Source organism: Pseudomonas aphyarum (genome assembly GCF_028657055.1).
In the GTDB taxonomy this organism is placed as follows: Bacteria; Pseudomonadota; Gammaproteobacteria; order Pseudomonadales; family Pseudomonadaceae; genus Aquipseudomonas; species Aquipseudomonas aphyarum.
Window position 1 is genome coordinate 1 of sequence record NZ_JAMDGS010000008.1, and the last position, 54,688, is coordinate 54,688.

Sequence of the window (54,688 nt, forward strand, 5' to 3'; positions counted from 1 at the left end):
GCAGAGGCAAAGGCAGAGGCGGGTGCGGGATGTGTGCTTTTTAAAAACCGAGTTCACCACGGTATGTCACGTCGGCGTAGCCCTCCCAAACAACACGGTCAGTCCCCTCTCCCTCCGGGAGAGGGCTAGGGTGAGGGGGCTTTTGAGGTTGTTTAAATCTCAACAATCACACCGGATCCTTCCCACAAGGTTTTCAGGTTGTCCGTCGGAAGTGCGCTCTCTAGTCTTTGGCTGTCGCTGCCAATTCAGCGAACAGGTGTGGAAACCTGATTTCAAGTAGTTGCAAAGCATCTCCCCGTAATCGTTGCCGATGTCTTCTTTCGTCTGCAAACTGCGTCGCGGCGGCTGTGCGCAGGCAGACTTCGGTCTGGCCGGTTGCCTACTTATCGGTTTTCCACCCTGCGTACAGCTGCCACCTTTTGTCGTGTGGAAACGACAAGGGATGGCTCCATAGCCAAGTAGGAGCTTTTCATGGACAAACTGATACCCGACCCACCCCTCGAATCACCCACCCCACTCGAAGAGGCCATGCGCGCCGAAGACCTCGCCCGTAACCGCGAAGCCATCAAACGCGCCCTCGATTATTACCTCTGCCCCAACCCTGCCAAACCTCGCCCGAGCACGATGTACATGGTCACTCCCAACGTCGACACCGAAAGCCTGTTGGCCAATGCCTGCGAATCCCTGGCTTCGGCCAGTACCATTGCCAGCAATTTTGCCAATGAGCTTTCGGGCCCGCAGCGCAGTACGGCGTTGGGAATCCAGCAGATCATCATGCTGGCGGAGCTTGCGGTGAATCGGGCGCTGGATCGGGTTGATCCGCAAACGTGATCCGCTAGTCGAAGAGTCCCAAAAAGGGACCAGTCGTACCCTTTTGGGGACTCTTTAAAGTCCGCACACGCAGGTATACTGCGCGCTTTCGCGGCTCGTCCACCGGGCCGGACTTTTTGCTTCGCGGAGCTTTCATGACTTCCCCAATCGACAACGCTGTGAGCGATGTCCCGGCAGAGCTGGCCGAGGCCGGTGAATCCAAGCCGACCATTCCTGCGTTCAAGTTTCCGTTCAAGCCAGGTGAGCTGGCGGCGGCCAAAGCGGCCAAGCAGCCGCAGTTCAAGGGCAAGGACGGTGACCGTCACGCCAAGATTCCGGGTGTGGCGCCGTCGGGCACTCGCCGTTCGATGGGCAAGCGCTGATTCATTCCCGCTTCGGCCGTCGCTGTGATTTTCGGTCACAGTGATGGCTAATTGCTCAGTTCCTGAGCCAGATCAACGTTTAACCAGTTAGTGCGCTTAGAGTCAGCAGCCCTGCCGACTCTTTCCAATAAAACGAGCGCGCTTTCCATGAAGATCAATCTCCCGGTGACCGGGCGCAATGTCGATGTTGCGCCGGATGCGAACATTCTCTCGACCACCGATCTGACCAGCGCGATCACCTACGCCAACGACGACTTCATCAAGATCAGCGGATACAGCCGCGACGAGCTGCTGGGCACGCCACACAACTTGCTGCGTCATCCGGACATGCCGGCGCAGGCGTTTGCTCATATGTGGCAGACGCTCAAGGGCGGGCGGTCGTGGATGGGGCTGGTGAAGAATCGTTGCAAGAACGGTGATCATTACTGGGTCAGTGCCTATGTCACGCCGGTCACGCAGAACGGTGCTGCGGTGGAGTATCAGTCGGTGCGTACGCGGCCGGATGCGCGGCAGATTGCTGCGGCGGAGCGGGCATATGCGCAGTTACGTGAGGGGCGCGTGGCGCGGTGGCAGCGGCTGCCGAGCCTGAGTTTGCGGGCGAAGATCGTGGTGTTGACCAGTTCGGTGCTGGCGGTGGTGCTGGGGATTGAAGCCTGGCTGCGGCCCGAGTCCATGGGTATCGAAGCCGCTGCGCTGGTGGCTGGCAGTGGCGCCTGTGCGCTGGGTGTGGGTTGGTTATTGCGGCCGCTGGAGCGTCTGACCGAGCGTGCGCGGTTGATTGCCGACAACCCGTTGAGTCAGGGCATTTATACCGGGCGGCGGGATCAGTTCGGGCAGATCGAGTTCGCCTTGCAGATGCTGGAAGCGCAGGTCGGCGCGGTGGTCGGGCGGATCGGTGATGCGTCGCAACGGCTGGCCGGGCATGCCGCGCAATTGGTGGATCATCTGCACAGCAGTCACACCAGTACGTTGGCGCAGCAGGCTGAAACCGATCAGGTGGCGGCGGCGATTCATCAGATGGCGGCCAGTGTGGCCGAGGTCGCCAGCCATGCGCAGCAGGCGTCGGTGGCGGCGGATATGGCGGGGACGGAAACCCGTGAAGGTCATCTGCTGGTCGGCGAGAGTCGCAGTGCGGTGTTGCGGCTGGCCGAGGAATTGGGGCGGGCGACCGAGGTAATTCATCAGCTCCAAGGCCACAGCAGCGAGATTTCCGGGGTGCTGGAGGTGATTCGCAGCATCGCCGAACAGACCAATCTGCTGGCGCTCAACGCGGCGATCGAAGCGGCGCGGGCCGGGGATGCGGGGCGCGGGTTTGCGGTGGTGGCGGATGAGGTGCGGGGGCTGGCTCAGCGCACTCAGCAGTCGACCAACGAGATTCAACGGATGATCAGCACCCTGCAAAACGGCGCGCGGGATGCGGTGCTGGTGATGCAGCAGAGCAGCGAGCATGTGGATAACAGTGTTGAACAGGCCCAGCGTGCGGCCCGGGCCTTGGACGGGATCAGCGGGCGGGTCGAGCAGATTACCGAGATGAGTCTGCAGATTGCTGCAGCGGTCGAGGAGCAGAGCGCAGTGAGCGAGGACATCAACCGCAACATCGTCAGCATTCGCACAGCGTGTGAATTGACGGTGGATGAAGGGCGCCAGAGCCAGCTCAACTCACAGGATGTGGCGGGGCTGGCGGGGGATTTGCGCTCGCTGGCGCGGGAGTTCTGGGGGCGGCGGCAGGGCGCTTAGGCTGCTCGCAACGAAATGAACGCGTAGGTCTGCGGCGGTTCGGACACTACTTGTGCCCCGGCCGCCCGCACTTGCCCGGCAATGTCGTCGCCGGAGACATGAAACAGCCATTCGCTGGAAACTTCGCTCAATGGCTGCGCCGTGACCTGATCGATCACCGAGGCAAACGCGCCCATATCCGGCAGGTACGCGGTAAACCCGTCGCCCTTGAGCGCGGTGGTGCGAATGCCGAGCAAGCCGCAAATCGCATCCTTGATCCGGATGTCGTCGCGATCCGCCTGACGGGAGCGCTGGATCAGCTTCACCAGTTCCTGATCCACCAGTTCGCCACCGACGATCAGGTCTGGCCCTTGCTCCCACGACTCCGGCGGGCAGTCCTTGGCCGCAGGGTTCAGCGGGATGTGCGGATTGATTTCAGCGGGATAGATGCGGCACACCAGCGGCCGGCGCTCGTAGATGCGGCACAGCTTGTCTTCGTCAAGATTCCGGCAGGGGCCGACGTTGTAGGCGGCGAAAGTGATTGCCACATGGGCGTCGGACATTCCGCTGCGCACCACCGCCGAACGCCGTTGCGCATGTTCGCGCTGCTGTTCCGGCAGGCCCAGGCCGTTGGCAAGAAACGCCTCCACCAGCACGATCACCTGACCGCCGTCGGCCGCCCACATGCGGGCTTCGGTCAGGGTCAGGGGCACATGGTGATCGGTGCAGCATTTGCCGCAGCCTACGCAGGAAAAGGTCGTATTCATTGAGCGGGCAATCTTCAATCAGGGTGTGAATCGGCGACATAAAGCCGCCGTACAGGCCCGGAGTGAAGCAAGTTGTGCGCCATTCGCTCAGGGTTTGGCGGTCGGGCGGATCGAGTCCCATTCGGTGACGAACGCGGTTTTCGACTTCTTGTTGTACAGGCACAGCTCGGTGCCTTGCTGGCCCTTCATGTGTTTTTGCGGGTACTGGCCTTGCAGCAACAGCGCGGTGTAGCCGACGCGGTCATCGAATTGCGCGGCGTTGCCGACCGGCTTGGCGTTTTTCAGGCCGCTGGCCTTGGTGCAACTGGCGAGCACGGCTTTGTCGTAGGCTGCCCAGGCGTCGGGGCTGGAGGCGTGGGCCAACGGGGCGAGGAGGCAAAGCAGGCAGAGGGCGAGGCGTTTCATGGTTCGGGCATCCTTGGAAGTTGATCGCCAAGGTTGGAGTATGCCGCAGGATTTTAGTTTGTCAGTCCGGCACCAATTCCCGGCGAACCACATACATTCCAGACATTTCGTACAAGCGCTGCGCTCGCCGGTTGTCTTCCAGCACCTTCAGGTCGACAAAACCTTCGCGTCGATCCTGAAACGCCTTGAATGCATGAAGCAGTAACGCCCGACCCAATCCACGGCCCTGGGCGCGAGGATGCACCACCAGATTCTTGATATAGGAACTGGTCCAGCATTGCGCCACGCCGATGACGCCGTCGGCATCGCTGGCGATGAAACACAGTGCCGGATCGTATTCCGGATCGTTTTCGCACTGCTGTTGCCAGACGTCCAGCGCCGGCACCCGACCACCGCCTTCGCGGTAGCCGATCTGCATCAGTTTATGCACGGCGGATGCGCGTTCGGCGCTGTAGGTCGTGAGTTCGATGCCGTTCGGCCATTCGATGGCCGGCACGCCCTGGGTCAGGTTGCGCCGCATCAGGAAGCAGAACGTCTCGCTCAAGACTCAGTAACCCTGGGAGGCGACGTGTTTGGCCGCTTCGATCAGGCAGTGGGTCAGCTCGGGCGAGGAGAACTTGGTCAGCACACCGTTGGCGCCGGCGAGGCGGGCCTTTTCGCTGTTCATCGCGCTGTCCAGCGAGGTGTGCAGCAGCACATAGAGGTGGGCGAAGTCCGGGGTCTCGCGCAGGGTGCGGGTGAAGGCGTAACCGTCCATCTCGGACATTTCGATGTCGGAGACGATCAGGTTGATCTGCTGGGCTGTGCCTTGCAGGTCCAGCAGGCAGTCGATGGCTTCCTTGGCGCTGCGGGCAGTGTGGCATTGCAGGCCGAGGTTGCGCAGGGTGTGCACCGATTGCTGCAGCGCCACCTGGCTGTCGTCGACCACCAGAATCCGCGCGTTGCCCAGCACTTCGGCGTCTTCCATGCTCAGCTCGGTCGGGGCCATTTCGATCTGCGCCGGGGCGATGCCGTGGATGACTTTTTCGATGTCCAGCACCTGCACCAGCGTGCCGTCGACCGAGGTCACGCCGGTGATGTAGGCGCGCGAACCGCCGGAACCGAACGGCGGCGGTTTGATGTCGGTGGTCAGGCAATGCACGATCTTGCTCACCGCCTGCACGTGCAGGCCCTGTTTCGAACGGCTGACGTCGGTGACGATCAGGCAGCCGCCGTTCGGATCTTCCAGCGGCCGCTCGCCGATGGCGCGGCTCAGGTCGATCACCGACAGCGAAGCACCGCGCAAAGTGGCGATGCCTTTGACGTGCGGGTGCGACTCCGGCAGCTTGGTCAGCGGCGGGCAGGGGATGATTTCACTGACCTTCAGCAGGTTGATCGCCATCAGCTTGCCGCTGCGCAAGGTAAACAGCAGAAGCGAAAGTGAATCTGCGCGGGCTTTGTTGGAAGACATAAAAACCTTCTGTGGAAAAAGGTGGTGGGCGAGGGTGGAAATTCGCCAGAAACTATTGATGCCGGGTTATCGGCGTCAAAAGGTTGGGCTTTAGGTTAGTTGTCGGGTGGTGGTGTGTCAGTTGGATCGATTGCCCTCACCCCAGCCCTCTCCCGGAGGGAGAGGGAGCCGAATGGGGGATGCTTCAAAGCTATACCGACCTGAAAGTGCATTGTTGAATCCATAATCGACTCGGTGGTTCAGGTCGATGTAGGGCGCAAGACACCTCGGTCGGCTCCCTCTCCCTCCGGGAGAGGGCTGGGGTGAGGGTGCTTCTAGCTTTTCATCCCCAACCGCTTCGCCATCCGCCCCAGATTCGCCCGGTCCAGCCCCAGTTCCCGGGCGGCACTGGCCCAGTTGTCCTGATTGCGCTCAAGCGCTGCACTGATCAACTGCCGCTGATACTGCTCGGTGGCTGCGCGCAGATCTCCGCTGATCAAGGGCAGGGCGGTAGTCGCTTCGGACGGCGCCGGCGAGTTATCCACAACCTCGCGCGGCAGGTCGAGATCCATCGCGCTCAGGCTGAGAATCTTCGGCCGCACCTTGCAGTTGCCCAGCGCCTTGAGCGCACTGCGTCCGATCAAGTGTTCCAGTTCTCGCACGTTGCCCGGCCAGGTGTAGGCCAGCAGCGCCTCCTGGGCGTCGCTGTTCAGGCGCAGGCTGTTGAGGCCCATGCGTGAGCGGTTCTGTTCCAGGAAATAACCGCTGAGCAGCAACACATCGCGCCCCCGGTCACGCAGCGCCGGCACCCGCAACGGGTAGACGCTGAGGCGATGGTAAAAGTCGGCGCGGTAGCGGCCGCTGCGCACTTCTTCGGCCAGGTCGCGGTTGGTCGCGGCGATCAGGCGCACGTCGACCTGATGTTCCTTGTCCGAACCCAGACGCTGCAACTGGCCGCTCTGTAACACCCGCAACAGCTTGGCCTGGACGGTCAGCGACAACTCGCCGACTTCATCGAGAAACAGCGTGCCGCCGTTGGCCAGTTCGAACTTGCCGCGCCGGTCGCTGGTGGCGCCGGTGAAGGCGCCGCGCACGTGGCCAAACAGCTCGCTTTCCACCAGGGTGTCCGGCAGGGCCGCGCAGTTGAGGCTGATGATCGGTTTGTCGGCGCGCTTGGAAGCGGCGTGAATGGCCTGGGCCACCAGCTCTTTGCCGACCCCGGTTTCCCCGGTGATCAGCACGGTCAGGTCGCTGCCGCCGACCAGATTGATCTCTTCCACCAACCGTTTATGCGCCTTGCTCTGGCCGATCATTTCGCGATTCTGCTGACCGCTGGCCTGACGATAGACCTCGGCGCGCTGGTGTTCGTCTTCGGCGCGGATGGCCAGACGCTCGATGCGTTCGGCGGCGTTGACCGTGGCCGAGGCGAGGCTGGCGAAGGCTTGCAGGGCGTCGAGTTCAATCGGTTCGAAGCGCTCCGGATCGAGGGCGTCGAGGGTGATCAGGCCCCAGAGTTTTTCATCGACGAACAACGGGCAACCGAGGCAATCGTGAACTTCGAGGTGATCGTCGAGGCCGTCGACCAATCCGTCATACGGATCGGGCAAGTCGCTGTCGGCGGCGAAACGGGTCGGTCCTTCACCGGCCAGCAGCACTTCAAAGCGCGGGTGTTCGCTGACCTTGAAACGTCGACCTAGGGTGTCGGTGCTTAAGCCGTCTACGGCCAGCGGCACTAGCCATTCTCCGTCGAGACGCAACAGTGCAGCGGCATCGCAGGGCAGCAGGGCGCGCATGGCTTCGAGCAGGCGCCGGTAGCGCTCGCCTTCAGGCAGTTCGCGGGACAGGTCGGAGACCAGTGGGAGCAGGGCGGTAACCAATGATTTGGCGGACATAGGCTTGTAGTCAAAGAGACACGTTGTAGTCGAAGCGACTATAGAGTGACTTGTGTCGATCTGACTACGTAATTTTCAAGCTATTGATTTATATATAAAAAATAGTTGGCACGAATACTGGATTGGATAAGGCACTTTTAGAGAAAGCTCAGGAGTCACCCTTATGCTTAGCGTCCAGGATCGTGCCATCGTCAAATCCACTGTGCCTCTGCTGGAAAGCGGCGGTGAAGCGCTGATCACCCATTTCTACCGAATGATGCTCTCCGAATACCCGGAAGTCCGCCCGCTGTTCAACCAGGCCCACCAGGCCAGCGGTGACCAGCCCCGCGCCCTGGCAAACGGCGTGTTGATGTACGCCCGTCACATCGATCAACTCGACCAGTTGGGCGATCTGGTGGCGAAGATCATCAACAAGCACGTGGCCCTGCAGATCCTGCCGGAACACTACCCGATCGTTGGCACCTGCCTGTTGCGCGCCATCTCCGAAGTGCTCGGCGAAGAAATCGCCACGCCGGAAGTGATGAGTGCCTGGGGCGCTGCTTACGGTCAGTTGGCCGAGATCCTGATCGGCGCCGAAACCGCCATCTATGACCAGAAAGAACAAGCCGTCGGCGGCTGGCGCGGGGCGCGGGAATTCATCGTGGCGGCCAAGGTCGAGGAGAGCGCGGAAATCATTTCGTTCTACTTCGAGCCGGCGGACAAGGGCCCGATCCTCGCAGCCGAGCCCGGCCAGTACATCGGCATGAAGCTGATCCTCGACGGCGAAGAAATCCGCCGCAATTACTCACTGTCAGCCCTGGCCAATAAAGGCCAGTACCGCATCAGCGTCAAGCGCGAACCGGGTGGTCGTGCCTCCAATCACCTGCACGATCAACTGCACGTGGGTGCGAGCATTCAGCTGTTCCCGCCATCGGGTGAGTTCACCCTGACTGCCAGCGACAAACCGCTGGTGCTGATCAGCGGCGGCGTCGGCATCACTCCGACGCTGGCGATGCTGGAGGCAGCGCTGGAAACCGAGCGTCCGGTGTACTTCATCCACAGTGCGCGCAACGGCAGCGTGCATGCGTTCCGTGACTGGATCGACGGGCTGGCTGCACGTCATCCGCAGCTCAAGCGCTTCTATTGCTACGCCGAGGATGACGGCGTGAGCCCGGCGGCGGACAAGGTCGGGTTGTTGAGTGAAGAACAACTGGGCGAGTGGTTGCCGGCGGAGCGTGATGTGGACGCTTACTTCCTGGGGCCGAAAGGTTTCATGGGGGCGATCAAGCGTCACCTGAAGGCACTGGGTGTGCCTGAGAAACAGAGCCGGTATGAATTCTTCGGGCCGGCGGCTGCTTTGGAGTGATCTGAAACCGGGTTGCCTTCATCGTCGGATCGCCGCCCGGGGCAAGCCCGCTCCCACAGGATTTATGTCGTACACAGCATCTGTGAACGACGACGAACCTGTGGGAGCGGGCTTGCCCGCGATGGGGGCGCCGCTACCTTGATTCTTAAATTCTGTTTAAAGGTTAATCGTTTCTTAACCGGTTTATCGTTTATTCCTCGATGCTGATGATAGGCGCTCGTTCGTTTACATGATCAGGATCGCCCCCATGTCGTACTTCGCCTCTTCCCGTCGTTTCAGCCTGGCCACTTTGGGCCTGTCGGTTGCCTTGCTGTCCAGTCCGTTCGCGTTCGCCGAATCCGCCTTGATCGAACCCCAGACCCTGATCGTCGATCAGAGCCTGCCCAAGGCCCAGCGTGATGCGATGGAACTGGCGGCGCGGCGTTACGGCAGTTTCTGGAACACGGGCGAAGAGGCGTTGGCCACCGCCGCCCTGTCGCCGCAGTTCGTCGACAAGACTCCGCCGGAAGGCCGGGTGCAGGGGCCGACCGGGCCGTTACTGGCGTCGAAGTTCTTTCGCACGGCGGTGCCGGACTTGAGTTGCGAGATCGAACAAATGATCGTCGCCGGGGATCGCGTGGTGGTGCATCTGCACTTTCGCGGGCATTTCACCGGCACGTTCAAGGCTCTCAAAGGGCAGGGCCAGCGTGTAGACTTCCGGGCAACCGATATCTATCAGATCGACAACGGTCGCATCGCGGCCAATTGGCATATCGAAGACAACATCAGCCTGATGGCGCAACTGCAAGCGCAGCCGCCGGCCAGCTGAACCATGGACATGAAAGGGAAACGCGATGAGCGAGGAAACGATTCGATTGGGACGTGAGCGGCGCTATCTGGTGTTGCTGGGCATCATCTGCCTGGCGCTGATCGGCGGCGCGCTGTACATGCAGATCGTGCTGGGCGAGGCGCCGTGCCCGCTGTGCATCCTGCAGCGTTATGCGTTGCTGCTGATCGCGCTGTTCGCGTTCATCGGCGCGGCCATGCGCACCCGGCGCAGCATCACGGTGTTCGAGGTGCTGGTGGTGATTTGCGCCATCGCCGGGGCCGGCGTTGCCGGGCATCACGTGTACACCCAGTTCTATCCGGCGGTGAGCTGCGGCATCGATGTGTTGCAACCGATCGTCGATGACCTGCCGCTGGCCAAGATCTTCCCGCTGGGCTTCCAGGTCGACGGTTTCTGCTCGACGCCGTACCCGCCGATCCTCGGTCTGTCGCTGGCGCAATGGGCGCTGGTGGCCTTCGTGCTGGTGGTGATTCTGGTGCCGCTGCTGACCTCGCGTAACCGAAAAGCGTTGCGCTGAATCAACTTTTCGGCGCCTGCGCCGATAAACCAAACGCCTCGATTTGCGGTGACGCAACTTGAGGCGTTTTGCATTTCAGGGTCTGTGTGAAAACACCGTGACGAACGGCAAGGAAGGGTGCGACAGGTGTGCGACATGTTGTCACACACGCCCTGTCGCAGCGCGTTTAACAGATCCGGATTGGAGTGCTGTTACAAAAAAGGATTGGTCTGTTTCAGCGTTTTTCGGTTTTTGCACGCGTGTGCCGGATCAGGCAGTTTTAACAGACTCCGGCAGATGGCCAAAAGCCTTGGCATATCGGGCTTTGCGCGGATCGCGCCGTGGGAAAAAGCCCTCGGAGCTGTCTGAACTGAGGCCGATAGACCTACATTTTTTGGTGTTTTTGTTGAGAATCGATTTCGATAACATGCGGAACTTTTGCAAAAACGGTGATGGATTGTTGCTCAGAGCGATAAAAATTATTTCGGGATAAGACATGGTGTATAGGGCGCTACCTATCTACAATCGCCCGCACTGAATTCCCGGCACTGTTCAGCCTTTATTAAGGAGGCGAGCAGGAAGTCGGGTGTCGAGCAGCCGAGAGGCTTGCGAGACACCCAGGTGTCGGTGCCTTCCAACTTTCCGCACCAAATGGAATTGGTCTGTAACAAGGCCTTTGACCACGAATTCGAATAAGAACTGACCGCTGTCCCAGGTTTTGTCGAGCGTCTGACGCGCGACGGGCGGCCCTTATTCAATCCAAAGAAAATGCCAACCCTTGGCAGGGTGAAGTGTTGGCGATCAAAACCCAACTGCATTGCGCAAGCTGCTTTAGAGGTCGTGAGATGAGTAAAAACAGGTACCCCAGATTACTAGGCCTAGTGCCGCTGCTCGGCACGTTGTTGCTGGGAGGCTGCAACATGACCTTGCTCAATCCAACGGGCCAGGTCGGCCTGGAACAGCGCAACCTGATCATCACCGCCACGCTGCTGATGCTGTTGGTCGTTGTGCCGGTCATCGTCATGACCTTCCTGTTCGCCTGGAAGTACCGCGCCTCCAACAAGAACGCCGTCTACACCCCGAAATGGTCGCACTCGACCAAGATCGAAGTGGCAGTCTGGACCATTCCGGTCCTGATCATCATTGCCCTGGGTTACATCACCTACAAGTCGACCCACTCGCTGGATCCGTATCGTCCGATCGAATCCGACGTCAAGCCTGTGACCATCGAAGTGGTCGCGCTGGACTGGAAGTGGCTGTTCATCTACCCGGAACAAGGCATCGCCACGGTCAACAAGATCGTGTTCCCGGCGCACACCCCGGTCAACTTCCGGATCACTTCGGACGCGGTGATGAACTCGTTCTTCATCCCGGGCCTGGGCGGCCAGATCTACGCGATGGCGGGCATGACCACCAAGCTGCACCTGATCGCTGACCGCAACGCTGAAATGGACGGTATCTCCGCCAACTACAGCGGCGCTGGTTTCACCGGTATGAAATTCAAAGCGATCGCAACTTCTCAGGAAGATTTCGACGCCTGGGTAAGTGAAGTCAAAAAGGCACCTAAACAGCTTGAACCAGCTGAATACGCAGCCCTTGCCAAGCCAAGCCAGAACAATCCAGTCGAGCTCTACTCCTCGGTCACGCCGAACCTGTTCCAGACCATCGTCGACAAGTACGAAGGCATGAAACCGGGCAAGCCGCTGAAGCACGAGAAGAAAGAGAAAGAAGTGGCGGCAACGGATATGGACTCGAATTCGCATTCAGCTGCCGGGGCAGAGGAGTAAACGATGTTTGGTAAATTAAGTTGGGAAGCGATCCCTTTCCACGAGCCGATCGTGATGGTCACCATCTCGATGATCGCGCTCGGTGGTCTGGCGTTGTTCGCTGCAATCACCTACTTCAAGAAGTGGACTTACCTGTGGACCGAGTGGCTGACGTCGGTCGACCACAAGAAAATCGGCGTGATGTACATCATCGTCGCCATGGTCATGCTGCTGCGCGGTTTTGCCGACGCCATCATGATGCGTACCCAGCTGGCCATGGCCACCGAGGGTTCGCCTGGCTACCTGCCACCTGAACACTATGACCAGATCTTCACCGCTCACGGTGTGATCATGATCATCTTCATGGCGATGCCATTCTTCACCGGCCTGATGAACCTTGCAGTGCCGCTGCAGATCGGCGCGCGTGACGTTGCGTTCCCGTTCCTGAACTCCCTGAGCTTCTGGCTGCTGGTATCCGGCGTCGTGCTGATCAACCTGTCCCTGGGCGTCGGCGAATTCGCCAAGACCGGCTGGGTTGCCTATCCACCGCTGTCGGGTCTGCAATACAGCCCTGGCGTGGGGATGGACTACTATATCTGGGCGCTACAGCTATCCGGTCTGGGTACAACGCTAACGGGCGTTAACTTCCTCGCGACCGTGCTGAAAATGCGTACCCCTGGCATGAAACTGATGGACATGCCGATCTTCACCTGGACCTGCACCTGGGCAAACGTTCTGATCGTGGCTTCGTTCCCGATCCTGACCGCTACCCTGGCACTGCTGACCCTTGACCGTTACATGGATTTCCACATTTTCACCAATGAACTTGGTGGCAATCCAATGATGTACGTCAACCTGTTCTGGGCATGGGGCCACCCTGAGGTTTACATCCTGATCCTGCCGGCATTCGGCATTTTCTCGGAAGTCATCTCGGCCTTCACCGGCAAGAAACTGTTCGGCCACCACTCGATGATCTACGCTTCGGGCGCGATCTCGGTACTGGGCTTCATGGTTTGGCTGCACCACTTCTTCACCATGGGTTCGGGTGCCAGCGTCAACGCCTTCTTCGGTCTGGCGACGATGCTGATTTCCATCCCGACGGGTGTGAAACTGTTCAACTGGCTGTTCACCATCTACCAGGGCCGTCTGCGCTTCACCAGCCAGGTTCTGTGGACCCTGGGCTTCATGGTGACCTTCGCCATCGGCGGCATGACCGGCGTACTGCTGGCCATCCCGGGTGCTGACTTCGTTCTGCACAACAGCCTGTTCGTGATCGCTCACTTCCACAACGTGATCATCGGCGGCGCGGTATTCGGCTACATCGCAGGCTTCGGCTTCTACTTCCCGAAAGCGTTCGGCTTCAAGCTGCACGAAGGCTGGGGTAAAGCAGCGTTCTGGTTCTGGATCTCGGGCTTCTTCGTCGCGTTCATGCCGCTCTACGCTCTGGGCTTCATGGGCATGACCCGTCGTCTGAACGCCACCACCAACCCTGAGTGGGTACCGTACCTGTACGTTGCCATGTTCGGTGCGGTGATGATCGCTGTCGGTATCGCCTGCCAGCTGATCCAGCTGTACGTGTCGGTGCGTGACCGCAACAAGCCGGAAAACATGTGCGAACACGGCGACCCGTGGAATGCCCATACCCTGGAATGGTCGACCTCGTCGCCACCTCCGTTCTACAACTTCGCTGTACTGCCAAAAGCAGACTGCATCGATCCGTTCACCGAGGCCAAGGAAAACGGTACTGCGTACAAGGCTCCGGCCAAGTACGAACCGATCCACATGCCGAACAACACCGCCACTGGCGTGGTGATGGGCGCACTGCTGACCGTGTTCGGTTTCGCGATGATCTGGCACATCTGGTGGTTGGCGATCGCCAGCCTGGCCGGCACTGTCATCTACTTCGTGATCCACGCTGCACGTGACGACCAAGGCTACATGGTGCCGGTTGAAACAATCGAGCGCATCGAAGCCGAGCAGCACAAGCGTCTGGTAGCGGCCGGGAAGATCCCTGCTTCCGCAACCCGTGTTGAAACCAAGTTGGAACAGGCTTAAACAATGTCGAACTTAGTGACCAATGCTGGACACGCCCATGGTCATGACCATGGGCACGATGACCATCACCACGACTCGGGCGAGATGACCGTATACGGTTTCTGGCTCTACCTGATGACCGACTGCATTCTGTTTGCGTCGATCTTCGCGGTGTACGCGGTACTGGTAAACAACGTCGCCGGTGGCCCGTCGGGCCACGACATCTTCGAACTGCCATACGTGCTGGGCGAAACCGCTCTGCTGTTGTTCAGCTCGATCACCTACGGCTTCGCCATGCTGGCGTTGTACAAAGGTAAAAAGCAGCAGGTTCTGGGCTGGTTGTTCATGACCTTCCTGCTCGGCGCAGGCTTCATCGCCATGGAGATCAACGAGTTCCACCTGCTGATCTCCGAGGGCTTCGGTCCTAGCCGTTCGGGCTTCCTGTCGGCGTTCTTCACGCTGGTCGGTACCCACGGTCTGCACGTGTCCGCCGGTCTGATCTGGATGGGCATCATGATGTACCAGGTCAACAAGCACGGCCTGACGGCGACCAACAAGACCCGTCTGAGCTGCCTGAGCCTGTTCTGGCACTTCCTGGACGTGGTGTGGATCTGCGTATTCACCGTTGTTTACCTGATGGGGACCCTGTAATGGCTAATGCACACTCCCATGACAGCCACGATGCTGGCCACGGCAGCGTCAAGTCGTACGCCATTGGCTTCATCCTGTCGGTAATCCTGACCGTCATCCCGTTCGGCCTGGTGATGTTCCCGACCCTGCCGAAGTCGACGACGCTGGCAATCGTCCTGCTGTTCGCCGTGATCCAGGTGATCGTTCACCTGTATTACTTCCTGCACCTGGACCGTTCCATCGCTCAACGTAACAACGTGATTGCGTTCGTCTTTACGGCCATCGTGATCGTGCTGCTGGTCGGTCTGTCGCTGTGGATCATGTTCAGCATCCACACCTACATGATGGCGAAGTGAGGTAAACCCGATGTCGCTCAAGCACTTTATCCAAATCACCAAACCGGGGATCATTTTCGGTAACGTGCTTTCTGTGGCAGGCGGGTTCTTCCTGGCCTCGAAAGGGCATGTCGATCTGGCCGTGTTTCTGGCAGCCATGATCGGCACTTCCCTGGTTGTGGCCTCCGGTTGCGTGTTCAACAACTGCATCGACCGCGACATCGACCTGAAGATGGAACGCACCAAGAACCGGGTGCTGGTCCAGGGCTTGATCTCCCTGAAACTGGCCCTGGTCTATGCGACCGTCCTGGGTGTCGCCGGCGTTGCGTTGCTGTACAAGGTGGCCAACCCGTTGGCTGCCCTGTTCGCCGTGATCGGCTTCATCATCTACGTCGGCTTCTACAGTCTGTACCTCAAGCGCAAGTCGGTTCACGGCACGCTGGTGGGCAGTCTGTCGGGCGCCATGCCGCCGGTGATCGGTTACGTGGCCGTGACCAACAGCTTCGACATGGCCGCGCTGACCCTGCTGGTGATGTTCAGCCTGTGGCAGATGCCGCATTCCTACGCCATCGCAATCTTCCGCTTCAACGATTACCTGGCCGCATCGATCCCGGTGCTGCCAGTGAAGCGCGGAATCCAGGTGGCCAAGAAGCACATCCTGCTCTACATCCTGGCCTTCCTCGTGGCGACCTTGATGCTGACCTTCAGCGGTTACGCCGGCATGAGCTACCTCGCCGTCGCCGCGGCCATGGGCATGTACTGGCTGTACATGGCCTGGACCGGCTACAAGGCGGTGGATGACACGGTCTGGGCACGCAAGCTGTTCGTGTTCTCGATCTTCACCATCACCGCGCTGAGCGTCATGATGTCCCTGGACTTCAAGGTGCCGACCGAGCTGTTGCTGACGTACGCGCCGTAAGGTTCGAACGTTGTACGAGAAACCCCGTTCATCGAGAGATGAGCGGGGTTTTTTGTTGAGGATTGTTTATTCGCCGCGAAAGGTGTTTATTGTTCAGCTATAGGCAATTTGCTTATAGTTTTTGAATGAGAACAGTATTCTTTGAAACCACACTATTCACCGCAAACCTGGGTCATTACCTCACGGACGACGAATATCGTGAGCTGCAGACCTACATGCAAAGCAATCCGCATGCGGGCGATGTCATGCCACGAACTGGCGGCTTCCGAAAATTGCGTTGGGTTGATGTTCGTCGTGGCAAGGGCAGGCGAGGCGGCTTGCGAGTTATCTATTATTGGCTTATGAATGATGGCCAGTTCTGGATGTTTGCGATTTATGACAAAGATGAGCTTGAGAATTTGACCGCCGAGCAAGAGAAGGCGCTCAAGGGAGCTATAGAGAAAGAGTTGAAAACACGAGGTACCCCATGAAAAAACGCGACCTGTTTGCAGAATTGATGCAGGGCGTTGATGAGATGGCGGCTCAACGCGAAGGAAAAATCACGCTACGTAATACGACACTCGAGGACAAACCAGCGCCCGAAGTCGGTGCTCAGGAAATCGTAGCGCTACGGGAAAAACTGCACATGTCACAGGCGGTTTTTGCTAGGCGAATCAGGACAAGCCCAAGCACCCTTAGAAACTGGGAGCAGGAGAAATCAAAGCCCAACGCTCAGGCTGCCTTGCTGATCCGTTTGGTGGAAAAATTCCCTGACATGGTCGAGCGATTAAGCGCTGTTTAAAGTCATTTCCAAGTCTAAATAAAGCCCCGCACGGTTTATGTCGTGCGGGGCTTTTTCGTTGTAGCAGCCACGGGTTGCGGTGTACTCGCAAAAGACCTAGATTTGGATCCAACCCTGTCAGTTATGGCGCCATGCACTGTTCGGCGCTCGACTGTCGTAATCTGCGGTTTTCATGCATCGATTAAGAGGCTGGGCGAAATGACTGAGAGGATGACCTGCGACGAGCGCTTCATTGCCCTGGCAAAAGAGCTGAATTACGACATCAACGGTGAGAACACAGTGGGTGGCAATTACGCGCCGTTGATCCGTCATCACGACGAGATTTACATCAGCGGCATGGTGCCGCGCACCGAGGGCAAGATTCAGTATCCGGGGCGGGTGGGGCAGGAGCTGACACTCAAGGATGCGCAGGCCGCGGCGAGTATCAGCGCGATGCGTTGTCTGGCCTTTATCGTCGATGCAGTCGGTTCGCTGGACAAGGTCAGGTCGTTGTTGCGGGTCACGGTGTACGTGAAATCCACGCCGGATTTCGTTGACCTCAGCGAAGTCGCCAACGGCGCGTCGGATGTATTCAGTTATGTGTTGGGCGATGTCGGGCGCCATACCCGCACTACCGTCGGCGTCTATCAGTTGCCGAAAAACGCAGCCATCGAAGTCGATATGATCGCCGCAGTGCATCCTTCGGCGTAATCGCTGAAAGCCGCACAACAAAAAGCCCCGCCTGAAATTCAGAGCGGGGCTTTTTTGTCGGCGCCGGTATTACTGGGCGGCGATGCTGTAACCGTCGAACGCGGTCTGCTGTTGCAGCGCGGTGATGATGTTTTTGCGGTTGATTGCGTGCTCGGTGCCGGCGTTGTCGACGAAGGTTTCGCCTTCGATTTCTGCTTCGTCGCCTTCACCGACGAAGGTGAAACCGAGGAACTCCAGCGCCTCGCGATCCACGCTCAGGCGCGAACGCGGTGTGCGCAGCGGCAGGGTCACGCTGATGCCGTCCTTGCTGATGCTGAACACTTCGACGTCTTTCTTGGCGCGTGCGGCCTTGCTCTTGCCGCCGCTCGGGCTGCTGATCGCTTGATGGGTCTGGTTCAGCACCTTGAGGGCCAGGCCGTAGACGATTTCCTGGAACGCCGGATCGTCCTTGAAGCTCGACAGGATGCGGCTGATCGGAAACTTGCTGCTGAGGTCTTCGAGGGCGGCGATGTCGGCGGCCTCGGCGTCCTTCAGACGCTTGAGTTCGCCCATCAGCTCGTACGCCTGGTCGTCATCGAAGCGGTCGTGGGCCTGACGGATCGCGGCGCGCAGTTCGCGGATCTGATCGCTCTCGCGGCTCGACTGGAACGCGTCCAGCACCATCTCGCTGATGATCTTCGCCTGTGGGATGTGTTGTGAAAGATTGATGGAGTTTTCGTATTCCGCTTTGGACGACAGAGTGACTACGGATTCAGCGGTGTTGAAATCGGACATTGAAATTTCACTACTTTTTTAACTTGAGATGAGACGAGAAAGCGCTGGGGGCTTTTTCAGGCCGACTAATTTAGGGGAGCGCGGCGGCGTTGTCACGGAGCAAGGGGCCGGCGGTGCCGATTATTTATCCGGATGATTTGTGATGGGCAACCAGGCGCCGCGAGCGCCCTGGGTTATTCATTGGCGACGGCATTTACCGGCAACCGCCGGGACGTCAGGCCACGCAGCGTCCAGTAGAGCTTCAGCGAACGAGTGCTGATCAGGCCGCACATGAAACCCGAAATGCCGGCCTTGAGCAGCAGCATGTCCGGAGAAGCGGAGAGCTCCGGATTCACGTCATTCTGGTAACCGAAGTAGTAGTTCGCGGAAAAGAACATCAGGTACATGATCAGGATTTTTACCGTACCCGGCATGATCAGCCCTTTCGCTGAGTCGTCGAGTACCACGCCCCGCCGAGAGAACACCAGCCAGGCCGAGAGACCGCCCAGCAACAGCGCGGCGAACCAGGTGCTGAAAAACAAGGCCGGATTGATCGACAGGTTCAGGGAGTACAGCGACCACGCCAAAAACGCCGGGGGTGTTATCAGCATCGAGGCACGGCTTTCGCGGCGGGGGGAGAACGCCTTGATGCCGAAATAAACCAGCAGCAGAAAAATCAGGTAAACCCGGATCGGAGTGTTTTGCAGAATCGTGAGCATTGCGCAGCATCCATGCTGAAAAGGAGAGCTGAATCATAGCCTGTGCCCAAGCGATCGTCGGCTTTTCAGTCCGATCAGGGCCTGCCCCACATCTGCATGGCGAACTCGACGAAGCGACGCAGTTTCGGCAGTCGGTAGCGATCCGGCGCGTAGAGCAGATGCATCGGGCGGTTCGGCGGCTGGTAGTCCGGCATCACCACGACCAGTCTGCCGTCGCGCAGGTCCTGTTCCACCAATGCGTCCGGGAGCATCACGATGCCCATGCCGGTGCGCGCGGCCTGATGCAGGCCGGCGGAGCTGTTGATCAGCATCGGGCCTTTGACGTCGACCATGATTTCTCCGTCCGGGCCGCTGAGGCGCCACTGTTTTTCCACCGATTGCCAGTCGTCACCGGCGGGGTAGGCGAAGGACAGGCAATCGTGCTGGCGCAGTTCCTCAGGCGTGAGCGGCATGCCACGTCGGGCCACGTACTCCGGAGAGGCGCAGACGGTCAGGGTGTAGTCGATCAGGGGGCGGGCGATCAGGTTGGACTGGTCGAAGTGGCCCAGTCGGAAGGCCACGTCGAGACCGCTTTCCAGCAGATCCGGGCGGCGGTTGGTCAGGATCACGTCGAGTTTGACCTGCGGACATTGCAGGGAAAACTCACTGAGCGCCGGGGCCAGGCGTTCAACGCCAAAAGTCAGCGGCGCGGTAACCCGCAAAATCCCGCGCGGTTCATCGAGCGTCTGCTCGGCGAGGCGTTCGGAGTCGGCGACCAGGCCTAACACCTCCAGGCAGCGCTGGTAGTAAACGCTGCCGAACTCGGTCAGCCGCTGACGGCGGGTGGTGCGTTGCAGCAATTGCACACCGAGTCGTTGCTCCAGCGCCCGCAGGTGATTGCCCACCATGGTCGTGGACATTTCGCACTGCAGCGCGGCCGCCGTCATGCTGCCGGACTCCACAACCTTGACGTACACGCTCATCGACTGGAACAAATCCATTATCAAGCCCGGCTTTTAAATGATTGAAGTTTTGCCGAGTTTATCCAGTTCAGGTGGATAACCATACTGCCAGCATCTCACCTCGCTGGAGTTTGCCGACATGACCGCCGCCCTGATGAACACCTACCAATCGCTGGACTTGAGCTTCATCAAAGGCCTGGGCACCCGACTCTGGGATCAGGCGGGCCGCGAGTATCTGGATGCGGTGGCGGGCGTGGCGGTGACCAATGTCGGCCACTCGCACCCGCGCATCGTGTCGGCGATCAGCGAGCAGGCGGGATTGCTGCTGCACACCTCCAATCTCTACAGCATCGACTGGCAACAGTCGCTGGCGCACAAGCTGACGCAGCTGGCGGGGATGGAGCGGGCGTTCTTCAACAACTCCGGTGCCGAGGCCAACGAAACCGCGCTGAAACTGGCGCGTCTGTACGGCTGGCGCAAAGGCATCGAACAGCCGCTGGTGGTGGTCATGGCCAACGCGTTTCATGGCCGTACCCTCGGCACCTTGTCCGCCAGCGATGGCCCGGCGGTGCGGCTGGGCTTCAATGATTTGCCCGGGGATTTCGTCAAAGTGCCGTTCGGTGATCTTGAGGCGCTGGAGCAAGTGCAGCGCAAACATGGCCAGCGGATCGTGGCGATTCTGGTGGAGCCGATCCAGGGCGAAAGCGGCGTGCAACTGGCACCGCCCGGCTACCTCAAGGCCCTGCGTGAATTGTGCAACCGTCACGCCTGGCTACTGATGCTCGACGAAATCCAGACCGGCATCGGCCGCACCGGTCGCTGGTTCGCGTTCCAGCACGAAGGCATCGTTCCCGACGTCATGACCCTCGCCAAGGGCCTGGGCAACGGCGTGCCGATCGGCGCCTGCCTGGCACGGGGCCGGGCGGCGGATCTGTTCACCCCCGGCAGCCACGGCAGCACCTTCGGCGGCAATCCACTGGCGTGCCGGGTGGGTTGCACCGTGCTCGAGATCATCGAGGAACAGGGCCTGCTGGAAAATGCCAGGGTCCAGGGCGAGCGCCTGCTGACCCGCTTGCGCGCAGAACTCGCGGACAATCCGAATGTGCTGGCGATTCGTGGGCAAGGGCTGATGATCGGCATCGAACTGAAACAGCCGATCCGCGACCTGACACTGATTGCCGCGCGGGATCATGGACTGCTGATCAACGTCACTCGCGGCAAGATGATCCGGCTGCTGCCGCCGCTGACGATTGATGAGCGGGAGGTGGGGATGATTGTCAGAGGGGTGGGCCGTTCCCTGAGCCATGTCTGATCCCTCGGTCAATAGTGAAATCTGCAGGTTATGACGCAGATTTCGCCGTCTACGATTGCATAGACCAGGCGATGCTCGGCAGTTATCCGCCGTGACCAGAAGCCGCTCATGTTGTGTTTGAGCGGCTCCGGTTTACCCAAGCCTTCAAAGGGTTGGCGCTGGATCGCTTTGATCAGAAGATTGATTCGTTTGAGACCGGCCTTATCGTTTTGCTGAAACCATAAAGTAGTCTTTCAGCCCGTTGGCGTGAACTGGATTTTTATTCTTCGAACAGCTGCCTGACTTTGGCTTTTCCAGCGCGCATTTCGCCAATCGATTTGATCAAGCGCTCGGCATTGGCCGGAGAACGCAGCAGATAAGCCGTTTCTTCCAGCGCGTTGTATTCGGCCAGAGACATCATGACTACAGGCTCGCCTTTTTGACGGGTTACCAACAATGGGGCGCAGTCTTCATTCACGCGTTCCATGGTTTCAGCCAAGTGCGCACGAGCTGTGGTGTAGTTGATAGTGTCCATCTCACACCTCGCTTGATGCAAAGAACGTTCAGAAATGAGTACAGGGCGACAAGGCGACTCCTACCCGTGGTTGTGCCACAGACGGGCTGCCTGCGGGGTGCTGAGTATCACCGAAGTCTCATCGAGACGTTTCTGAGACGTCTGTAATCTGATTCCGACGAGCCTGCCATCTCTCTCGCGCTCTACGTGAGATTTTTCTAATCAGGGTAGTCCGACAAATCCGGCGCCAGCATCCGGGTCTTCGGTGCGCCATTCGAGTTGTGCTGGATGATGTCGTTCGGCTGTCCCTGTCGATTGAAAAACACCTGACCAATCCCCGCCGAATTCCACAACCGTTCACCCGCTTCGGCGTGTTCCGGCACGTACGGGACGATGCGCATGCGGCGGCGTTTGGTCAGCCAGTTGAGCGGCGAGCGCGGTGAGTAGAGCCAGCGGTTGAGGCGGTCGAACCATTCCAGCAGGGTCGGCGGGAATTCGTTCTTGATGCCGCTGCTGGTGATCTGCCAGATGCGCGGGCCGGCCTTGCGATGTCGGATCAAGACTTCGTAGACGAAGGAATAATGCACGTCGCCTGACAGCACCACGTAGCTGCCCGGTGTACGCGAGTGTCGGAAAATGTTCAGGATCACCTGAGCTGCGCCGCGATGGGCCATCCAGTTTTCCGCGTCGACCAGCAGTGGATAACCGCACCAGCTGAACACTCGCTGCACGGTTTCGATCAGCTTCACACCGAAGATCGGTGCCGGCGAAACGATGATCGCCGAAGGGTGGTCGAGCAGTTCCTGCTGCAGTTCGCTCAAGGCTTCCCAGTCCAGCAGGCCCGACGGCTGCTTGAGCGCCATCTCGCTGCGCCAGCGTCGGGTGCGGGTGTCGAGCACCACCAGCGCCGGGCTGGTCGGCAATACGAAATGCCATTGCTGAAAACGCAGCAGTTCCTCAATCAATCCGTCCTGCACGGGAGCGTCGAGATAGCGGTCATCGCCGCTGGCGCTCAGGCCTCGGGTTTTCTCCAGCACTGCGCTAAATGCATCCGGATTGTTGCCCCAGCCCTGACACAACATGTAGGCGATCAGCGCGTTGCCGATGATGCGTTTGGAGAACGGATGGCCGTAGGCCGTTTCCTCCCATTGCGCGGACAGGTTCCAGTCGTCGGTGATGTCGTGGTCATCGAAAATCATCAGGCTCGGCAAGTGCGCCAATGCCCGGGCCACCTGGCCGAGGCCGGCCTTGAAACCGTCGATGCGGGTCTGCTCGAGGGCATAGCGCTTGAGGCGTTCTGGCGTCAGTGTCGGCGGCTGCGGATGGACCAGTGCCCAGGGTGTTGGCGACCACACGAGCAAATACATGGCCATGACTTCGGCGAACGTCACAAGGTGATTGTCGGCGCTGCTGCTGGTGAAAATCGGTTTGCGCGCACCGCCGAAGAAGCGCTCGCGCAGTGTCTCGTTACTTTCCAGTGCCGGTAGCAAATCCGCGCGATGGTAGTAGCTGGCCGGGTGTTCGTAGAGTTTCGCGCTGTCGCTGACCACCGCGCCTTCGAGGTGCTCACCGAACAGACCGAGGCGCTCGATCAGGGCATGAATCGCCCGCAGCATCGGGCCGGCCACGTCGTCGGCGTAGACCTGATCACCGCTCATCATCAGCAGGGCAGGGCGTTGCTGCGGATCGGTTTCGGCGGCCAGCAACCGGTCAACGCAGAGCAGGCCGTCGGCGGCCGGGTGATGGGGCTTGCGGCAGGAGCCGTGGAGCAACTGGTCGATGCGCGAGCGCAGGACGAAGTTCGGGCTGGTGGCGTTGTCGTAGAGCAGGTGTGGCGCCCAGTCGGCGATCGGCTGCTGGCCATTGATCAACAGGTCGTAGTCGATGCGGGTGTCGCAGGGCAGGGCGGTTTCCAGCGGAACATCGATCAGGTGAACAAACGCCCGGATGCCCACAGGAATGACCGTACATTTCCCCGCATCCAGTGGAATGTCTCCTACGCCTTGCAGACGTAAGGTCAACGACAGTTCGCGGCTGCCGACCAGCCAAAGCACCAAGCGCGTCGGTTCCAGTCGGCGCAGCAACGGCCCGGCCAGAACAGCAGGCAACGGGCTCAGTTCATCAGGTGTCGGAGGCATCGGGGGAAAAGCTCAAGGCGCACAGGCCGGCGATGATAGCGCAGCCGGCGCCTCGAACCCTTAAACCAGGCTTAAGAGCGTGCTTTTTCCAGCTTCAGCGCCAGCAGGCGCCATTCGGCAGGTGTCGCGTCGACTCTTGGCTGTTCCTGTACGGAGCAGTCGAAGCGGTACGTCACATCGTCGCCATTCATGTTCCGCGCGGTAACGGTGTTGCTGAAGGAGTAAACCTGATCCTTGAAGCGTTGCGGCGCCAGGCTTTTACTATCGGCAAACCGGGCAGATGCGGGGAAGCGCAAGGTGCTGGTCACGAACGGGCTGCACATGACATACGCGAGCATCGACTTGTCGCCCTGCGCATCGGCGCGCAGTTTTTTGCTCAGCGCCGCCAGGGCCTTGCGCCCCTCATCGTCACTCTGGTCGATCACGGTTTGCACCGACATCGTCTTCGGCGCGCGACTGGCGTAGTTCGGCAGCAACGCGGAATCCGCTGGAGAGGGCTTGTTGTCCGGCTCGATAGCCGCAAACGCCGGCGCGTCTTTTAGCGCAGCGGGGCTTGCAACCGCCTCGGCTTCCGGTAGCAACGAAGTCGGCTCCGCTTCCTGCTGTGCCATGACGTTTTCAGTCTGCGCGGCTTCGTAGTGATGCGCCGACGGGAACAGTGAAAAGGTGATCGCCAGCACCACCATCGAAACAATGAAACCGCCCGCTGCACCGACCAGGTGGCCGTAAAACAAATGCCAGCTGCCGCGGTTTTTCACCACCCAGCGCCACATGAAACCCCAGGCCGCAACAAAAGCCAGAAAACGCAGAAACTCCATTCGATCCTTTCCTTAAACCTGAAAACAGTGCGTCGCGCAGAGTGAGTCCTGACGATGGACGGCAAGATAACAAAATAGTAGCTTCGCGCCACTTTCCTGATTCCGGTAATGGACTACTCATGTCAAAAGTCGCCCCTGCTCTGCGTCTGCTGTGTGCAATCACTTTCGCCAGCGCCATGACCCCGGCATTCGCCGCCTGGAAAGAACACCCGGAAAACAGCTGGAAGTATTACCTCGCCAATTGTCAGCGCATGCAGGAAAAAATGGCCGACGTCCAAAGCGGTCGCGTGCCCGGCGCCTTTGAGGTGATGGGCGATCTGGAGAGCAGCCAGGGGAGCATGAATGAGCACCGCCCAAATCTGCCTCCCCAATACCTTGCCTCCCGGGAATTCGCTCAATGCGAAAACGTGGCGGCCGAGGCCGATGCGATGATTGCCCGTGGCAAAGCCGAGTTCGCCGACAGACTGAACCAGGCCGCCGAGCAAGGCCGGATCGCCCACCAGAACTCCCCCGAATACCAACGCGCCCGTTCACTCGGCTACAGCGATGTCGGCGAAATCTCCTTCCTCAAACTTCACGAAGACATGGACGGTGAAGCGCGCCTGAAAACCATGCTGATTACCGTCGATGAAGTCTGCGGCCAATACTTTCGCGCCACGCAATATGTGAAGCCGTACGTGATCTACACCGTTCGGCCGTCGGATGGCGGGTGTGGTGAGGAAAAGCGCGTGGCGATCGTCGGCGGCAGGTCGGTGGAGAAGGGCGATTACATCGATGAGCGGGGAGAGTTTCAGTACGTGGGCTGGAAGAAAATTGTCGGTGCGGATGGGTTTGCGACGGATATTCGGGTGTTGAAGGCTCGGCGCTGACTGCCAAACAGTCACGCCGTCCAGTCACGAGTGGGGGAAATAATTCACTGCCAGAAACATCAGGGTGGCCATGCCGGCGGCCAGGCCACACACCGCGCCGAGCAACTGACGTGCAACCGGATGTTCGGGTTGACGGCGATTGGCAATCCACAGCCATACCCCCGCCAGAACGCCCGCGCTGGTGATGAACACCACCAGACTGCGATTCAGGTTGGGTGTCGCCATCGACGTACCAATGACTGCGTCGTAAATCAGCGTGAACACAATGCCGGTAACCACGGCACTTCCGGCGCCAGCAAGGTTGGCCAGCAACAGGTTCCACTCACCCCGTTGCTTCACCACCCAGAGCCAGGCTCCAGCCATTACCAGCAAGCACAGCAAAGCATCCATTTTGGTTTATTCCCGAGTGCGCGATAAATGAGGCGGTTGACCGGCCTCTAGCGAGTGGACGGCAAGATATCAAAATAGAAGCTGCGCGCCACTTTCTTCATCTGCGTAGCTTAAAGAATGTCCTTCAAATAACCCTTGAGCGCGAGGAGCGGCTGATCCAGCTGCTCCAGCGACTGCGCCTGGCTGAAGTCCGTCGACAACTTGTGCAGTTCCCGCCCCAACGGTTTCTCGACGCCACCCAACGCATCCATCGCCAGCGCCAGGCACTCGTTCATCTTGAACTGGATCGTCTCGACATCACCCCGGCGCACCAGCAGTTCGAACACGTCTTTCTGATAGTCGCCCATGACCATGTCATCGCGCAGAATCGGGCTCAAGCCTTCTTCCTCGTACGCGAGTTTGAGGGAGAACAGGGCGACGGTTTCCAGTGACGTTTCCATGCGGTGAACCTGTGTGAGATCTCGCCGGAGAGCCAGCGGCACTTTCCAGCAGGCGAAAAAAAAGGCCTTGCTAAGCAAGACCTTTCTTAATTTTGGTGCCCCGAGGGAGACTCGAACTCCCACTCCTTTCGAAAACGGATTTTGAATCCGCCGCGTCTACCAATTCCGCCATCAGGGCTCAATGGCGGCGAAGTATAGAGAGGTGCCTACCGTTGGTCAATCACGTTTCATGGTCAATTTTCGATATTTCCGCTAGACTTTCCGGCCCTGCTAGACGAACCCCATCATGCGCGTTGCTGACTTTACCTTCGAGCTTCCTGATTCGCTGATTGCCCGCCATCCTTTGGCCGAGCGTCGCGGTAGTCGCCTGTTGACCCTGGATGGGGTCAGCGGCGCCCTGGCACACCGTCAATTCACTGATCTGCTGGAGCATTTGCGCCCGGGCGATCTGATGGTGTTCAACAATACCCGGGTGATTCCGGCGCGCCTGTTCGGGCAGAAGGAGTCCGGCGGCAAGCTGGAAATCCTCATCGAACGCGTGCTTGATTCCCACCGCGTGCTGGCCCATGTGCGTTCCAGCAAGTCGCCGAAGCCGGGTTCGAAGATCCTGATCGACGGCGGCGGCGAAGCCGAGATGCTGGCGCGTCACGATGCGCTGTTCGAGCTGGGGTTTGCCGAAGAAGTGCTGCCGCTGCTCGATCGCGTCGGCCACATGCCGTTGCCTCCTTATATAGACCGCCCGGACGAAGGTTCGGATCGCGAGCGCTATCAGACCGTGTATGCCGAGAAGCTCGGCGCGGTGGCGGCACCGACCGCCGGGCTGCATTTCGATCAGACGCTGATGGAAGCGATCGCCGCCAAGGGCGTCGAGACTGCGTTCGTCACGCTGCACGTCGGCGCTGGCACCTTCCAGCCGGTGCGCGTCGAGAAGATCGAAGATCACCACATGCACAGCGAATGGCTGGAGGTCGGTCAGGACGTGGTCGATGCAGTCGCCGCTTGCCGTGAGCGCGGCGGTCGAGTCATCGCTGTCGGCACCACCAGCGTGCGTTCGCTGGAAAGCGCCGCCCGCGATGGCGTGCTCAAGCCGTTCAGCGGCGACACCGACATCTTTATCTTCCCGGGCCGGCCGTTCCATGTGGTCGATGCCCTGGTCACCAATTTCCATTTGCCCGAATCCACGCTGTTGATGCTGGTTTCGGCATTCGCCGGTTATCCGGAAACCATGGCTGCCTACAAAGCCGCGGTCGATAACGGATACCGCTTTTTCAGCTACGGTGATGCGATGTTCATCACCCGTAATCCCGCCCCCCGCGGCCCAGAGGAATCCGTATGAGTCGCACCTGTCGTATGTCTTTCGAGTTGCTTGCCACCGATGGCAAGGCTCGTCGTGGTCGTCTGACCTTCCCTCGTGGCACCGTCGAGACCCCGGCCTTCATGCCGGTGGGCACCTACGGCACGGTCAAGGGCATGTTGCCGCGTGACATCGTCGCCACCGGCGCGGAGATCATTCTGGGCAACACCTTCCACCTGTGGCTGCGCCCGGGTACCGAAGTGATCAAGGAACACGGCGACCTGCACGATTTCATGCAGTGGAAGGGCCCGATCCTGACCGACTCCGGCGGTTTCCAGGTGTTCAGTCTCGGTGCCATGCGCAAGATCAAGGAGGAGGGCGTGACCTTCGCCTCCCCGGTCGACGGCTCGAAAGTGTTCATGGGCCCGGAAGAGTCGATGCAGGTCCAGCGTGATCTGGGCTCGGACATCGTGATGATCTTCGACGAATGCACCCCGTACCCGGCTGACGAAGACGTGGCCCGTGTGTCCATGGAGCTGTCGCTGCGCTGGGCCCAGCGTTCGAAGAATGCCCATGGCGACAACACGGCGGCGCTGTTCGGCATCGTTCAGGGCGGCATGCACCAGGACCTGCGCATGCGCTCGCTGGAAGGCCTGGACAAGATCGGTTTCGACGGCCTGGCCATCGGCGGTCTGTCGGTGGGCGAGCCCAAGCACGAAATGATCAAGGTGCTGGACTACCTGCCGGGCATGATGCCGGCTGACAAACCTCGTTACCTTATGGGCGTTGGCAAACCGGAAGATCTGGTTGAGGGTGTGCGCCGCGGTGTGGACATGTTCGATTGCGTGATGCCAACCCGTAATGCCCGCAACGGGCATCTGTTCATTGATACAGGCGTGCTGAAGATCCGTAACGCGTTCCATCGCCATGATGATTCGCCTCTGGATCCGACCTGCGATTGCTATACCTGCCAGAACTTCTCCCGCGCTTATCTGCATCATCTGGACAAGTGCGGCGAAATGCTCGGCAGCATGCTCAATACCATCCACAATTTGCGCCATTATCAGGTGCTGATGGCTGGTTTGCGCGAGGCTATTCAACAGGGTACATTGGCCGCCTTTGTCGATGCCTTCTACGCCAAACGCGGGCTTCCCGTTCCGCCTTTGGACTGAGTTTTCTGACCCCAAGATTCAACATTTGCAACTGGAGTGCTAAATGAGCTTTTTTATCTCTAATGCCATGGCTGACGCGGCTGCACCGGCTGCAGCGCCTATGGGCGGCGGCTTCGAGTGGATTTTCCTGGTCGGCTTCCTGGTTATCTTCTACCTGATGATCTGGCGTCCACAGGCCAAGCGCGCCAAAGAGCAGAAGAACCTGCTGAGCAGCCTGCAGAAGGGCGACGAAGTGGTCACCACCGGCGGCATCGCCGGCAAGATCACCAAAGTGGCCGATGACTTCGTGGTTCTGGAAGTTTCCGACACCGTGGAAATGAAGTTCCAGAAGGGCGCCATCGCCGCCACGCTGCCAAAAGGCACGCTGAAAGCGATCTAAGGTTCCAACTTCTACTCAATCGACGGGGCGCGCAAGGCGCCCCGCGTTCATAACGGGCGGCGTGATGCTGAACAAATATCCTCTGTGGAAATACATTCTGATCCTGGCGGTGCTGGCGATCGGTCTGATTTATTCCGCTCCGAATCTATACCCCGATGACCCGGCCATTCAGATCAGCGGCGCCAGCACGGCCCTGCAGGTCAATCAGGCCGATCTGGATCGCGTGAGCACCGCGCTCAAGGAATCCGGGATCAACGTCAAGGCTTCGAGCCTGGCTGCGAACGGCAAGGGCGGTCTGATCCGTCTGACCAAGGCTGAAGACCAGCTGCCGGCCAAGGACGTTGTCCGCAAGGCATTGGGTGATGACTACGTCGTCGCGCTGAACCTGGCACAAACCACCCCGCAATGGCTGCGCAGCGTGGCCGCGCACCCGATGAAGCTGGGTCTGGACTTGTCCGGTGGTGTGCACTTCCTGCTGGAAGTGGACATGGACAAAGCCCTCGACGCCCGCCTGAAAGTCTACGAAGGCGACGTCAAGAGCCTGTTGCGCAAAGAGAAACTGCGTTATCGCAGCCTGCCGCAACTCAATGGCGCCATTCAGCTGGGCTTCAGCGATGCTGATTCCCGCGAACAGGCCCGTGCGCTGATCCGCAAGAATTTCAACGATTTCGACATTGTTCCGGCCGACCTCAACGGTCAACCGGTGCTGCGTCTGGCGATGACCCCGGCCAAGCTGGCGGAAATCCGTGAATACTCCATCAAGCAGAACTTGACCACGGTACGTAACCGCGTCAACGAGCTGGGTGTTGCCGAACCGATCGTCCAGCGTCAGGGCGCCAACCGTATCGTGGTTGAGCTGCCGGGCGTACAGGACACTGCCGAAGCCAAGCGTATCCTCGGCAAGACGGCCAACCTCGAGTTCCGTCTGGCTGCAGAGCCGGGCGCTTCGAAAGCCACTTCCGAGACCTTCGAATTCCGCGAAGGCAAGCGTCCTCCTGCCCAGATCGAACGTGGCCTGATCATCACCGGTGACCAGGTGACTGACGCCAAGGCCGGTTTCGGCGAACACGGCACGCCTGAAGTGAACATCCGTCTGGATGGCCACGGTGGCGAGCTGATGAGCCGCGCAACCCGCAGCAACGTCGGTCGCAGCATGGCGGTGATCTTCATCGAGCAGCGCCCGGTCACCACTTACACCAAGCAAGTGGTCGATGGCGTCGAGAAAGACGTCGCGGTGCAGACCTTCAAGGAAGAGAAGAAGATCATCAGCCTGGCGACCATTCAGTCGCCGCTGGGTGCGCAATTCCGTATCACCGGCCTGAACGGCCAGGGCGAGTCGTCCGAACTGGCGCTGCTGCTGCGTGCCGGTGGTCTGGCTGCTCCGATGTACTTCGCTGAAGAACGCACCATCGGCCCGAGCCTGGGTGCGGACAACATCACCAAGGGTATCGATGCATCGCTGTGGGGCATGCTGTTCGTCTCGCTGTTCATCATCGCCATCTACCGTTTCTTCGGCCTGATCGCCACCGTTGCACTGGCGGTGAACATGGTGCTGCTGCTGGCGCTGATGTCGCTGCTGGGTGCCACGCTGACCCTGCCGGGTATCGCCGGTATCGTGTTGACCATGGGTATGGCGGTCGACGCCAACGTACTGATCTTCTCGCGGATTCGTGAAGAGATCGCCGCCGGCATGACCGTGCAGCGTGCAATCAACGAAGGCTTCGGTCGGGCATTCACTGCGATTCTCGACGCCAACCTGACCACCTTGCTGGTCGGCGGCATCCTTTTCGCCATGGGCACCGGCCCGGTGAAGGGCTTCGCAGTAACCATGTCCCTCGGGGTTCTGACTTCGATGTTCACGGCCATCATGGTCACCCGCGCGATGGTCAACCTGATCTTCGGCGGTCGTGACTTCAAGAAGTTGTGGATTTAAGGGGCTGCCATGTTACGTACAATCAACTTCATGGGCGTCCGCAACTTTGCGTTCGGCGTCACTGTATTTCTGACCTTGCTGGCAATCTTCAGTGTGTTCCACAAGGGCATGAACTGGGGTCTGGACTTCACCGGCGGTACGCTCATCGAGCTGACCTACGAGCGTCCGGCCGATGTCACCAAGGTGCGCGAGCAACTGGTTTCTTCCGGTTACCACGAGGCCGTGGTGCAGAACTTCGGCGCGACCACCGATCTGCTGGTGCGTATGCCGGGTGAAGACCCGCAGCTGGGCCATCAGGTGGCGGAAGCGCTGCAGAAGGTCGGCGGCGACAACCCGGCGACCGTCAAGCGCGTCGAGTTCGTCGGCCCGCAGGTCGGTGAAGAACTGCGCGACCAGGGTGGCATGGGCATGCTGCTGGCGCTCGGCGGCATCCTGATCTACCTGGCTTTCCGCTTTCAGTGGAAGTTTGCGGTCGGCGCCATCGTGTCGCTGATTCACGACGTGATTGTGACCGTGGGTATCCTGTCGTTCTTCCAGATCACCTTCGACCTGACGGTGCTGGCGGCGGTGCTGGCGATCATCGGTTACTCGCTCAACGACACCATCGTCGTGTTCGACCGGGTGCGTGAGAACTTCCGCGTTCTGCGCAAGGCCACGCTGATCGAGAACATCAACATCTCGACCACGCAGACCCTGTTGCGGACCATCGCGACCTCGGTTTCGACCTTGCTGGCGATCGCGGCGCTGCTGTTCTTCGGCGGTGACAATCTGTACGGCTTCTCCCTGGCGCTGCTGGTGGGTGTTCTGGCGGGTACCTACTCGTCGATCTACATCGCCAACGTGGTGCTGATCTGGCTGAACCTGTCGACCGAAGACCTGATTCCGCCGGTCAACACCGAGAAGGAAGTCGACGACCGTCCATAACGGCCATCGTTTTCCCGGTTGTCAGTCAAAAAAGACGCGAGTTGAACTCGCGTCTTTTTTTTTGCTCCAAGGCTGGGAGAAGCGCGGGCGCGTCCCGCATGTGATGGTCAGGAGGTTCATGTGAACAAGTCGTTGCTGGTTGGTGCGGTATTGGGTGCTGTCGGTGTGACTGCCGGGGGTGCTGTTGCCACCTACAGCCTGGTTAAAAGCGGCCCTGAGTATGCGCAAGTGCTGGCCGTAGAACCGGTCAAAACACAGATCAAGACTCCACGTGAAGTGTGCAAGGATGTGACGGTGACCCGGCAGGCGCCGGTGAAAGATCAACACCAGATCGCCGGCACCGTGGTCGGTGCGCTGGCGGGTGGTCTGCTGGGTAACCAGATCGGCGGCGGCACCGGCAAGAAGATTGCCACGGTGGCCGGTGCGGTCGGTGGTGGTTACGCCGGTAACAAGGTTCAGGAGGGTATGCAGGAGCGTGATACCTACACCACGACTCAGACTCGCTGTAACACGGTGAATGACATCAGCGACAAAGTCGTGGGTTATGACGTCCGGTATTCGCTGGACGGCAAGGAAGGCAAGGTGCGCATGGATCGTGATCCGGGCAACCAGATTCCGGTCGACAAGGAAGGCAAGCTTATCCTGTCGCAGAACGAGCCAGGCCAGTAACGGGTTGATGGCTTATAAGAAAAGCACCCTTCGGGGTGCTTTTTTCATGCCCATAAAAAAACACCCCGAAGGGTGTTTTTTTTGGTTTCGCGAAACGCTTAGCGCTTCAGCGAGGCCGGCAGGTGCGGCTGGATCGCCGTCAGGACTGCCTTGAAGCATTTGGTGTTGCCGGCAACGACGTGGCCTTTCTCAAGGAAGTCGTGACCGCCGGTGAAGTCGCTCACCAGGCCGCCTGCTTCTTGAATCAGCAGGGCGCCAGCGGCCATGTCCCACTCGGACAGACCCGACTCCCAGAACGCGTCGAAACGGCCGGCGGCCACGTAAGCCAGGTCCAGGCTCGCCGAACCGGCGCGGCGGATGCCGGCAGTCTGGCCAACCAGGGCGCGGAACATGCCCAGGTAGTTGTCGAGGTTGTCCATCTGGTCGTCACGGAACGGGAAACCGGTACCGAGCAGAGCGCCGTCCAGGCTGGTGCGACCGCTGACACGCAGGCGACGACCGTTCAGTTGAGCGCCGCGACCACGGCTGGCAGTGAACTCTTCCTGGCGAACCGGATCCAGAACAACGGCGTGTTCCAGGCGGCCACGGTATTTGCAGGCAATGCTGACAGCGAAGTGAGGAATGCCGCGCAGGAAGTTGGTGGTGCCGTCCAGCGGATCGATGATCCACAGGTATTCTTCGCCTTCGATGCCGGTGCCGGCGTGCAGGCCGGTCTCTTCACCCATGATCGAGTGATTCGGGTAAGCCTTGCGCAGGGCGTCGATGATTTTCTGTTCGGCGGCGCGATCGACCTCGGATACGTAATCCTTGGCGTCTTTTTCGTCGACCTTGATGGTATCCAGGCGCTCGATGGAGCGGAAGATCAGTTCACTGGCGCTGCGGGCGGCGCGCAGCGCGATATTCAGCATGGGCTGCATGGATGTGTCACCTAAGGTTGTTAAAGAAAGCCGCGCATTCTATCAGAACTTTTCTTCAGGTGAAGGTCGCTGTTCGCTTTCATAGCTTAACGGTAGGCTGTTCTGTAAGATTTGCACCCCTTTGCCGAGTCCGAGAGCGCCCGCCGTGCTGGAAAATATTCGTGTCGTCCTGGTCAATACCAGCCATCCGGGAAACATCGGCGGGACCGCGCGCGCCATGAAAAACATGGGCCTGTCGCGGCTGGTGCTGGTTGATCCGCGCGTCTTTCCGCATCACGAAGCCGATGCCCGTGCTTCCGGTGCCGGTGACATCCTTGAAAACGCGCAAGTCGTCGCCACCTTGGAAGACGCCCTGGTCGGTTGCAATCTGGTGCTCGGTACCAGTGCCCGTGACCGGCGCATTCCCTGGCCATTGCTGGACCCGCGCGAGTGCGGGACCAAAGTGGTCGAGGAGGCCGGGCAGGGCGCGGAAATCGCGCTGGTGTTCGGTCGTGAAGATTCCGGCCTGACCAATGACGAGCTGCAGCGATGTCACTATCACGTGCACATCCCCTCCGATCCTGAGTTCAGCTCGCTGAACCTCGGGGCGGCGGTGCAGGTGTTGAGTTATGAAGTGCGCATGGCGTGGCTGGCTGCACAAGGTCAGCCGACCAAGATCGAGAAGGAAGAAGTGGCCTCCGTGAAAAGCGCAGAGCTTGCGACCATGGATGAGCTGGAGCGGTTCTATGAACACCTGGAGCAGACTCTGGTGGCCATCGAATTCCTCGATCCGGAAAAGCCGCGGCACTTGATGGCGCGCCTGCGCCGGTTGTACGGACGCAGCTCGGTCAGCCGGGCGGAAATGAATATTTTGCGTGGCATCCTCACGGAAACCCAGAAAGCGGCCCGTGGCGAGCTCCTTAAGCGGAAGGATTAATGATGTTCGAGCGTTTGCGTGAAGATATCCAGAGCGTATTCCACCGAGACCCGGCGGCGCGTAACGCTTTTGAAGTCCTGACCTGCTACCCCGGCATGCATGCAATCTGGATTCATCGACTGGCCGGCATGCTCTGGCGCAATGATCTGAAATGGCTGGCGCGGCTGGTGTCGAACTTCGGTCGCTGGCTGACCGGGATCGAGATTCATCCGGGTGCCAAGGTCGGTCGACGCTTCTTCATCGACCACGGCATGGGCATCGTGATCGGCGAAACCGCTGAAATCGGCGATGACGTGACGATCTATCAGGGTGTGACCCTGGGTGGTACCAGCTGGAACAAGGGCAAGCGTCACCCGACACTCGGCGATGGCGTTGTAGTGGGGGCGGGCGCGAAGGTGCTCGGTCCGTTCACTGTGGGTGCCGGCGCCAAGGTCGGTTCCAATGCCGTGGTCACCAAGGAAGTGCCTCCGGGCGCCACTGTAGTGGGGATTCCGGGCCGGATCATCGTCAAGTCCGATGATGAGGCCGACGCCAAGCGCAAGGCGATGGCCGAGAAGATCGGCTTCGACGCTTACGGCGTCAGCGAAGACATGCCCGATCCGGTGGCGCGTGCCATTGGCCAGTTGCTCGATCACCTGCAAGCGGTGGACGGACGTCTGGAGGGAATGTGCGGTGCGCTGAAGGATCTGGGCAGTAATTACTGTGCGAAAGATCTGCCCGAGCTGCGTGAAGAAGACTTTGCCTGCGTCAAGGGCAAGGACGAATCCAAGCTCCACTGACGCACTTGCAGGGCTGCTGCCGACCGGTGTGCCATTAGGCCGCAGACCCTGCTATCATTCGCGCGCTCTTTTGCGGGTAAACCCGACTAAAGCACTAGGTCTTATAGTTGACTTAAATGCTCGGGAATTGCATACTCCCGCCCATTCCGAACTCCGTGGTAATTGTCCATGCGACTGACTACAAAAGGCCGATACGCCGTGACCGCCATGCTTGACCTGGCGTTGCACGCGCAACACGGGCCGGTGTCCCTGGCCGATATCTCCGAGCGCCAAGGCATCTCCCTGTCCTATCTCGAACAGCTTTTCGCCAAGCTGCGCCGCAGTAACCTGGTTTCCAGTGTTCGCGGTCCGGGCGGTGGCTACCAGCTGTCCCGCGACATGCAGGGCATCCAGGTGGCTCAGGTGATCGATGCGGTGAACGAATCGGTCGATGCAACCAAATGCCAGGGCCAGGGCGACTGCCACTCCGGTGACACCTGCCTGACCCATCACCTGTGGTGCGACCTGAGCCTGCAGATTCACGAATTTCTCAGCGGTATCAGCTTGGCCGACCTCGTAACTCGCCGTGAGGTGCAGGAAGTGGCCCAGCGTCAGGATCAGCGTCGTTGCAATGGCAAGGCGCCGCGCCTGGACAAGATTGAAGCGTCCGCCGTCGAATGACAGCCAGAGAGCTAGCGGCACGCCAGCCAGCCTGATTTAGGAGATAGTCCATGAAATTGCCGATTTACCTTGATTACTCTGCGACCACCCCGGTCGATCCGCGCGTTGCGCAAAAAATGAGTGAATGCCTGCTGGTCGACGGAAACTTCGGTAACCCGGCGTCCCGTTCCCACGTGTTCGGCTGGAAAGCCGAAGAGTCCGTCGAAAACGCCCGTCGTCAGGTGGCCGATCTGGTCAACGCCGACCCCCGTGAAATCGTCTGGACCTCCGGTGCCACCGAGTCCGACAACCTGGCAATCAAGGGTGCGGCACATTTCTACGCCTCCAAGGGCAAGCACCTGATCACCTCCAAGATCGAACACAAGGCTGTCCTCGACACCATGCGCCAACTGGAGCGTGAAGGTTTCGAAGTCACCTACCTCGATCCAACCGAAGATGGCCTGATCACCCCGGCCATGATCGAAGCCGCGCTGCGCGAAGACACCATCCTGGTGTCGGTGATGCACGTGAACAACGAAATCGGCACCGTCAACGACATCGCCGCCATCGGCGAGCTGCTTCGTTCGAAGGGCATTCTGTTCCACGTCGACGCCGCTCAGTCCACCGGCAAGGTCGAAATCGACCTGCAGAAACTGAAAGTCGACATGATGTCGTTCTCCGCCCACAAGACCTACGGCCCTAAAGGCATCGGCGCGCTGTACGTCAGCCGCAAGCCGCGTGTGCGCATCGAAGCGACCATGCACGGCGGCGGTCACGAACGTGGCATGCGTTCCGGCACCCTGGCGACTCACCAGATCGTCGGCATGGGCGAAGCGTTCCGTGTGGCCAAGGAAGACATGGCTGCCGAAAACGTTCGTATCAAAGCGTTGAGCGACCGCTTCTACAAGCAGGTCGAGCACCTGGAAGAGCTGTACGTCAACGGCAGCCTGACCGCTCGCGTTCCGCACAACCTTAACCTGAGCTTCAACTACGTTGAAGGCGAGTCGCTGATCATGGCGCTCAAGGATCTGGCGGTTTCGTCCGGTTCGGCCTGCACCTCGGCCTCGCTTGAGCCTTCGTACGTACTGCGCGCCCTGGGCCGCAACGACGAACTGGCACACAGCTCGATCCGTTTCACCTTCGGCCGTTTCACCACCGAAGAAGAAATCGACTACGCCGCGCAGAAAGTCTGCGAGGCCGTTACCAAGCTGCGCGCTCTGTCGCCGCTGTGGGACATGTACAAAGACGGCGTCGATATCTCGAAGATCGAGTGGGCGGCACACTAAATATAGAAGCCGCCGGATACAGATCCTGTAGCGACGCGGCGGTTTACGCAGCGCAGTTGCAGGGTCTCAAGAGCGGCCCTGATGAGTGAGGATTGAGAATCATGGCTTACAGCGAAAAGGTCATCGACCACTACGAAAACCCGCGCAACGTCGGCAAGATGAACGCGGAAGATCCTGATGTCGGCACCGGCATGGTCGGCGCTCCGGCGTGCGGCGACGTGATGCGTCTGCAAATCAAGGTCAACGATCAGGGCGTTATCGAAGACGCCAAGTTCAAGACCTACGGCTGCGGTTCGGCTATCGCCTCCAGCTCCCTCGCTACCGAGTGGATGAAGGGCAAGACCCTGGACGAAGCTGAAACCATCAAGAACACTCAGCTGGCCGAAGAACTGGCCCTGCCGCCAGTGAAAATCCACTGCTCGGTTCTCGCTGAAGACGCCATCAAGGCCGCCGTTCGCGATTACAAGCAGAAGAAAGGCTTGATCTAAGCATTGGGCGACGAGTAAGGAGTCAACGATGGCTATCAGCATGACAGAAGCGGCTGCTCGACACGTGCGACGCTCCCTCGACGGGCGCGGCAAGGGTGAAGGGATTCGTCTGGGTGTTCGCACCACGGGCTGTTCCGGCCTTGCCTACGTGCTGGAGTTTGTCGACGAGGTGGTTGCAGAAGATCAGGTGTTCGAGAGTCACGGCGAAAAAGTGATCATCGACCCGAAAAGCCTGGCCTACCTCGACGGCACCGAGCTCGACTTCGTCAAGGAAGGGTTGAACGAAGGCTTCAAGTTCAACAACCCCAACGTACGCGGTGAATGTGGCTGCGGCGAAAGCTTCAACATCTGAGGCTTGTCGTGGGTATTCCTTGTCATTTCGCTTTATTCGAGCTGCAACCGGGCTTTCGTCTGGATCTCGAGCAGTTGGCCACGCGCTATCGCGAGTTGGCGCGCGGCGTTCATCCTGACCGCTTTGCCGATGCTTCCGAGCGCGAGCAGCGGTCGGCGCTCGAGCAGTCTGCACGGCTCAACGATGCCTACCAGACGCTCAAGAGTCCGGCCCAGCGTGCACGCTACCTGCTGACCATCAGCGGGCACGAAGTGCCGATGGAAGTCACCGTCCATGATCCCGAGTTTCTTCTGCAGCAGATGCAATGGCGCGAAGAGCTCGAAGATCTGCAGGACAGTGCCGATCTGGACGGTGTCGCGGCCTTCAAGCGTCGCCTGAAAACCGCCCAGGAAGAGCTCAACGAAAGCTTCGCGGCCTGTTGGGATGATGCAGCGCAACGCGAACAGGCCGAACGCCTGATGCGGCGCATGCAGTTCCTCGACAAGCTCACCTACGAAGTGCGCCAGTTAGAAGAGCGCCTCGACGATTAACCCAGTGCCGCTCCGGTCGCACGCCTGATATACAGATAAGTCCTGATCACGATGGCCCTACTGCAGATCGCCGAACCCGGCCAAAGTCCTCAACCGCACCAGCGTCGTCTGGCTGTGGGGATCGACTTGGGCACTACCAATTCGCTGGTCGCTGCGTTGCGCAGTGGTCTTTCCGAGCCGCTGGCCGACGCCGAAGGGCGGGTCATCCTGCCTTCCGCCGTGCGTTATCACGCCGATCGCGTCGAAGTCGGCGAGTCAGCCAAACTGGCTGCGTCCTCCGATCCCCTGAACACCGTGCTGTCGGTCAAGCGCCTGATGGGTCGTGGTCTGTCCGACGTCAAGCAATTGGGCGATCAACTGCCGTACCGCTTTGTCGGCGGCGAATCGCACATGCCGTTCATCGACACCGTGCAGGGGCCGAAAAGCCCGGTCGAAGTCTCTGCCGATATCCTGAAAGTATTGCGTCAGCGCGCTGAAGCCACCCTTGGCGGTGAGCTGGTGGGCGCGGTGATCACCGTTCCGGCGTACTTCGACGATGCTCAGCGCCAGGCTACCAAGGACGCGGCGAAACTCGCCGGTCTAAACGTGCTGCGTCTGCTCAACGAGCCGACTGCAGCAGCGGTGGCATACGGTCTGGATCAGCATGCCGAAGGCCTGGTCGCCATTTACGACCTGGGCGGCGGCACCTTCGATATTTCGATTCTGCGCCTGACTGGCGGTGTCTTCGAAGTCCTCGCTACTGGCGGCGACAGCGCGCTGGGTGGCGATGATTTCGACCACGCGATTGCCGGCTGGATCATCGAGAGCGCCGGTTTGTCCGCTGACCTCGATCCGGGCGCACAGCGCAGCCTGCTGCAAACCGCCTGCGCCGCTAAAGAAGCCCTGACGGATGCTGACTGTGTTGAAGTTGCCTACGGCGACTGGAAAGCACAGCTGACCCGCGAAGCCTTCGATGCGCTGATCGAGCCAATGGTTGCCCGCAGCCTGAAAGCCTGCCGCCGCGCCGTGCGCGATTCCGGCGTCGAGCTGGAAGACGTGCACGCCGTGGTCATGGTCGGTGGCTCGACCCGTGTTCCACGTGTTCGCGAAGCCGTCGCCGAAGCCTTCGGTCGTCAGCCGCTGACCGAAATCGACCCGGATCAGGTGGTGGCCATCGGTGCCGCGATCCAGGCCGATACGCTGGCTGGCAACAAGCGCGATGGCGGTGAACTGCTGCTGCTCGACGTGATCCCGCTGTCCCTGGGGCTGGAAACCATGGGCGGCCTGATGGAGAAGGTGATTCCACGTAACACCACCATCCCCGTTGCTCGCGCCCAGGACTTCACCACTTACAAAGACGGCCAGTCGGCCATGGCGATCCACGTGTTGCAGGGCGAGCGTGAGCTGATCAGCGATTGCCGCTCTTTGGCTCGCTTCGAATTGCGCGGCATCCCGGCGATGGTAGCCGGTGCGGCGAAAATTCGTGTGACCTTCCAGGTCGATGCCGACGGTCTGCTCAGCGTTTCTGCCCGTGAACTGGGCTCGGGCGTTGAAGCGAGCATTCAGGTCAAGCCGTCCTATGGTCTGACCGACGGCGAAATCGCCAAGATGCTGAAAGATTCGTTCCAGCACGCCAATGACGACAAAGTCGCCCGCGTTCTTCGCGAGCAACAAGTCGATGCCCAGCGTCTGATCGAAGCGGTGCAGGGCGCTCTTGAGGCGGATGGCGAGCGTTTGCTCGACGCTGAAGAGCGCATGGTCATCGATCTGCAGGTGCAGGAACTGACCGAACTGATGAAAGGCACCGATGGTTACGCCATCGAGCAGCAGACCAAGCGTCTGTCGCAAGTGACCGATGCTTTTGCAGCCCGTCGTATGGATCAGACGGTGAAAGCCGCTCTGTCGGGGCGCAATCTGAATGAAATCGAGGATATCTGATGCCGCAGGTCATTTTTCTGCCCCACGAGAAGTTTTGCCCTGAAGGCATGGTTGTTGACGCTGCGCCTGGCACGTCGATCCTCGAACTGGCTCACGAACACCACATCGAGATGGAAAGCGCCTGCGGCGGCGTCTGCGCCTGCACCACTTGTCACTGCATCATTCGCGAGGGTTTCGAATCGCTGGAAGAAGCCGACGAGTTGGAGGAAGATTTCCTTGATCGTGCCTGGGGTCTGGAAGCCCAGTCGCGCCTGGCTTGTCAGGCGATCGTCGGTGAAGAAGACATCACCGTCGAAATTCCGAAATATTCGCTTAACCATGCGGCCGAAGCGCCGCACTGACTGGTAAGACTGTCATGAGCTACGGTTGGAATGATGTTCAACGTATTGCAGAAGAGCTGGCGGAAGGCAAGCCGGGTGTAGATCCGTTTTCTGTCAATTTCGTCGACCTGCAGCGATGGATCATGGAGCTGCCTGACTTCGACAACAACTCTGGCCGTGTCGGCGAGAAGGTGTTGGAAGCGGTTCAGCAGCTCTGGAATGATGAAATAGACTGATCGTCCTCGCAGGTTAGGCAATACCCAAGAACCCGCGTATAATTCGCGGGTTTAATTTTTCGCAAATTACCGTTTCTGGAGTTACACCATGGCTGTTCAACGTACTTTCTCCATCATCAAGCCTGACGCCGTTGCTAAAAACGTGATCGGCGAGATCACCACTCGTTTCGAAAAAGCCGGCCTGCGCGTTGTAGCTTCGAAACTGAAGCAACTGTCCAAAGCCGAAGCCGAAGGCTTCTACGCTGAGCACAGCGCTCGTGGCTTCTTCGGCGACCTGGTTGCCTTCATGATCTCCGGTCCTGTTGTTGTTCAGGTTCTGGAAGGCGAAAACGCTATCGCTCTGAACCGTGAGCTGATGGGCGCTACCAACCCTAAAGAAGCTGCTGCCGGCACCATCCGTGCTGACTTCGCTGATTCCATCGACGCCAACGCTGTACACGGTTCGGACTCCGAAGCCGCTGCTGCTCGTGAAATCTCGTACTTCTTCGCAGCTACTGAAGTAACCACTCGCTAAGCATTGGCTTAAAGAGTGAAGGTGAATCCATGACTACATCGACTGTTAAAACCAACCTGCTGGGTCTGACCCAGCCGGAAATGGAAAAATTCTTCGACTCAATCGGGGAGAAGCGTTTCCGTGCCGGTCAGGTAATGAAATGGATTCACCACTTTGGCGTCGATGATTTCGACGCCATGACGAACGTCAGCAAGGCCTTGCGCGAAAAGCTCAAGGCTGTTGCTGAGGTCCGTGGTCCCGAAGTGGTCAGCGAGGACATTTCCAGCGACGGCACCCGCAAGTGGGTGGTGCGCGTGGCGTCCGGCAGCTGTGTCGAGACCGTTTACATTCCCCAGGGCAAACGCGGCACTCTGTGCGTTTCGTCCCAGGCAGGCTGTGCCCTGGACTGCAGTTTCTGCTCCACCGGCAAGCAAGGCTTCAACAGCAACCTCACCGCCGCCGAAGTCATCGGTCAGGTGTGGATTGCCAACAAATCCTTCGGCAGTGTTCCGGCTACCATCGACCGCGCCATCACCAACGTGGTGATGATGGGCATGGGCGAACCGCTGCTGAACTTCGACAACGTCGTGGCCGCCATGCATCTGATGATGGATGACCTGGGCTACGGGATCTCCAAGCGCCGCGTGACCCTGTCCACGTCGGGTGTGGTGCCGATGATCGATGAGCTGGCCAAGCACATCGACGTATCCCTGGCGTTGTCCCTGCACGCACCGAATGACGCATTGCGTAACCAATTGGTGCCGATCAACAAGAAATATCCGCTTAAGATGCTGCTCGAGTCGTGCCAGCGCTACATGTCCGAACTGGGCGAGAAGCGCGTGCTGACCATCGAGTACACCTTGCTCAAGGACGTCAATGACAAGCTTGAGCACGCCGTGGAAATGATCGAGCTGCTGAAGAACATTCCGTGCAAGATCAACCTGATTCCGTTCAACCCGTTCCCGCATTCCGGGTACGAGCGGCCGAGCAACAACGCCATCCGCCGGTTCCAGGATCAGCTTCACCAGGCCGGTTTCAACGTCACCGTGCGCACCACCCGTGGTGAGGACATCGACGCGGCTTGTGGTCAATTGGTAGGGCAGGTGCTGGATCGCACCCGTCGCAGCGAACGTTACATCGCCGTGCGCGAATTGAGCGCCGACAGCGATCTGGCACAGAACGCCGCGAACACTAACTAAGAGAGGATCTCTATGTCCCTGCGCTTTGCGCTGCTGTTGCTGTTGGCCAGCCTGTGTGCTGGTTGTGTCCTGTCGGGCGATTACAACCCGATGAAGACCAGCAAGGGCCGTGACGAAGCGCGGGCTGCCTACGTGCAGCTGGGGCTGGGATACTTGCAGCAGGGCATGACCGAGCGGGCCAAGGTTCCACTGAAGAAGGCGCTGGAACTGGACGGTTCGGATCCCGACGCCAATGCCGCGCTGGGGCTGGTATTCCAGGCCGAAATGGAACCTGCGCTGGCTGACGAACACTTCCGCAAAGCCTTGTCCTCCCGTCCCGCCGATGCGCGCATCCTCAACAACTACGGCAGTTTTCTCTACGAAGAACAGCGTTACAAGGAAGCCTACGAGCGTTTTGAACAGGCAGCCGCCGATACCCTGTATCCTGAGCGTTCGCGGGTGTTCGAGAACCTCGGCATGACGGCGGCGAAGCTCGGGCAGCGTGATCTGGCACAGCAGCAGCTGGAAAAAGCGCTGCGTTTGAACCGTCAGCAGCCACGGGCATTGCTGGAAATGGCTGAGTTGTCATTCGAAGACAGGCATTATGTGCCCGCGCGTGACTATTACGACCGTTTCAGCCAGCTCTCCGAGCAAAATGCACGTAGTCTGTTGCTCGCCGTTCGGTTGGCAAAAGTATTTGAAGATCGCGACAAGGCCGCCAGTGCGGGCCTGCAATTAAAACGACTCTATCCCGGTACGCCGGAATATCAGCAATACCTGTCGGAGCAATGATGAAAGCGGCGCATCCCGAAGTTGTAGCAGCGAATCGCGTTAACCCCGGTGAGACCTTGCGCCAGGCCCGCGAAAGCAATGGCTGGTCGCTGGCCGAAGTGGCCCTCAAGCTCAACCTCACCGTGACTTCCCTGAGCAATCTTGAGGCCGGTGCATTCGACAAGTTGCCCGGGCATACCTTCGCTCGCGGCTACATTCGCGCCTACGCCAAATTGCTCGGCATGGATCAGACCGTTCTGGTCCAGCAATTCGACCAGTCCACCGGCACCGATTCCCAGGGCAGCAATGTCCATGCACTGGGCCGCATCGAAGAGCCGGTACGGGTTTCCCACACCATTTTGCGTATCGTCAGCCTGTTGCTGCTGATTGCGGTCATCGGCGGCGGTTTCGTCTGGTGGCAGGATCAGACGTCGCTGCGTACCAAGGACCTGATCGGCCTGGCGCCGGAGCACGTCGAAGTCGAAGGCGCCGACGGCACCACCCAGATTCATCCGCTGGACGAGCCGGAAGACCAGGCCGTCGCAGAAGGCGAAGCCGAGGGCTCGACCGCTCTGGCGCTGCCTCAATCGGAAACCACGGCTGAATCGACCGGTACCGAGACCGAGGCCGCAGCGCCAGCGACCGCACCGGTTGCTCCGGCACCTGCTGCGCCAGCCGCGACTCCGGCTGCACCGGTTCATACGCCAGCGCCTGTGGTGGCTGCTCCGGCAACTCCAGCACCTGCCGTTCCGGCCACACCTGCACCGACCGTTACTGCCCCGGCAGCTCCGGCCGTGGCTGCACCCGCGCCGACAGCGCCCGTTACTCCGGCTGCAGGTCAGGGCCAGGTTCAGGTGCAGTTCATCGCCGATTGCTGGACTCAAGTGACCGATGGCAGCGGTAAAGTGCTGTACAGCGGCCTCAAGCGCAAGGGCGACAGCCTGTCTGTCGTCGGCAAGCCTCCGTTTGCCGTGCGTCTGGGCGTTGCCCGTGGCGCGCAGGTCAGCTACAACGGCCAGCCGGTCGATGTCGCTCCGTTCACCAGTGGCGAGACCGCTCGCCTGAAGTTGGGTCAATAAGTCATGCACGGCGAATCTCCAATCAAACGTCGCGAATCGCGCAAGATCTGGGTCGGTAACGTGCCCGTGGGCGGCGATGCCCCTATCGCTGTGCAGAGCATGACCAACAGCGACACCAATGACGTCGCTGCCACCGTCGCACAGATCAACCGTCTGGAAGCCGCTGGCGTCGACATCGTCCGCGTTTCGGTACCGGACATGGACGCCGCCGAGGCGTTCGGCAAGATCAAGCAACTGGTCAAGGTGCCATTGGTTGCCGACATCCATTTCGACTACAAGATCGCTCTGCGCGTGGCCGAACTGGGTGTGGACTGCCTGCGCATCAACCCGGGCAACATCGGTCGCGAAGACCGCGTGCGTGCGGTGGTCGATGCCGCCCGTGACCGCGGGATTCCGATCCGCATCGGCGTCAACGCCGGCTCGCTGGAAAAAGACCTGCAAAAGAAATACGGCGAGCCGACGCCGGCTGCGCTGGTCGAGTCCGCCCTGCGTCACGTTGAACACCTCGAACGCCTGAATTTTCAGGACTTCAAGGTCAGCGTGAAGGCTTCCGACGTGTTCATGGCCGTTGAAGCCTACCGCCTGCTGGCCAAGGAAATCGTCCAGCCGCTGCACCTGGGCATCACCGAAGCCGGTGGATTGCGCTCCGGTACAGTGAAATCCGCCGTGGGCCTAGGTATGCTGCTCGCCGAGGGGATTGGCGATACTATCCGCATCTCGCTGGCGGCCGACCCGGTCGAGGAAGTGAAGGTCGGTTACGACATTCTCAAGTCTTTGCATCTGCGTTCCCGTGGCATCAACTTCATCGCCTGCCCGAGCTGCTCGCGGCAGAACTTCGATGTGGTCAAGACCATGAACGAGCTGGAGGGGCGCCTTGAAGACCTGCTGGTGCCGCTGGATGTCGCGGTGATCGGTTGCGTGGTCAACGGCCCCGGCGAAGCCAAGGAAGCCCATATCGGCTTGACCGGCGGCACGCCAAACCTGATTTACATCGACGGCAAGCCGTCGCAGAAACTGACGAATGACAATCTGGTGGACGAGCTGGAAAAGCTGATCCGCGAGAAAGCGGCCGAGAAGGTCGAAGCTGACGCAGCGGTTATCGCGCGCGGCTGATCGAACGAATTAAGGAATTTCTGTGAGCAAGTCTCTGCAAGCCATTCGTGGCATGAACGACATCCTGCCGGAACAGACGCCGGTATGGCGTTATTTCGAAGGTACCGTTTCGCGTCTGCTGGATAACTACGGTTACAAGCAGATCCGCATGCCGATCGTCGAGTTCACCGAGCTGTTCAAGCGCTCGATCGGTGAAGTGACCGACATCGTCGAAAAAGAGATGTACACCTTCGAAGACCGCAACGGCGACTCCCTGACCCTGCGTCCGGAAGGTACGGCCGCGTGCGTGCGTGCAGTGCTCGAGTACGGCATCACCGGCGGTGGCCAGGTGCAGAAGCTCTGGTACATCGGCCCGATGTTCCGTCACGAGCGCCCACAGAAAGGCCGTTATCGCCAGTTCCACCAGATCGGTCTGGAGGTGTTCAACCTCGACGGTCCGGACATCGACGCCGAACTGATCGTGCTGACCTGGCGCCTGTGGGGCGAACTGGGCATCCGCGATGCGGTCAAGCTTGAGCTCAACAGTCTGGGCACCAGCGAGTCCCGCGGCCGTTATCGTGAAGCGCTGGTCGAGTACCTCTCGGCGCACCACGACAAACTGGACGAAGACAGCCAGCGTCGCCTGAAAACCAACCCGCTGCGCGTGCTCGACACCAAAAATGCCGACACCCAGGCCGTGCTGGTCGATGCGCCGAAAATGGCCGACTACCTGGATGACGAATCCCGTGCCCACTTCGAAGGCCTGAAAGCCCGTCTGGATGCCGTCGGCATTCCTTACGTGCTGAACCCGAAACTGGTGCGTGGTCTGGATTACTACAGCAAAACCGTATTCGAATGGGTCACCGACAAGCTCGGCGCCCAGGGCACCGTCTGCGCGGGTGGGCGCTATGACGGTCTGGTCGAGCAGATGGGCGGCAAACCGACCCCGGGCGTCGGTTTCGCCATGGGCATCGAGCGTCTGGTGCTGCTGCTGGAAACCCTGGAGCAGATCCCGGAAGAAATCTCCCGTCAGGTCGACGTCTATCTCTGCGCCTTCGGCGAAGAAGCAGAGCTGGCCGGTCTGGCCCTGGCCGAGCGTGTACGCGACCAACTGCCCAACCTGCGCCTGCAAGTCAATGCCGGCGCCGGTAGCTTCAAGAGCCAGTTCAAGAAAGCCGACAAGAGCGGTGCGCTGTACGCACTGATCCTCGGTGACGACGAAATGGCCCAGCAAGTGGTAGGTTTCAAACCCCTGCGTGGCCAGGGCGAACAACAAAGCATTGCCTGGGATGCGCTCGCTGCACACCTGGCCACCTGCGTCGTGCAGGGTTGAAGCTGTCTAAACAGCCGATTTAGCGATTAAGGAGTATTGGGGTGTCGAGTACCGAAGACGAACAGTTGGCGGATTTGAAGGACTGGTGGACACGCAACGGCAAACCTCTGGTCACCGGCGGCCTGTTGGCGCTGGTCATCGTGTTCGGCTGGCAGGCTTTTCACAAGTATCAGAGCAACCAGTCGCAAGGCGCCTCGGTGCTCTATCAGCAATTGCTGGAAACCACGCTGACCCCGGACGGCAAGCCTGACGCAGCGCGCGTTGCGGATCTGGCCGGCAAGCTCAACAGCGAATTCGGCGGTTCTGCCTACGCGCAGTACGGCAGCCTGTTCGTGGCCAAGGTAGCGGTCGACAGCGGCAAGCTGGACGATGCGGCGACCGAACTCAAGGCCATCGTTGCCAAACCGGCCAATCCGGCGCTGGGCGAAATCGCCCGTCAGCGTCTGGCGCAGGTACTGGGTGCACAGAACAAGGCCGATGAAGCCCTGAAACTGCTCGAAGGCGATGCCGACAAGTCGTTCCTGGCCACTCGCGAAGAACTCAAGGGCGACCTGCTGGTACAGCTGGGCCGTACCGACGAAGCGAACGCGGCGTATCAAAAAGCCAAGGCGGCACTGTCGGATGAAGCGGCGGTCGGTGGCCTTCAAATCAAGCTGGACGACCTGGCCAAAGGGGATGCGTGACGTGATCCGTTGGAAGCATGCAGCATTGCTGGCTCTGGCCATTCTGGCCGCGGGTTGCAGCAGCAACAGCAAAAAAGAACTGCCACCGGCCGAGCTGACCGACTTCAAAGAAGAAGTGGTCCTGCACAAGCAGTGGAGCCGCTCGATCGGTGACGGTCAGGGCGAAACGTACAACATGCTGGTGCCGGCGATCGACGGTGACACCATCTACGCGGCCGACGTGACCGGTATCGTGATGGGCCTGGATCGCGGTAACGGCGACGTGAAATGGAAGAAAGACCTTGAACTGCCTGTGTCCGGCGCCGTTGGCGTGGGTTACGGTCTGGTCATGGTCGGCACCCTGCGCGGTGAAGTCGTTGCCCTCGACGCCATCAACGGCGAAGAGAAGTGGCGCTCGCGCGTCAACAGCGAAGTCCTCGCGCCACCGGCCAACAACGGTGACGTGGTGGTGGTACAGACCCAGGACGATCGTCTGATCGGTCTGGACGCGTCCACCGGCAATCAGCGTTGGGTGTATGACAGCACTCCGGCCGTACTGACCCTGCGCGGCACCAGCGCACCGATCGTCACCAACCGCCTCGCGGTGGCTGGCCTGTCGACCGGTAAAGTGGTCGCTCTCGACATTTCCAACGGCGTGCCGGTCTGGGAACAGCGGATCGCGATTCCACAAGGTCGTTCGGAACTGGAGCGCGTGGTCGACATCGACGGCGGTCTGCTGCTGTCCGGCGGTACCCTGTACGTTGCCAGCTATCAGGGTCGCGTTGCGGCACTGGATCTGGAAAGCGGCCGTCAACTCTGGCAACGCGACGCGTCGAGCTACGCCGGTGTTGCCCAGGGTTTCGGCAACGTCTACGTAAGCCTGTCGTCGGGCACCGTTGAAGGCGTCGACGAGCGTTCCACCACAGCACTGTGGAGCAACGACTCGCTGGCCCGTCGTCAACTGTCGGCGCCGGAAGTGTTCTCCAGCTACGTTGCAGTCGGTGACCTGGAAGGTTACCTGCACCTGCTGAGTCAGGTGGACGGTCGTTTCGTCGGCCGCGAGCGCATCGACAGCGACGGCCTGCGTGCCCGTCCGCTGGTGGTGGGTGACACGATTTATGTATATGGCAACAGCGGCAAACTGGAAGCCCTGACCATCAAGTAACAACTATGCTTGGGGTTAACTCCCCAGGCGGCCTTGCTTCTGCAGGGTTTGCAGCACCCACGGGTGTTGCCCCGAGCACCAGCCGCTGCCTCGCAGCGGCTTTTGTATTTTCTGAAATAACGAAGTGGAGAGCCGCATGGTTCCCGTAATCGCCCTGGTGGGCCGACCGAACGTCGGCAAGTCCACCTTGTTCAACCGCCTGACCAGGACTCGCGACGCCATCGTCGGCGACTTGTCCGGTCTGACCCGTGATCGCCAGTACGGTGAGGCCAAGTGGCAAGGGCGTTCCTACATTCTGATCGACACCGGCGGTATCTCCGGTGACGAGCATGGTATGGACGAAAAAATGGCCGAGCAGTCGCTGCTGGCCATCGAAGAAGCGGATGTCGTTCTGTTCCTGGTAGATGCCAAGGCCGGTTTCACCGCCGCCGACCAGATGATCGCCGAACACTTGCGCAAACGTAACAAGCGTTCCCACGTGGTGGCCAACAAGGTCGACAACATCGACCCGGAAATGGCCCGCGCCGAATTCGCCCCGCTGGGCATGGGCCACGCGATTCCGATCGCCGGCGCCCACGGTCGCGGCATCACGCAATTGCTGGAAGCCGCCCTGAGCGATTTCCCGCGCGATGATGACGAGCCTGCCGAAGGTGAAGAGGAAGAAGTGGTCGCCGAAGGCGAGGAAGCCAAGCGCATTCCTGGCCCGAGCGAAAAAGACGGGATCAAGATCGCCATCATCGGCCGTCCGAACGTCGGCAAGTCGACCCTGGTCAACCGCATGCTCGGTGAAGACCGGGTTATCGTCTATGACCAGCCCGGCACCACCCGCGACAGTATCTACATCCCGTTCGAGCGTAACGACGAGAAGTACACGCTGATCGACACCGCCGGTGTGCGCAAGCGCGGCAAGATCCACGAAGAAGTCGAAAAATTCTCCGTGGTCAAAACCCTGCAGGCAATCAAAGACGCCAACGTGGTGATCTTCGTGATGGACGCCCGCGAAGGCGTGGTCGATCACGACCTCAACCTGCTGGGCTTCGCCCTTGAAGCAGGTCGTGCGCTGGTGATCGCGATCAACAAGTGGGACGGCATGACGCCGAGCGAGCGCGACTTCGTGAAGGTCGAACTGCAGCGTCGGTTGTTCTTCGTCGACTTCGCCGATATCCACTTCATCTCGGCACTGCACGGTACTGGCGTGGGCAACCTCTACGCCTCGGTGCAGAACTCGTTCAAGTCGGCGGTCACCCGCTGGCCGACCAGCCGCCTGACGCAGATTCTCGAAGACGCGGTCAGCGAGCACCAGCCGCCGATGGTCAACAGCCGCCGGATCAAGCTGCGTTACGCTCACCTGGGTGGTGCGAACCCGCCGATCATCGTGATCCACGGCAACCAGATCGAGAAAGTGCCGAAGTCGTACGTGCGTTATCTGGAAAACACTTACCGCCGTGTGCTCAAACTGGTCGGTACGCCGATCCGTATCGAGTTCAAGGGCGGCGAGAACCCGTACGAAGGCAACAAGAACACGCTGACCGACCGCCAGGTCAACAAGAAGCGTCGTTTGATGTCGCACAACAAGAAGGCCAGTAAGAAGCGTCGCGACAAGAAATAAGGTCGTTGCGAACAGAGAGAAGGGGCGCCGTTTGGCGCCCTTTTTTTATGGGCGCCGGATGGGCTATCCTCGGGCTCTCCCGCGCCGTCGTCAGAGCCGGGGCAGAGCAGGGAACCCCGATGATCACCAGTAAGCTGCCGAATGTCGGCATCACTATTTTCACGCAGATGTCTCAGCTCGCGGCGCAGACCGGAGCGATCAACCTTTCCCAGGGTTTTCCCGATTTCGACGGCCCGCAGGCACTGCGCGACGCGGTCGGTCGACACATCGCCAACGGCCATAACCAGTATTCGCCCATGACCGGCCTGCCAGCGCTGCGTCAGCAGATCGCGGCGAAAATCGCCCGCAGTTATGGCGCCAACGTCGATGCCGATACCGAAGTCACCGTGACCCCCGGCGCGACCCAGGCAATCTTCTGCGCCATCCAGGCGGTTATCCACAGCGGCGACGAAGTCATCGTGTTCGACCCGGCCTACGACAGCTACGAGCCAGCAGTAGAACTGGCCGGCGGGCGCTGCGTGCATGTGCAGTTGGGCCTGAAAGATTTCTCCATCGACTTCGACAAACTCAGCGCAGCCCTGAGCCCGCGCACGCGGATGATCATCCTCAACACCCCGCACAACCCGAGCGGTGCATTGATCAGTCGCGCCGAGCTGGATCAACTGGCGGCATTGATCCGAGATCGCGACATCTATGTGATCAGCGATGAAGTCTACGAACACCTGGTGTTCGACGGCGTCGCACACGTCAGCGTGCTGGCCCATGAAGAGTTGTATCAGCGCGCCTTCGTAGTCAGTTCGTTCGGCAAGACCTATCACGTCACCGGCTGGAAAACCGGTTACGTCGTGGCGCCGCCGGCCCTGACTGCCGAGTTGCGTAAGGTGCATCAGTACGTCAGTTTCTGTGGTGTGACACCGTTGCAGTTCGCTCTGGCCGATTACATGGCTGAGCATCCGGAACACGTCGAAGAACTGCCGGGCTTCTATCAGGCCAAGCGCGATCTGTTCTGTGATCTGCTGGCGCCGTCGCGATTCAGTTTCACCCGCGTCACCGGCACCTATTTCCAGCTGGTCGATTACTCGCAGATTCGCCCCGACCTTAACGATGTCGAGATGGCGATGTGGATGACCCGCGAGCATGGCGTGGCGAGTATTCCGGTGTCGGTGTTCTACCAGAATCCACCCGAAGGCCAGCGCCTGGTGCGCCTGTGCTTTGCCAAACGTGAGGAGACGCTGCGGGAAGCGGCGGCCAAACTATGCGTGATCTGAGTGCGTTACCCGATCTCAATCTGGCGCTGATCCAGACCAGCCTGGCCTGGCATGACCGTCAGGCCAACCTTGAGCATTTCGACGCCTTGCTGGAGCAGGCGCGCGGTGCGGATCTGATCATCCTGCCGGAGATGTTCACCACCGGATTCTCCATGGAGTCCGAAACCTTGGCCGAAGCCGAAAACGGCCCCACCAGCAAATGGCTGCGGATCCAGGCGGCGAAACTGAATGCGGTCGTCACCGGCAGCGTGATCATTCAGGCCGCCGACGGCAGTCATCGCAACCGCTTGCTGTGGGCACGGCCGGACGGCGAAGTGCTGCATTACGACAAGCGTCACCTGTTCCGCATGGCCGGCGAGCACAACCACTACACCCCCGGCGAGCGCCAGGTGCAGTTCGAGCTCAAGGGCTGGCGGGTGCGTCCGCTGATTTGTTACGACTTGCGCTTCCCGGTGTGGAGCCGTGATGCGCAGGACACCGACCTGCTGCTGTACACCGCCAACTGGCCGGGTGCGCGGCGTCAGCACTGGAACCGGTTGCTGCCGGCCCGGGCCATCGAAAACCTGTGTTATGTGGCGGCGGTCAACCGGGTGGGCACCGATGGCAAGGGTTTCGCGTATACGGGCGACAGTCAGGTGCTGGATTTCCAGGGCGAGAGTTTGCTGGCGGCGGGGGAGGCTGACGGGGTGTTCAAGGTGGTTCTGGAAGCGGCTTCGCTGGCGGCCTACCGCGAGCGGTTCCCGGCGAATCTTGACGCGGACACCTTCGAGTTCACCTGATAATCGCGATCGGAACGAAAAAGGCCCCGAGGTGCAAACCCCGGGGCCTTTTGCATTGCAGCGGTCAGTTACGCCGCTTTCGCTTCCGGCTGGCTCAGCGAGCGGTTCAGCGCGCTGAACAGGGCCTTGAAGCTGGCGGTGGTGATGTTTTCATCGATGCCCACGCCGTGTACCGCACGTTCGCCGTTCACACGCAGTTCGATGTAGGCCGCCGCCTTGGCGTTGGTGCCCGCGCCGATAGCGTGTTCGTTGTAGTCCATGATCTCCACCGGAATCGGCAGACCGGCCACCAGCGCTTCCAGCGCGCCGTTGCCCTTGCCGCGCCAGTGCAGGTTGGTTTCGCCCTGCCCCTTGCTCGCCACTTCCACTTCGACGGCGCTGTTGCCGTTTTCTTCCTGCAGGCGATGGCTGACCAGCGCGTACGGGGTGTTGGCTTGCAGGTATTCGCTGTGCAGCAGCGCGTGGATTTGCTGCGCGGTCATCTCCAGGCCCAGGCGATCGGTTTCACGCTGCACGACCTGGCTGAATTCGATCTGCATGCGACGCGGCAGGCTGATGCCGTATTCCTGTTCCAGCAAGTAGGCGATGCCGCCCTTGCCCGACTGGCTGTTGACGCGGATCACCGCCTCGTAGCTGCGGCCGATGTCGGCAGGGTCGATCGGCAGGTACGGTACTTCCCACAGTGCATCGGATTTCTGCTGGGCGAAGCCCTTGCGGATCGCATCCTGGTGGGAGCCGGAGAACGCGGTGTGGACCAGGTCGCCGACGTACGGGTGACGCGGGTGAACCAGGATCTGGTTGCACTCTTCGACGACTTTGCGCACGCCGTCGATGTCGGAGAAGTCCAGTTGCGGGTCGAGACCCTGGGTGTACATGTTCAGTGCCACGGTCACGAGGTCGACGTTGCCGGTACGCTCGCCGTTGCCGAACAGGCAGCCTTCGACGCGGTCGGCGCCGGCCATCAGGCCCAACTCGGTGGCGGCCACGCCGGTGCCACGGTCGTTGTGGGTGTGCAGGCTGATGATCACGCTGTCACGACGGTTGATGTTGCGGTGGAACCACTCGATCTGGTCGGCGTAGACGTTCGGCGTCGCGCATTCAACAGTGGCCGGCAGGTTGAGGATGATCTTGTGCTCAGGCGTCGGGTTCCAGACCTCGATCACCGCGTCACAGACTTCCTTGGCGAATTCCAGCTCGGTGGCGCTGAAGGTTTCCGGTGAGTACTCGAAGGTCCACTCGGTGTCCGGCTGCATGGCTGCGTATTTGACGAACAGCTTGGCGGCGTTCACGGCGATGGCCTTGATCCCGTCCTTGTCCTGGTTGAACACGATGCGACGGAAAGAAGGGGAGGTGGCGTTGTACAGGTGAACGATGGCTTTCTTCGCCCCGCGCAGGGATTCGAAGGTGCGCTCGATCAGATCTTCACGGCCCTGGGTCAGCACTTGAATAGTGGTGTCGTCCGGGATGTGGCCGTCTTCGATCAGGGTACGCACGAAGTCGAAGTCGGTTTGCGAAGCGGCCGGGAACGACGCCTCGATTTCCTTCACGCCCACCTGCACCAGGGTTTTCCAGAAGCGCAGCTTTTTCACCGCGTCCATTGGCTCGATCAACGACTGGTTGCCGTCACGCAGGTCGGAGCTGCACCAGATCGGCGCCGTATCGATGGTTTTCGACGGCCAGGTGCGGTCCGGCAGGTTGATCACAGGAAACGCGCGGTATTTCGAAGACGGGTCTTTGAGCATGCTCATCGGGAAATTCCTTATTGTCTGGGCCGAAAAGAGGCGGCCTGCCGGTGGAACGAACGTTCTTGGAAAAGCGTGGGACGAGGCGCAGCGATTCAGCCCGGCAGTCGTGCGCTGACGAGGCACAGGCTGCGGTGCTGGCGAAGCTGAATGAGGGTGTGAGAGGTTTTCATGCCTTCAACCCTAACCGCGGGGGGAGAGGATGGCAAGCAGTCGAAAAAAATTGAGAGGAATACCCGGAAAGCGGCTTTTTCCGAGATTTTATTCTTGATATGGCGGTAATTGTTGACGGGGATTGCGCGGACCATTCGTCGTGCGCAATCCCTGCTGGTGGGTGTTCAGCCTGAAATCAAGGCTGGAAAGCCCCAATGAAAATCGCCGGATCGACCCGCGCGTCGTTCAGGCTGACGTTCCAGTGCATGTGCGGCCCGGTCGCCCGACCTGTGGCGCCCACCTTGCCAACCACCGCACCGCGGGCCAGTTGCTGGCCGTTCTGCACATCGATCTTCGACATATGGCAGAACATGCTGATGAAGCCCTGGCCGTGGTCGACGAACACGGTGTTGCCATTGAAGAAGTAGTTGCCGATCAGGATCACCTTGCCCGCCGCCGGGGTCTTGATCGGCGTGCCGGCCGGCACCGCGAAGTCCAGACCTGCGTGCGGATTGC

At 60.0% G+C, this 54,688-nt stretch carries 59 protein-coding genes, 1 tRNA gene and 2 pseudogenes (1 of these 62 cut by a window edge); 44 read left to right on the forward strand and 18 right to left on the reverse strand.

Features of this window, described 5'->3' with window-relative positions; translation table 11 throughout:
- The first annotated feature begins 471 nt into the window (after positions 1 to 471).
- From M5G18_RS12350 to M5G18_RS12360, 4 genes and pseudogenes are all read left to right on the forward strand, one after another.
- The gene (locus tag M5G18_RS12350) at positions 472 to 831 is read left to right on the forward strand and encodes a DUF6124 family protein (protein ID WP_085610952.1); all 360 of its coding nucleotides are present in this window, start codon (positions 472 to 474) and stop codon (positions 829 to 831) included.
- A 134-nt stretch (positions 832 to 965) separates the two neighbouring features.
- Positions 966 to 1,193, forward strand: coding sequence for a hypothetical protein (locus M5G18_RS12355; RefSeq protein WP_039765632.1), 228 nt, complete (start codon positions 966 to 968; stop codon positions 1,191 to 1,193).
- Between the two features lie 147 nt (positions 1,194 to 1,340).
- Positions 1,341 to 1,622 (forward strand): annotated as a pseudogene (locus M5G18_RS29025) (PAS domain-containing protein); the annotation flags it as partial.
- A gap of 243 nt (positions 1,623 to 1,865) precedes the next feature.
- The gene (locus M5G18_RS12360) at positions 1,866 to 2,930 is read left to right on the forward strand and encodes a methyl-accepting chemotaxis protein (protein ID WP_420793314.1); all 1,065 of its coding nucleotides are present in this window, start codon (positions 1,866 to 1,868) and stop codon (positions 2,928 to 2,930) included.
- Here the strand turns inward: M5G18_RS12360 and M5G18_RS12365 are convergent.
- From M5G18_RS12365 to norR, 5 genes are all read right to left on the reverse strand, one after another.
- Positions 2,927 to 3,676, reverse strand: a complete 750-nt coding sequence (locus tag M5G18_RS12365; protein ID WP_273898747.1) for a YkgJ family cysteine cluster protein — start codon at positions 3,674 to 3,676, stop codon at positions 2,927 to 2,929. The genes M5G18_RS12360 and M5G18_RS12365 overlap by 4 nt on opposite strands.
- Before the next feature lie 87 nt (positions 3,677 to 3,763).
- Entirely contained in the window at positions 3,764 to 4,081 is a 318-nt protein-coding gene (locus tag M5G18_RS12370) for a hypothetical protein (protein ID WP_273898748.1), read from the reverse strand.
- A gap of 61 nt (positions 4,082 to 4,142) precedes the next feature.
- Entirely contained in the window at positions 4,143 to 4,601 is a 459-nt protein-coding gene (locus M5G18_RS12375; RefSeq protein WP_273898797.1) for a GNAT family N-acetyltransferase, read from the reverse strand.
- 27 nt (positions 4,602 to 4,628) lie between these two features.
- On the reverse strand, positions 4,629 to 5,531 hold the full coding sequence (locus M5G18_RS12380) for a chemotaxis protein CheV (protein WP_179693799.1): 903 nt from the start codon (positions 5,529 to 5,531) through the stop codon (positions 4,629 to 4,631).
- 314 nt (positions 5,532 to 5,845) lie between these two features.
- Complete coding sequence (gene norR / locus M5G18_RS12385; protein WP_273898749.1) at positions 5,846 to 7,402, reverse strand: nitric oxide reductase transcriptional regulator NorR; 1,557 nt, start codon at positions 7,400 to 7,402, stop codon at positions 5,846 to 5,848.
- Positions 7,403 to 7,565: 163 nt separating this feature from the next.
- Here norR and hmpA point away from each other — a divergent pair, with 163 nt between their 5' ends.
- The 11 genes from hmpA to M5G18_RS12440 all read left to right on the forward strand — a co-directional run bounded on the left by hmpA (position 7,566) and on the right by M5G18_RS12440 (position 17,224).
- Complete coding sequence (gene hmpA / locus M5G18_RS12390; RefSeq protein ID WP_192562340.1) at positions 7,566 to 8,747, forward strand: NO-inducible flavohemoprotein; 1,182 nt, start codon at positions 7,566 to 7,568, stop codon at positions 8,745 to 8,747.
- Between the two features lie 247 nt (positions 8,748 to 8,994).
- Entirely contained in the window at positions 8,995 to 9,555 is a 561-nt protein-coding gene (locus M5G18_RS12395) for an ester cyclase (protein WP_273898750.1), read from the forward strand.
- Between the two features lie 25 nt (positions 9,556 to 9,580).
- The gene (locus M5G18_RS12400) at positions 9,581 to 10,090 is read left to right on the forward strand and encodes a disulfide bond formation protein B (RefSeq protein ID WP_007956723.1); all 510 of its coding nucleotides are present in this window, start codon (positions 9,581 to 9,583) and stop codon (positions 10,088 to 10,090) included.
- Between the two features lie 824 nt (positions 10,091 to 10,914).
- The gene (cyoA, locus tag M5G18_RS12405; RefSeq protein ID WP_085606895.1) at positions 10,915 to 11,856 is read left to right on the forward strand and encodes a ubiquinol oxidase subunit II; all 942 of its coding nucleotides are present in this window, start codon (positions 10,915 to 10,917) and stop codon (positions 11,854 to 11,856) included.
- 3 nt (positions 11,857 to 11,859) lie between these two features.
- Positions 11,860 to 13,890, forward strand: coding sequence for a cytochrome o ubiquinol oxidase subunit I (cyoB, locus tag M5G18_RS12410; protein WP_007956721.1), 2,031 nt, complete (start codon positions 11,860 to 11,862; stop codon positions 13,888 to 13,890).
- Between the two features lie 3 nt (positions 13,891 to 13,893).
- Positions 13,894 to 14,520 (forward strand): cytochrome o ubiquinol oxidase subunit III, encoded by a 627-nt coding sequence (locus M5G18_RS12415; RefSeq protein ID WP_007956720.1) that lies wholly within the window; start codon positions 13,894 to 13,896, stop codon positions 14,518 to 14,520.
- Positions 14,520 to 14,855 (forward strand): cytochrome o ubiquinol oxidase subunit IV, encoded by a 336-nt coding sequence (gene cyoD / locus M5G18_RS12420; RefSeq protein WP_007956718.1) that lies wholly within the window; start codon positions 14,520 to 14,522, stop codon positions 14,853 to 14,855. The genes M5G18_RS12415 and cyoD overlap by 1 nt, the downstream gene beginning before the upstream one ends.
- Before the next feature lie 10 nt (positions 14,856 to 14,865).
- Complete coding sequence (gene cyoE / locus M5G18_RS12425) at positions 14,866 to 15,753, forward strand: heme o synthase (protein ID WP_085668163.1); 888 nt, start codon at positions 14,866 to 14,868, stop codon at positions 15,751 to 15,753.
- Positions 15,754 to 15,878: 125 nt separating this feature from the next.
- Complete coding sequence (locus M5G18_RS12430; protein ID WP_065261338.1) at positions 15,879 to 16,223, forward strand: toxin; 345 nt, start codon at positions 15,879 to 15,881, stop codon at positions 16,221 to 16,223.
- Positions 16,220 to 16,534 carry a helix-turn-helix domain-containing protein gene (locus tag M5G18_RS12435; protein WP_007956715.1) on the forward strand — a complete coding sequence of 105 codons (315 nt, stop codon included), beginning with the start codon at positions 16,220 to 16,222 and terminating at the stop codon, positions 16,532 to 16,534. The genes M5G18_RS12430 and M5G18_RS12435 overlap by 4 nt, the downstream gene beginning before the upstream one ends.
- A gap of 198 nt (positions 16,535 to 16,732) precedes the next feature.
- Entirely contained in the window at positions 16,733 to 17,224 is a 492-nt protein-coding gene (locus M5G18_RS12440; protein WP_007956714.1) for a RidA family protein, read from the forward strand.
- A gap of 69 nt (positions 17,225 to 17,293) precedes the next feature.
- On the opposite strand, the gene M5G18_RS12445 is transcribed toward M5G18_RS12440, so the two are convergent.
- From M5G18_RS12445 to M5G18_RS12455, 3 genes are all read right to left on the reverse strand, one after another.
- Complete coding sequence (locus tag M5G18_RS12445) at positions 17,294 to 17,998, reverse strand: hypothetical protein (RefSeq protein WP_192562337.1); 705 nt, start codon at positions 17,996 to 17,998, stop codon at positions 17,294 to 17,296.
- Positions 17,999 to 18,171: 173 nt separating this feature from the next.
- Positions 18,172 to 18,696, reverse strand: a complete 525-nt coding sequence (locus tag M5G18_RS12450) for a DUF6622 family protein (RefSeq protein WP_273898756.1) — start codon at positions 18,694 to 18,696, stop codon at positions 18,172 to 18,174.
- 74 nt (positions 18,697 to 18,770) lie between these two features.
- Positions 18,771 to 19,676 (reverse strand): LysR family transcriptional regulator, encoded by a 906-nt coding sequence (locus M5G18_RS12455; RefSeq protein WP_007956710.1) that lies wholly within the window; start codon positions 19,674 to 19,676, stop codon positions 18,771 to 18,773.
- A gap of 100 nt (positions 19,677 to 19,776) precedes the next feature.
- Here M5G18_RS12455 and M5G18_RS12460 point away from each other — a divergent pair, with 100 nt between their 5' ends.
- Positions 19,777 to 20,949: an aspartate aminotransferase family protein gene (locus M5G18_RS12460; protein WP_273898759.1), complete on the forward strand. Its 1,173-nt coding sequence runs from the start codon at positions 19,777 to 19,779 to the stop codon at positions 20,947 to 20,949.
- An 8-nt stretch (positions 20,950 to 20,957) separates the two neighbouring features.
- Here M5G18_RS12460 and M5G18_RS12465 read toward each other — a convergent pair.
- The 4 genes and pseudogenes from M5G18_RS12465 to M5G18_RS12480 form a co-directional block, all read right to left on the reverse strand.
- Positions 20,958 to 21,212, reverse strand: a pseudogene (locus M5G18_RS12465) (Txe/YoeB family addiction module toxin).
- On the reverse strand, positions 21,209 to 21,463 hold the full coding sequence (locus tag M5G18_RS12470; RefSeq protein ID WP_085684641.1) for a type II toxin-antitoxin system Phd/YefM family antitoxin: 255 nt from the start codon (positions 21,461 to 21,463) through the stop codon (positions 21,209 to 21,211). The pseudogene M5G18_RS12465 and the gene M5G18_RS12470 overlap by 4 nt, the downstream one beginning before the upstream one ends.
- A gap of 197 nt (positions 21,464 to 21,660) precedes the next feature.
- A complete protein-coding gene (locus M5G18_RS12475) occupies positions 21,661 to 23,580 on the reverse strand; it encodes an alkaline phosphatase D family protein (protein ID WP_273898761.1) in 1,920 nt (639 codons plus the stop codon).
- Positions 23,581 to 23,651: 71 nt separating this feature from the next.
- Positions 23,652 to 24,398: a hypothetical protein gene (locus M5G18_RS12480; protein ID WP_273898762.1), complete on the reverse strand. Its 747-nt coding sequence runs from the start codon at positions 24,396 to 24,398 to the stop codon at positions 23,652 to 23,654.
- Between the two features lie 119 nt (positions 24,399 to 24,517).
- Here M5G18_RS12480 and M5G18_RS12485 point away from each other — a divergent pair, with 119 nt between their 5' ends.
- Complete coding sequence (locus tag M5G18_RS12485) at positions 24,518 to 25,267, forward strand: hypothetical protein (protein ID WP_273898764.1); 750 nt, start codon at positions 24,518 to 24,520, stop codon at positions 25,265 to 25,267.
- Between the two features lie 24 nt (positions 25,268 to 25,291).
- Here the strand turns inward: M5G18_RS12485 and M5G18_RS12490 are convergent, their stop codons facing one another.
- The 3 genes from M5G18_RS12490 to M5G18_RS12500 form a co-directional block, all read right to left on the reverse strand.
- Complete coding sequence (locus tag M5G18_RS12490) at positions 25,292 to 25,657, reverse strand: hypothetical protein (protein ID WP_273898766.1); 366 nt, start codon at positions 25,655 to 25,657, stop codon at positions 25,292 to 25,294.
- A gap of 110 nt (positions 25,658 to 25,767) precedes the next feature.
- Positions 25,768 to 26,097: a hypothetical protein gene (locus M5G18_RS12495; RefSeq protein ID WP_007956700.1), complete on the reverse strand. Its 330-nt coding sequence runs from the start codon at positions 26,095 to 26,097 to the stop codon at positions 25,768 to 25,770.
- A 93-nt stretch (positions 26,098 to 26,190) separates the two neighbouring features.
- Positions 26,191 to 26,275, reverse strand: a tRNA-Leu gene (locus M5G18_RS12500).
- Positions 26,276 to 26,383: 108 nt separating this feature from the next.
- Between M5G18_RS12500 and queA the strand changes: the two genes are divergently transcribed.
- The 6 genes from queA (at position 26,384) to M5G18_RS12530 (ending at position 32,468) form a co-directional block, all read left to right on the forward strand.
- On the forward strand, positions 26,384 to 27,433 hold the full coding sequence (gene queA, locus M5G18_RS12505; RefSeq protein ID WP_207983870.1) for a tRNA preQ1(34) S-adenosylmethionine ribosyltransferase-isomerase QueA: 1,050 nt from the start codon (positions 26,384 to 26,386) through the stop codon (positions 27,431 to 27,433).
- Between the two features lie 14 nt (positions 27,434 to 27,447).
- On the forward strand, positions 27,448 to 28,563 hold the full coding sequence (tgt, locus tag M5G18_RS12510) for a tRNA guanosine(34) transglycosylase Tgt (RefSeq protein WP_161794909.1): 1,116 nt from the start codon (positions 27,448 to 27,450) through the stop codon (positions 28,561 to 28,563).
- Between the two features lie 43 nt (positions 28,564 to 28,606).
- Entirely contained in the window at positions 28,607 to 28,942 is a 336-nt protein-coding gene (yajC, locus tag M5G18_RS12515; RefSeq protein WP_007956696.1) for a preprotein translocase subunit YajC, read from the forward strand.
- Positions 28,943 to 29,006: 64 nt separating this feature from the next.
- A complete protein-coding gene (secD, locus tag M5G18_RS12520; protein ID WP_007956695.1) occupies positions 29,007 to 30,875 on the forward strand; it encodes a protein translocase subunit SecD in 1,869 nt (622 codons plus the stop codon).
- 9 nt (positions 30,876 to 30,884) lie between these two features.
- Positions 30,885 to 31,799, forward strand: a complete 915-nt coding sequence (secF, locus tag M5G18_RS12525) for a protein translocase subunit SecF (protein ID WP_007956694.1) — start codon at positions 30,885 to 30,887, stop codon at positions 31,797 to 31,799.
- 120 nt (positions 31,800 to 31,919) lie between these two features.
- Positions 31,920 to 32,468, forward strand: coding sequence for a glycine zipper 2TM domain-containing protein (locus M5G18_RS12530; RefSeq protein WP_007956693.1), 549 nt, complete (start codon positions 31,920 to 31,922; stop codon positions 32,466 to 32,468).
- 98 nt (positions 32,469 to 32,566) lie between these two features.
- Here M5G18_RS12530 and suhB read toward each other — a convergent pair whose 3' ends face one another.
- Positions 32,567 to 33,385 (reverse strand): type III secretion system regulator SuhB, encoded by an 819-nt coding sequence (suhB, locus tag M5G18_RS12535; protein ID WP_007941397.1) that lies wholly within the window; start codon positions 33,383 to 33,385, stop codon positions 32,567 to 32,569.
- A 145-nt stretch (positions 33,386 to 33,530) separates the two neighbouring features.
- Here suhB and trmJ point away from each other — a divergent pair, with 145 nt between their 5' ends.
- The 21 genes from trmJ to M5G18_RS12640 all read left to right on the forward strand — a co-directional run bounded on the left by trmJ (position 33,531) and on the right by M5G18_RS12640 (position 52,277).
- Positions 33,531 to 34,301 carry a tRNA (cytosine(32)/uridine(32)-2'-O)-methyltransferase TrmJ gene (trmJ, locus tag M5G18_RS12540; protein WP_273898774.1) on the forward strand — a complete coding sequence of 257 codons (771 nt, stop codon included), beginning with the start codon at positions 33,531 to 33,533 and terminating at the stop codon, positions 34,299 to 34,301.
- A gap of 2 nt (positions 34,302 to 34,303) precedes the next feature.
- Complete coding sequence (gene cysE / locus M5G18_RS12545; RefSeq protein WP_007956691.1) at positions 34,304 to 35,080, forward strand: serine O-acetyltransferase; 777 nt, start codon at positions 34,304 to 34,306, stop codon at positions 35,078 to 35,080.
- Positions 35,081 to 35,248: 168 nt separating this feature from the next.
- Positions 35,249 to 35,740 (forward strand): Fe-S cluster assembly transcriptional regulator IscR, encoded by a 492-nt coding sequence (iscR, locus tag M5G18_RS12550; RefSeq protein ID WP_007956690.1) that lies wholly within the window; start codon positions 35,249 to 35,251, stop codon positions 35,738 to 35,740.
- 50 nt (positions 35,741 to 35,790) lie between these two features.
- The gene (locus M5G18_RS12555) at positions 35,791 to 37,005 is read left to right on the forward strand and encodes an IscS subfamily cysteine desulfurase (protein ID WP_007956689.1); all 1,215 of its coding nucleotides are present in this window, start codon (positions 35,791 to 35,793) and stop codon (positions 37,003 to 37,005) included.
- Between the two features lie 101 nt (positions 37,006 to 37,106).
- Positions 37,107 to 37,493, forward strand: coding sequence for a Fe-S cluster assembly scaffold IscU (gene iscU / locus M5G18_RS12560; protein WP_003227907.1), 387 nt, complete (start codon positions 37,107 to 37,109; stop codon positions 37,491 to 37,493).
- Positions 37,494 to 37,521: 28 nt separating this feature from the next.
- On the forward strand, positions 37,522 to 37,845 hold the full coding sequence (gene iscA, locus M5G18_RS12565; protein ID WP_003227904.1) for an iron-sulfur cluster assembly protein IscA: 324 nt from the start codon (positions 37,522 to 37,524) through the stop codon (positions 37,843 to 37,845).
- Between the two features lie 8 nt (positions 37,846 to 37,853).
- Complete coding sequence (gene hscB, locus M5G18_RS12570; protein ID WP_007956687.1) at positions 37,854 to 38,375, forward strand: co-chaperone HscB; 522 nt, start codon at positions 37,854 to 37,856, stop codon at positions 38,373 to 38,375.
- Positions 38,376 to 38,426: 51 nt separating this feature from the next.
- The gene (hscA, locus tag M5G18_RS12575; RefSeq protein WP_273898776.1) at positions 38,427 to 40,292 is read left to right on the forward strand and encodes a Fe-S protein assembly chaperone HscA; all 1,866 of its coding nucleotides are present in this window, start codon (positions 38,427 to 38,429) and stop codon (positions 40,290 to 40,292) included.
- Positions 40,292 to 40,633, forward strand: a complete 342-nt coding sequence (gene fdx / locus M5G18_RS12580; protein ID WP_273898777.1) for an ISC system 2Fe-2S type ferredoxin — start codon at positions 40,292 to 40,294, stop codon at positions 40,631 to 40,633. Before hscA ends, fdx begins: the two co-directional genes overlap by 1 nt.
- Positions 40,634 to 40,647: 14 nt before the next feature.
- The gene (gene iscX / locus M5G18_RS12585; RefSeq protein ID WP_273898778.1) at positions 40,648 to 40,848 is read left to right on the forward strand and encodes a Fe-S cluster assembly protein IscX; all 201 of its coding nucleotides are present in this window, start codon (positions 40,648 to 40,650) and stop codon (positions 40,846 to 40,848) included.
- A gap of 88 nt (positions 40,849 to 40,936) precedes the next feature.
- Positions 40,937 to 41,362 carry a nucleoside-diphosphate kinase gene (ndk, locus tag M5G18_RS12590; protein WP_007916882.1) on the forward strand — a complete coding sequence of 142 codons (426 nt, stop codon included), beginning with the start codon at positions 40,937 to 40,939 and terminating at the stop codon, positions 41,360 to 41,362.
- A 29-nt stretch (positions 41,363 to 41,391) separates the two neighbouring features.
- Positions 41,392 to 42,540, forward strand: coding sequence for a dual-specificity RNA methyltransferase RlmN (gene rlmN, locus M5G18_RS12595; protein ID WP_007956683.1), 1,149 nt, complete (start codon positions 41,392 to 41,394; stop codon positions 42,538 to 42,540).
- 12 nt (positions 42,541 to 42,552) lie between these two features.
- On the forward strand, positions 42,553 to 43,311 hold the full coding sequence (gene pilW, locus M5G18_RS12600) for a type IV pilus biogenesis/stability protein PilW (protein WP_007956682.1): 759 nt from the start codon (positions 42,553 to 42,555) through the stop codon (positions 43,309 to 43,311).
- On the forward strand, positions 43,311 to 44,369 hold the full coding sequence (locus M5G18_RS12605; RefSeq protein ID WP_273898779.1) for a RodZ domain-containing protein: 1,059 nt from the start codon (positions 43,311 to 43,313) through the stop codon (positions 44,367 to 44,369). The genes pilW and M5G18_RS12605 overlap by 1 nt, the downstream gene beginning before the upstream one ends.
- 3 nt (positions 44,370 to 44,372) lie before the next feature.
- A complete protein-coding gene (gene ispG / locus M5G18_RS12610; RefSeq protein ID WP_007956680.1) occupies positions 44,373 to 45,482 on the forward strand; it encodes a flavodoxin-dependent (E)-4-hydroxy-3-methylbut-2-enyl-diphosphate synthase in 1,110 nt (369 codons plus the stop codon).
- Between the two features lie 22 nt (positions 45,483 to 45,504).
- Positions 45,505 to 46,794, forward strand: a complete 1,290-nt coding sequence (hisS, locus tag M5G18_RS12615) for a histidine--tRNA ligase (RefSeq protein ID WP_273898780.1) — start codon at positions 45,505 to 45,507, stop codon at positions 46,792 to 46,794.
- A gap of 41 nt (positions 46,795 to 46,835) precedes the next feature.
- Entirely contained in the window at positions 46,836 to 47,477 is a 642-nt protein-coding gene (locus M5G18_RS12620; RefSeq protein ID WP_007956678.1) for a tetratricopeptide repeat protein, read from the forward strand.
- Positions 47,470 to 48,621: an outer membrane protein assembly factor BamB gene (gene bamB / locus M5G18_RS12625; protein WP_039765728.1), complete on the forward strand. Its 1,152-nt coding sequence runs from the start codon at positions 47,470 to 47,472 to the stop codon at positions 48,619 to 48,621. The genes M5G18_RS12620 and bamB overlap by 8 nt, the downstream gene beginning before the upstream one ends.
- A gap of 136 nt (positions 48,622 to 48,757) precedes the next feature.
- On the forward strand, positions 48,758 to 50,230 hold the full coding sequence (der, locus tag M5G18_RS12630; protein WP_007956675.1) for a ribosome biogenesis GTPase Der: 1,473 nt from the start codon (positions 48,758 to 48,760) through the stop codon (positions 50,228 to 50,230).
- 119 nt (positions 50,231 to 50,349) lie between these two features.
- A complete protein-coding gene (locus M5G18_RS12635; RefSeq protein ID WP_273898781.1) occupies positions 50,350 to 51,498 on the forward strand; it encodes a pyridoxal phosphate-dependent aminotransferase in 1,149 nt (382 codons plus the stop codon).
- Positions 51,486 to 52,277: an amidohydrolase gene (locus tag M5G18_RS12640; protein WP_273898782.1), complete on the forward strand. Its 792-nt coding sequence runs from the start codon at positions 51,486 to 51,488 to the stop codon at positions 52,275 to 52,277. The genes M5G18_RS12635 and M5G18_RS12640 overlap by 13 nt, the downstream gene beginning before the upstream one ends.
- A gap of 68 nt (positions 52,278 to 52,345) precedes the next feature.
- Here the strand turns inward: M5G18_RS12640 and leuA are convergent, their stop codons facing one another.
- Both leuA and M5G18_RS12650 read right to left on the reverse strand, forming a co-directional pair.
- Positions 52,346 to 54,025, reverse strand: a complete 1,680-nt coding sequence (gene leuA / locus M5G18_RS12645) for a 2-isopropylmalate synthase (protein ID WP_273898783.1) — start codon at positions 54,023 to 54,025, stop codon at positions 52,346 to 52,348.
- Between the two features lie 343 nt (positions 54,026 to 54,368).
- On the reverse strand, positions 54,369 to 54,688 hold the 3' end of the coding sequence (locus tag M5G18_RS12650) for a peptidoglycan DD-metalloendopeptidase family protein (protein WP_273898784.1). Its footprint extends 502 nt past the window's final position; only the last 320 of its 822 coding nucleotides appear in the window; its start codon lies off the right edge, out of view; it ends in the stop codon at positions 54,369 to 54,371.

What these genes read in the sequence shown, in the direction of transcription:
- M5G18_RS12350 (WP_085610952.1), top strand. Translation starts at nt 472, where the DNA reads ATGGACAAACTGATACCCGACCCACCCCTCGAATCACCCACCCCACTC.
- M5G18_RS12355 (WP_039765632.1), top strand. Translation starts at nt 966, where the DNA reads ATGACTTCCCCAATCGACAACGCTGTGAGCGATGTCCCGGCAGAGCTG.
- M5G18_RS12360 (WP_420793314.1), top strand. Translation starts at nt 1,866, where the DNA reads ATGGGTATCGAAGCCGCTGCGCTGGTGGCTGGCAGTGGCGCCTGTGCG.
- M5G18_RS12365 (WP_273898747.1), bottom strand. Translation starts at nt 3,676, where the DNA reads ATGAATACGACCTTTTCCTGCGTAGGCTGCGGCAAATGCTGCACCGAT.
- M5G18_RS12370 (WP_273898748.1), bottom strand. Translation starts at nt 4,081, where the DNA reads ATGAAACGCCTCGCCCTCTGCCTGCTTTGCCTCCTCGCCCCGTTGGCC.
- M5G18_RS12375 (WP_273898797.1), bottom strand. Translation starts at nt 4,601, where the DNA reads ATGCGGCGCAACCTGACCCAGGGCGTGCCGGCCATCGAATGGCCGAAC.
- M5G18_RS12380 (WP_179693799.1), bottom strand. Translation starts at nt 5,531, where the DNA reads ATGTCTTCCAACAAAGCCCGCGCAGATTCACTTTCGCTTCTGCTGTTT.
- norR (WP_273898749.1), bottom strand. Translation starts at nt 7,402, where the DNA reads ATGTCCGCCAAATCATTGGTTACCGCCCTGCTCCCACTGGTCTCCGAC.
- hmpA (WP_192562340.1), top strand. Translation starts at nt 7,566, where the DNA reads ATGCTTAGCGTCCAGGATCGTGCCATCGTCAAATCCACTGTGCCTCTG.
- M5G18_RS12395 (WP_273898750.1), top strand. Translation starts at nt 8,995, where the DNA reads ATGTCGTACTTCGCCTCTTCCCGTCGTTTCAGCCTGGCCACTTTGGGC.
- M5G18_RS12400 (WP_007956723.1), top strand. Translation starts at nt 9,581, where the DNA reads ATGAGCGAGGAAACGATTCGATTGGGACGTGAGCGGCGCTATCTGGTG.
- cyoA (WP_085606895.1), top strand. Translation starts at nt 10,915, where the DNA reads ATGAGTAAAAACAGGTACCCCAGATTACTAGGCCTAGTGCCGCTGCTC.
- cyoB (WP_007956721.1), top strand. Translation starts at nt 11,860, where the DNA reads ATGTTTGGTAAATTAAGTTGGGAAGCGATCCCTTTCCACGAGCCGATC.
- M5G18_RS12415 (WP_007956720.1), top strand. Translation starts at nt 13,894, where the DNA reads ATGTCGAACTTAGTGACCAATGCTGGACACGCCCATGGTCATGACCAT.
- cyoD (WP_007956718.1), top strand. Translation starts at nt 14,520, where the DNA reads ATGGCTAATGCACACTCCCATGACAGCCACGATGCTGGCCACGGCAGC.
- cyoE (WP_085668163.1), top strand. Translation starts at nt 14,866, where the DNA reads ATGTCGCTCAAGCACTTTATCCAAATCACCAAACCGGGGATCATTTTC.
- M5G18_RS12430 (WP_065261338.1), top strand. Translation starts at nt 15,879, where the DNA reads ATGAGAACAGTATTCTTTGAAACCACACTATTCACCGCAAACCTGGGT.
- M5G18_RS12435 (WP_007956715.1), top strand. Translation starts at nt 16,220, where the DNA reads ATGAAAAAACGCGACCTGTTTGCAGAATTGATGCAGGGCGTTGATGAG.
- M5G18_RS12440 (WP_007956714.1), top strand. Translation starts at nt 16,733, where the DNA reads ATGACTGAGAGGATGACCTGCGACGAGCGCTTCATTGCCCTGGCAAAA.
- M5G18_RS12445 (WP_192562337.1), bottom strand. Translation starts at nt 17,998, where the DNA reads ATGTCCGATTTCAACACCGCTGAATCCGTAGTCACTCTGTCGTCCAAA.
- M5G18_RS12450 (WP_273898756.1), bottom strand. Translation starts at nt 18,696, where the DNA reads ATGCTCACGATTCTGCAAAACACTCCGATCCGGGTTTACCTGATTTTT.
- M5G18_RS12455 (WP_007956710.1), bottom strand. Translation starts at nt 19,676, where the DNA reads ATGGATTTGTTCCAGTCGATGAGCGTGTACGTCAAGGTTGTGGAGTCC.
- M5G18_RS12460 (WP_273898759.1), top strand. Translation starts at nt 19,777, where the DNA reads ATGACCGCCGCCCTGATGAACACCTACCAATCGCTGGACTTGAGCTTC.
- M5G18_RS12470 (WP_085684641.1), bottom strand. Translation starts at nt 21,463, where the DNA reads ATGGACACTATCAACTACACCACAGCTCGTGCGCACTTGGCTGAAACC.
- M5G18_RS12475 (WP_273898761.1), bottom strand. Translation starts at nt 23,580, where the DNA reads ATGCCTCCGACACCTGATGAACTGAGCCCGTTGCCTGCTGTTCTGGCC.
- M5G18_RS12480 (WP_273898762.1), bottom strand. Translation starts at nt 24,398, where the DNA reads ATGGAGTTTCTGCGTTTTCTGGCTTTTGTTGCGGCCTGGGGTTTCATG.
- M5G18_RS12485 (WP_273898764.1), top strand. Translation starts at nt 24,518, where the DNA reads ATGTCAAAAGTCGCCCCTGCTCTGCGTCTGCTGTGTGCAATCACTTTC.
- M5G18_RS12490 (WP_273898766.1), bottom strand. Translation starts at nt 25,657, where the DNA reads ATGGATGCTTTGCTGTGCTTGCTGGTAATGGCTGGAGCCTGGCTCTGG.
- M5G18_RS12495 (WP_007956700.1), bottom strand. Translation starts at nt 26,097, where the DNA reads ATGGAAACGTCACTGGAAACCGTCGCCCTGTTCTCCCTCAAACTCGCG.
- queA (WP_207983870.1), top strand. Translation starts at nt 26,384, where the DNA reads ATGCGCGTTGCTGACTTTACCTTCGAGCTTCCTGATTCGCTGATTGCC.
- tgt (WP_161794909.1), top strand. Translation starts at nt 27,448, where the DNA reads ATGTCTTTCGAGTTGCTTGCCACCGATGGCAAGGCTCGTCGTGGTCGT.
- yajC (WP_007956696.1), top strand. Translation starts at nt 28,607, where the DNA reads ATGAGCTTTTTTATCTCTAATGCCATGGCTGACGCGGCTGCACCGGCT.
- secD (WP_007956695.1), top strand. Translation starts at nt 29,007, where the DNA reads ATGCTGAACAAATATCCTCTGTGGAAATACATTCTGATCCTGGCGGTG.
- secF (WP_007956694.1), top strand. Translation starts at nt 30,885, where the DNA reads ATGTTACGTACAATCAACTTCATGGGCGTCCGCAACTTTGCGTTCGGC.
- suhB (WP_007941397.1), bottom strand. Translation starts at nt 33,385, where the DNA reads ATGCAGCCCATGCTGAATATCGCGCTGCGCGCCGCCCGCAGCGCCAGT.
- cysE (WP_007956691.1), top strand. Translation starts at nt 34,304, where the DNA reads ATGTTCGAGCGTTTGCGTGAAGATATCCAGAGCGTATTCCACCGAGAC.
- iscR (WP_007956690.1), top strand. Translation starts at nt 35,249, where the DNA reads ATGCGACTGACTACAAAAGGCCGATACGCCGTGACCGCCATGCTTGAC.
- M5G18_RS12555 (WP_007956689.1), top strand. Translation starts at nt 35,791, where the DNA reads ATGAAATTGCCGATTTACCTTGATTACTCTGCGACCACCCCGGTCGAT.
- iscU (WP_003227907.1), top strand. Translation starts at nt 37,107, where the DNA reads ATGGCTTACAGCGAAAAGGTCATCGACCACTACGAAAACCCGCGCAAC.
- iscA (WP_003227904.1), top strand. Translation starts at nt 37,522, where the DNA reads ATGGCTATCAGCATGACAGAAGCGGCTGCTCGACACGTGCGACGCTCC.
- hscA (WP_273898776.1), top strand. Translation starts at nt 38,427, where the DNA reads ATGGCCCTACTGCAGATCGCCGAACCCGGCCAAAGTCCTCAACCGCAC.
- fdx (WP_273898777.1), top strand. Translation starts at nt 40,292, where the DNA reads ATGCCGCAGGTCATTTTTCTGCCCCACGAGAAGTTTTGCCCTGAAGGC.
- iscX (WP_273898778.1), top strand. Translation starts at nt 40,648, where the DNA reads ATGAGCTACGGTTGGAATGATGTTCAACGTATTGCAGAAGAGCTGGCG.
- ndk (WP_007916882.1), top strand. Translation starts at nt 40,937, where the DNA reads ATGGCTGTTCAACGTACTTTCTCCATCATCAAGCCTGACGCCGTTGCT.
- rlmN (WP_007956683.1), top strand. Translation starts at nt 41,392, where the DNA reads ATGACTACATCGACTGTTAAAACCAACCTGCTGGGTCTGACCCAGCCG.
- pilW (WP_007956682.1), top strand. Translation starts at nt 42,553, where the DNA reads ATGTCCCTGCGCTTTGCGCTGCTGTTGCTGTTGGCCAGCCTGTGTGCT.
- M5G18_RS12605 (WP_273898779.1), top strand. Translation starts at nt 43,311, where the DNA reads ATGAAAGCGGCGCATCCCGAAGTTGTAGCAGCGAATCGCGTTAACCCC.
- ispG (WP_007956680.1), top strand. Translation starts at nt 44,373, where the DNA reads ATGCACGGCGAATCTCCAATCAAACGTCGCGAATCGCGCAAGATCTGG.
- bamB (WP_039765728.1), top strand. Translation starts at nt 47,470, where the DNA reads ATGCGTGACGTGATCCGTTGGAAGCATGCAGCATTGCTGGCTCTGGCC.
- der (WP_007956675.1), top strand. Translation starts at nt 48,758, where the DNA reads ATGGTTCCCGTAATCGCCCTGGTGGGCCGACCGAACGTCGGCAAGTCC.
- M5G18_RS12635 (WP_273898781.1), top strand. Translation starts at nt 50,350, where the DNA reads ATGATCACCAGTAAGCTGCCGAATGTCGGCATCACTATTTTCACGCAG.
- M5G18_RS12640 (WP_273898782.1), top strand. Translation starts at nt 51,486, where the DNA reads ATGCGTGATCTGAGTGCGTTACCCGATCTCAATCTGGCGCTGATCCAG.
- leuA (WP_273898783.1), bottom strand. Translation starts at nt 54,025, where the DNA reads ATGAGCATGCTCAAAGACCCGTCTTCGAAATACCGCGCGTTTCCTGTG.